Source organism: Aeromonas schubertii, assembly GCF_000820105.1.
Lineage (GTDB): Bacteria > Pseudomonadota > Gammaproteobacteria > Enterobacterales > Aeromonadaceae > Aeromonas > Aeromonas schubertii.
Genome location: NZ_CDDB01000068.1, coordinates 114,372 through 167,753 on the forward strand (window position 1 = coordinate 114,372; position 53,382 = coordinate 167,753).

At 62.5% G+C, this 53,382-nt stretch carries 61 protein-coding genes and 1 tRNA gene (2 of these 62 running past the window's edge); 18 read left to right on the forward strand and 44 right to left on the reverse strand.

The genetic code is table 11. From position 1 onward, the window contains the following. On the forward strand, nt 1-1,233 hold the 3' portion of the coding sequence (locus BN1133_RS13740) for a phosphoethanolamine transferase (RefSeq protein WP_050667079.1). Its footprint begins 384 nt before the window's first position; 1,233 of the gene's 1,617 nt are visible here — the last part of the coding sequence; its start codon lies beyond the left edge, outside the window; it ends in the stop codon at nt 1,231-1,233. Between the two features lie 58 nt (nt 1,234-1,291). Here the strand turns inward: BN1133_RS13740 and eco are convergent, their stop codons facing one another. Together eco and BN1133_RS13750 are read right to left on the reverse strand one after the other, a co-directional pair. Then, complete coding sequence (gene eco / locus BN1133_RS13745; protein WP_050667080.1) at nt 1,292-1,774, reverse strand: serine protease inhibitor ecotin; 483 nt, start codon at nt 1,772-1,774, stop codon at nt 1,292-1,294. Nucleotides 1,775-2,030: 256 nt separating this feature from the next. After that, on the reverse strand, nt 2,031-2,777 hold the full coding sequence (locus tag BN1133_RS13750) for a DsbA family protein (RefSeq protein ID WP_050667081.1): 747 nt from the start codon (nt 2,775-2,777) through the stop codon (nt 2,031-2,033). A 183-nt stretch (nt 2,778-2,960) separates the two neighbouring features. Here BN1133_RS13750 and BN1133_RS13755 point away from each other — a divergent pair. After that, nucleotides 2,961-3,048 (forward strand) — tRNA-Ser (locus tag BN1133_RS13755). A gap of 86 nt (nt 3,049-3,134) precedes the next feature. Here the strand turns inward: BN1133_RS13755 and BN1133_RS13760 are convergent. The 33 genes from BN1133_RS13760 to BN1133_RS13920 form a co-directional block, all read right to left on the reverse strand. After that, nucleotides 3,135-4,163, reverse strand: coding sequence for a TyeA family type III secretion system gatekeeper subunit (locus BN1133_RS13760; protein WP_050667082.1), 1,029 nt, complete (start codon nt 4,161-4,163; stop codon nt 3,135-3,137). Between the two features lie 23 nt (nt 4,164-4,186). Next, nucleotides 4,187-4,849: a protein EsaK gene (locus BN1133_RS13765; RefSeq protein ID WP_050667083.1), complete on the reverse strand. Its 663-nt coding sequence runs from the start codon at nt 4,847-4,849 to the stop codon at nt 4,187-4,189. Then, complete coding sequence (locus BN1133_RS13770) at nt 4,846-5,394, reverse strand: type III secretion system domain-containing protein (protein ID WP_021229302.1); 549 nt, start codon at nt 5,392-5,394, stop codon at nt 4,846-4,848. The genes BN1133_RS13765 and BN1133_RS13770 overlap by 4 nt, the downstream gene beginning before the upstream one ends. Then, nucleotides 5,391-6,116 (reverse strand): type III secretion system inner membrane ring lipoprotein SctJ, encoded by a 726-nt coding sequence (gene sctJ, locus BN1133_RS13775; protein WP_050667084.1) that lies wholly within the window; start codon nt 6,114-6,116, stop codon nt 5,391-5,393. Before sctJ ends, BN1133_RS13770 begins: the two co-directional genes overlap by 4 nt. After that, nucleotides 6,113-6,373, reverse strand: a complete 261-nt coding sequence (gene sctI / locus BN1133_RS13780) for a type III secretion system inner rod subunit SctI (RefSeq protein WP_019840891.1) — start codon at nt 6,371-6,373, stop codon at nt 6,113-6,115. Before sctI ends, sctJ begins: the two co-directional genes overlap by 4 nt. Beyond that, on the reverse strand, nt 6,370-6,633 hold the full coding sequence (locus BN1133_RS13785; protein ID WP_019840890.1) for an EscG/YscG/SsaH family type III secretion system needle protein co-chaperone: 264 nt from the start codon (nt 6,631-6,633) through the stop codon (nt 6,370-6,372). The genes sctI and BN1133_RS13785 overlap by 4 nt, the downstream gene beginning before the upstream one ends. Nucleotides 6,634-6,637: 4 nt before the next feature. After that, nucleotides 6,638-6,859: a type III secretion system needle filament subunit SctF gene (gene sctF, locus BN1133_RS13790; RefSeq protein ID WP_005356746.1), complete on the reverse strand. Its 222-nt coding sequence runs from the start codon at nt 6,857-6,859 to the stop codon at nt 6,638-6,640. 9 nt (nt 6,860-6,868) lie between these two features. Beyond that, complete coding sequence (locus BN1133_RS13795; RefSeq protein WP_050667085.1) at nt 6,869-7,552, reverse strand: helix-turn-helix domain-containing protein; 684 nt, start codon at nt 7,550-7,552, stop codon at nt 6,869-6,871. A 95-nt stretch (nt 7,553-7,647) separates the two neighbouring features. Continuing rightward, a complete protein-coding gene (locus BN1133_RS13800) occupies nt 7,648-7,887 on the reverse strand; it encodes an EscE/YscE/SsaE family type III secretion system needle protein co-chaperone (RefSeq protein WP_021229299.1) in 240 nt (79 codons plus the stop codon). A gap of 9 nt (nt 7,888-7,896) precedes the next feature. Beyond that, entirely contained in the window at nt 7,897-9,072 is a 1,176-nt protein-coding gene (gene sctD / locus BN1133_RS13805; RefSeq protein WP_050667086.1) for a type III secretion system inner membrane ring subunit SctD, read from the reverse strand. A gap of 7 nt (nt 9,073-9,079) precedes the next feature. After that, nucleotides 9,080-10,558 carry an EscC/YscC/HrcC family type III secretion system outer membrane ring protein gene (locus BN1133_RS13810; protein WP_019840887.1) on the reverse strand — a complete coding sequence of 493 codons (1,479 nt, stop codon included), beginning with the start codon at nt 10,556-10,558 and terminating at the stop codon, nt 9,080-9,082. Beyond that, entirely contained in the window at nt 10,555-10,956 is a 402-nt protein-coding gene (locus BN1133_RS13815) for a hypothetical protein (RefSeq protein ID WP_021229297.1), read from the reverse strand. The genes BN1133_RS13810 and BN1133_RS13815 overlap by 4 nt, the downstream gene beginning before the upstream one ends. Nucleotides 10,957-11,048: 92 nt before the next feature. Continuing rightward, complete coding sequence (locus tag BN1133_RS13820; protein ID WP_231686274.1) at nt 11,049-12,092, reverse strand: hypothetical protein; 1,044 nt, start codon at nt 12,090-12,092, stop codon at nt 11,049-11,051. Nucleotides 12,093-12,104: 12 nt separating this feature from the next. Further along, nucleotides 12,105-12,593, reverse strand: a complete 489-nt coding sequence (locus tag BN1133_RS13825) for a SycD/LcrH family type III secretion system chaperone (RefSeq protein ID WP_050667087.1) — start codon at nt 12,591-12,593, stop codon at nt 12,105-12,107. Nucleotides 12,594-12,695: 102 nt separating this feature from the next. Then, nucleotides 12,696-13,409: a hypothetical protein gene (locus BN1133_RS13830; protein ID WP_231686275.1), complete on the reverse strand. Its 714-nt coding sequence runs from the start codon at nt 13,407-13,409 to the stop codon at nt 12,696-12,698. Nucleotides 13,410-13,438: 29 nt separating this feature from the next. Next, a complete protein-coding gene (locus tag BN1133_RS13835; RefSeq protein ID WP_050667088.1) occupies nt 13,439-13,882 on the reverse strand; it encodes a CesT family type III secretion system chaperone in 444 nt (147 codons plus the stop codon). Next, nucleotides 13,866-14,477 (reverse strand): GNAT family N-acetyltransferase, encoded by a 612-nt coding sequence (locus tag BN1133_RS13840; RefSeq protein ID WP_082178013.1) that lies wholly within the window; start codon nt 14,475-14,477, stop codon nt 13,866-13,868. Before BN1133_RS13840 ends, BN1133_RS13835 begins: the two co-directional genes overlap by 17 nt. Further along, nucleotides 14,453-14,836, reverse strand: coding sequence for a type III secretion system effector protein SseE (gene sseE / locus BN1133_RS13845; protein ID WP_019840879.1), 384 nt, complete (start codon nt 14,834-14,836; stop codon nt 14,453-14,455). The genes BN1133_RS13840 and sseE overlap by 25 nt, the downstream gene beginning before the upstream one ends. 13 nt (nt 14,837-14,849) lie before the next feature. Next, nucleotides 14,850-15,440, reverse strand: coding sequence for a type III secretion system translocon protein SseD (gene sseD, locus BN1133_RS13850; protein ID WP_005356779.1), 591 nt, complete (start codon nt 15,438-15,440; stop codon nt 14,850-14,852). A 16-nt stretch (nt 15,441-15,456) separates the two neighbouring features. Next, on the reverse strand, nt 15,457-16,887 hold the full coding sequence (locus tag BN1133_RS13855) for a type III secretion system translocon protein (RefSeq protein ID WP_050667090.1): 1,431 nt from the start codon (nt 16,885-16,887) through the stop codon (nt 15,457-15,459). After that, nucleotides 16,884-17,351, reverse strand: coding sequence for a SycD/LcrH family type III secretion system chaperone (locus BN1133_RS13860; RefSeq protein ID WP_019840876.1), 468 nt, complete (start codon nt 17,349-17,351; stop codon nt 16,884-16,886). Before BN1133_RS13860 ends, BN1133_RS13855 begins: the two co-directional genes overlap by 4 nt. A 10-nt stretch (nt 17,352-17,361) precedes the next feature. After that, on the reverse strand, nt 17,362-18,138 hold the full coding sequence (locus tag BN1133_RS13865; protein WP_050667091.1) for a secretion protein EspA: 777 nt from the start codon (nt 18,136-18,138) through the stop codon (nt 17,362-17,364). A gap of 11 nt (nt 18,139-18,149) precedes the next feature. Further along, entirely contained in the window at nt 18,150-18,746 is a 597-nt protein-coding gene (sseB, locus tag BN1133_RS13870) for a type III secretion system translocon protein SseB (RefSeq protein ID WP_021229289.1), read from the reverse strand. A 21-nt stretch (nt 18,747-18,767) separates the two neighbouring features. Next, nucleotides 18,768-19,112 carry a hypothetical protein gene (locus BN1133_RS13875; protein WP_021229288.1) on the reverse strand — a complete coding sequence of 115 codons (345 nt, stop codon included), beginning with the start codon at nt 19,110-19,112 and terminating at the stop codon, nt 18,768-18,770. Between the two features lie 239 nt (nt 19,113-19,351). Beyond that, nucleotides 19,352-20,233 (reverse strand): hypothetical protein, encoded by an 882-nt coding sequence (locus tag BN1133_RS13880; protein ID WP_050667092.1) that lies wholly within the window; start codon nt 20,231-20,233, stop codon nt 19,352-19,354. Then, the gene (locus tag BN1133_RS13885; protein WP_050667093.1) at nt 20,223-20,654 is read right to left on the reverse strand and encodes a hypothetical protein; all 432 of its coding nucleotides are present in this window, start codon (nt 20,652-20,654) and stop codon (nt 20,223-20,225) included. The genes BN1133_RS13880 and BN1133_RS13885 overlap by 11 nt, the downstream gene beginning before the upstream one ends. After that, a complete protein-coding gene (locus tag BN1133_RS13890; protein ID WP_050667094.1) occupies nt 20,651-21,019 on the reverse strand; it encodes a hypothetical protein in 369 nt (122 codons plus the stop codon). The genes BN1133_RS13885 and BN1133_RS13890 overlap by 4 nt, the downstream gene beginning before the upstream one ends. Then, nucleotides 21,013-22,329 (reverse strand): FliI/YscN family ATPase, encoded by a 1,317-nt coding sequence (locus BN1133_RS13895; protein ID WP_050667095.1) that lies wholly within the window; start codon nt 22,327-22,329, stop codon nt 21,013-21,015. Before BN1133_RS13895 ends, BN1133_RS13890 begins: the two co-directional genes overlap by 7 nt. After that, nucleotides 22,316-24,361 (reverse strand): EscV/YscV/HrcV family type III secretion system export apparatus protein, encoded by a 2,046-nt coding sequence (locus BN1133_RS13900; protein WP_050667096.1) that lies wholly within the window; start codon nt 24,359-24,361, stop codon nt 22,316-22,318. Before BN1133_RS13900 ends, BN1133_RS13895 begins: the two co-directional genes overlap by 14 nt. 135 nt (nt 24,362-24,496) lie before the next feature. Further along, on the reverse strand, nt 24,497-25,579 hold the full coding sequence (locus BN1133_RS13905) for a hypothetical protein (RefSeq protein ID WP_050667097.1): 1,083 nt from the start codon (nt 25,577-25,579) through the stop codon (nt 24,497-24,499). A gap of 13 nt (nt 25,580-25,592) precedes the next feature. Then, nucleotides 25,593-26,024 (reverse strand): type III secretion system chaperone, encoded by a 432-nt coding sequence (locus BN1133_RS13910; RefSeq protein WP_021229281.1) that lies wholly within the window; start codon nt 26,022-26,024, stop codon nt 25,593-25,595. A gap of 151 nt (nt 26,025-26,175) precedes the next feature. Next, entirely contained in the window at nt 26,176-26,556 is a 381-nt protein-coding gene (locus BN1133_RS13915; protein WP_050667098.1) for a hypothetical protein, read from the reverse strand. Continuing rightward, the gene (locus BN1133_RS13920) at nt 26,556-26,768 is read right to left on the reverse strand and encodes a hypothetical protein (protein WP_050667099.1); all 213 of its coding nucleotides are present in this window, start codon (nt 26,766-26,768) and stop codon (nt 26,556-26,558) included. Before BN1133_RS13920 ends, BN1133_RS13915 begins: the two co-directional genes overlap by 1 nt. Before the next feature lie 167 nt (nt 26,769-26,935). Here BN1133_RS13920 and sctR point away from each other — a divergent pair, with 167 nt between their 5' ends. From sctR to BN1133_RS13950, 6 genes are read left to right on the forward strand one after another with little or no spacing between them, the layout of a single operon-like run. Next, the gene (gene sctR, locus BN1133_RS13925; RefSeq protein WP_021229279.1) at nt 26,936-27,583 is read left to right on the forward strand and encodes a type III secretion system export apparatus subunit SctR; all 648 of its coding nucleotides are present in this window, start codon (nt 26,936-26,938) and stop codon (nt 27,581-27,583) included. Nucleotides 27,584-27,593: 10 nt separating this feature from the next. After that, nucleotides 27,594-27,863, forward strand: a complete 270-nt coding sequence (gene sctS / locus BN1133_RS13930) for a type III secretion system export apparatus subunit SctS (protein ID WP_005356828.1) — start codon at nt 27,594-27,596, stop codon at nt 27,861-27,863. Nucleotide 27,864: 1 nt separating this feature from the next. Further along, nucleotides 27,865-28,644: a type III secretion system export apparatus subunit SctT gene (sctT, locus tag BN1133_RS13935; RefSeq protein WP_050667100.1), complete on the forward strand. Its 780-nt coding sequence runs from the start codon at nt 27,865-27,867 to the stop codon at nt 28,642-28,644. After that, nucleotides 28,641-29,696 (forward strand): EscU/YscU/HrcU family type III secretion system export apparatus switch protein, encoded by a 1,056-nt coding sequence (locus tag BN1133_RS13940; protein ID WP_050667101.1) that lies wholly within the window; start codon nt 28,641-28,643, stop codon nt 29,694-29,696. The genes sctT and BN1133_RS13940 overlap by 4 nt, the downstream gene beginning before the upstream one ends. Beyond that, on the forward strand, nt 29,686-30,327 hold the full coding sequence (locus BN1133_RS13945) for a lytic transglycosylase domain-containing protein (RefSeq protein ID WP_031227429.1): 642 nt from the start codon (nt 29,686-29,688) through the stop codon (nt 30,325-30,327). Before BN1133_RS13940 ends, BN1133_RS13945 begins: the two co-directional genes overlap by 11 nt. A gap of 10 nt (nt 30,328-30,337) precedes the next feature. Then, nucleotides 30,338-33,046, forward strand: a complete 2,709-nt coding sequence (locus BN1133_RS13950) for a two component system sensor kinase (RefSeq protein ID WP_050667102.1) — start codon at nt 30,338-30,340, stop codon at nt 33,044-33,046. Here the strand turns inward: BN1133_RS13950 and BN1133_RS13955 are convergent. The 7 genes from BN1133_RS13955 to nagB all read right to left on the reverse strand — a co-directional run bounded on the left by BN1133_RS13955 (nt 33,043) and on the right by nagB (nt 38,779). Beyond that, entirely contained in the window at nt 33,043-33,687 is a 645-nt protein-coding gene (locus tag BN1133_RS13955) for a two component system response regulator (protein ID WP_021229273.1), read from the reverse strand. The genes BN1133_RS13950 and BN1133_RS13955 overlap by 4 nt on opposite strands. Nucleotides 33,688-33,770: 83 nt before the next feature. After that, nucleotides 33,771-34,031, reverse strand: coding sequence for a hypothetical protein (locus BN1133_RS13960; RefSeq protein ID WP_050667103.1), 261 nt, complete (start codon nt 34,029-34,031; stop codon nt 33,771-33,773). Nucleotides 34,032-34,148: 117 nt separating this feature from the next. After that, nucleotides 34,149-35,021 (reverse strand): HTH-type transcriptional regulator HdfR, encoded by an 873-nt coding sequence (gene hdfR, locus BN1133_RS13965; RefSeq protein ID WP_050667104.1) that lies wholly within the window; start codon nt 35,019-35,021, stop codon nt 34,149-34,151. Continuing rightward, nucleotides 35,021-35,383, reverse strand: a complete 363-nt coding sequence (locus BN1133_RS13970; RefSeq protein ID WP_050667105.1) for a MaoP family protein — start codon at nt 35,381-35,383, stop codon at nt 35,021-35,023. Before BN1133_RS13970 ends, hdfR begins: the two co-directional genes overlap by 1 nt. Before the next feature lie 218 nt (nt 35,384-35,601). Further along, nucleotides 35,602-36,816 (reverse strand): DNA-binding transcriptional regulator NagC, encoded by a 1,215-nt coding sequence (nagC, locus tag BN1133_RS13975; protein ID WP_050667106.1) that lies wholly within the window; start codon nt 36,814-36,816, stop codon nt 35,602-35,604. A gap of 10 nt (nt 36,817-36,826) precedes the next feature. Continuing rightward, on the reverse strand, nt 36,827-37,969 hold the full coding sequence (nagA, locus tag BN1133_RS13980; protein ID WP_050667107.1) for an N-acetylglucosamine-6-phosphate deacetylase: 1,143 nt from the start codon (nt 37,967-37,969) through the stop codon (nt 36,827-36,829). 9 nt (nt 37,970-37,978) lie between these two features. Continuing rightward, nucleotides 37,979-38,779 carry a glucosamine-6-phosphate deaminase gene (gene nagB, locus BN1133_RS13985; protein ID WP_050667108.1) on the reverse strand — a complete coding sequence of 267 codons (801 nt, stop codon included), beginning with the start codon at nt 38,777-38,779 and terminating at the stop codon, nt 37,979-37,981. Between the two features lie 259 nt (nt 38,780-39,038). Here nagB and nagE point away from each other — a divergent pair, with 259 nt between their 5' ends. The 3 genes from nagE to glnS all read left to right on the forward strand — a co-directional run bounded on the left by nagE (nt 39,039) and on the right by glnS (nt 45,233). Next, nucleotides 39,039-40,496, forward strand: coding sequence for an N-acetylglucosamine-specific PTS transporter subunit IIBC (gene nagE, locus BN1133_RS13990; protein WP_050667109.1), 1,458 nt, complete (start codon nt 39,039-39,041; stop codon nt 40,494-40,496). A gap of 107 nt (nt 40,497-40,603) precedes the next feature. Then, nucleotides 40,604-43,276, forward strand: coding sequence for a beta-N-acetylhexosaminidase (locus BN1133_RS13995; RefSeq protein WP_050667110.1), 2,673 nt, complete (start codon nt 40,604-40,606; stop codon nt 43,274-43,276). Nucleotides 43,277-43,571: 295 nt separating this feature from the next. Continuing rightward, nucleotides 43,572-45,233: a glutamine--tRNA ligase gene (glnS, locus tag BN1133_RS14000; protein ID WP_050667111.1), complete on the forward strand. Its 1,662-nt coding sequence runs from the start codon at nt 43,572-43,574 to the stop codon at nt 45,231-45,233. A gap of 107 nt (nt 45,234-45,340) precedes the next feature. Here the strand turns inward: glnS and fur are convergent, their stop codons facing one another. Then, a complete protein-coding gene (fur, locus tag BN1133_RS14005; protein ID WP_050667112.1) occupies nt 45,341-45,772 on the reverse strand; it encodes a ferric iron uptake transcriptional regulator in 432 nt (143 codons plus the stop codon). A 231-nt stretch (nt 45,773-46,003) separates the two neighbouring features. Between fur and BN1133_RS14010 the strand changes: the two genes are divergently transcribed. Further along, nucleotides 46,004-46,471, forward strand: coding sequence for a DUF4442 domain-containing protein (locus BN1133_RS14010; RefSeq protein WP_050667113.1), 468 nt, complete (start codon nt 46,004-46,006; stop codon nt 46,469-46,471). 48 nt (nt 46,472-46,519) lie between these two features. On the opposite strand, the gene rimO is transcribed toward BN1133_RS14010, so the two are convergent. Beyond that, a complete protein-coding gene (rimO, locus tag BN1133_RS14015; protein WP_050667114.1) occupies nt 46,520-47,833 on the reverse strand; it encodes a 30S ribosomal protein S12 methylthiotransferase RimO in 1,314 nt (437 codons plus the stop codon). 218 nt (nt 47,834-48,051) lie between these two features. On the opposite strand from rimO, the gene fliE reads away from it, so the two are divergent. The 6 genes in view from fliE to fliJ are tightly spaced (at most 11 nt apart) and all read left to right on the forward strand, a layout consistent with a single transcriptional unit that may run on beyond the window. Continuing rightward, nucleotides 48,052-48,369 (forward strand): flagellar hook-basal body complex protein FliE, encoded by a 318-nt coding sequence (fliE, locus tag BN1133_RS14020; protein WP_050667115.1) that lies wholly within the window; start codon nt 48,052-48,054, stop codon nt 48,367-48,369. A gap of 11 nt (nt 48,370-48,380) precedes the next feature. Continuing rightward, nucleotides 48,381-50,084: a flagellar basal-body MS-ring/collar protein FliF gene (gene fliF, locus BN1133_RS14025; RefSeq protein WP_050667116.1), complete on the forward strand. Its 1,704-nt coding sequence runs from the start codon at nt 48,381-48,383 to the stop codon at nt 50,082-50,084. Further along, nucleotides 50,077-51,135 (forward strand): flagellar motor switch protein FliG, encoded by a 1,059-nt coding sequence (gene fliG / locus BN1133_RS14030; protein ID WP_050667117.1) that lies wholly within the window; start codon nt 50,077-50,079, stop codon nt 51,133-51,135. The genes fliF and fliG overlap by 8 nt, the downstream gene beginning before the upstream one ends. Before the next feature lie 3 nt (nt 51,136-51,138). Beyond that, complete coding sequence (gene fliH, locus BN1133_RS14035) at nt 51,139-51,933, forward strand: flagellar assembly protein FliH (RefSeq protein WP_050667118.1); 795 nt, start codon at nt 51,139-51,141, stop codon at nt 51,931-51,933. Nucleotides 51,934-51,936: 3 nt separating this feature from the next. After that, the gene (fliI, locus tag BN1133_RS14040; protein WP_050667119.1) at nt 51,937-53,268 is read left to right on the forward strand and encodes a flagellar protein export ATPase FliI; all 1,332 of its coding nucleotides are present in this window, start codon (nt 51,937-51,939) and stop codon (nt 53,266-53,268) included. Between the two features lie 8 nt (nt 53,269-53,276). Then, on the forward strand, nt 53,277-53,382 hold the start of the coding sequence (fliJ, locus tag BN1133_RS14045) for a flagellar export protein FliJ (RefSeq protein WP_050667120.1). 335 nt of this gene lie beyond the right edge of the window; the window shows 106 of its 441 coding nt (coding positions 1-106); the start codon lies at nt 53,277-53,279; the stop codon falls past the right edge of the window.

Consider the following 53,382-nt stretch of genomic DNA (forward strand, 5'->3'; position numbering starts at 1 on the left):
CCGGCCCTGCTGCTGCTGCTCACCCGGATCGAATATCCGCAGGGCTGGTGGCGCGGTGCGGCCATGCGTTTGGCGGGGGCGGCTCTCTCTGTGGTGGTGGTGGCGGGTATTGCCGCACTCTATTACCAGGACTACGCCTCGGTGGGGCGCAACAACAAGATGCTGACTCACCAGATCGTCCCCTCCAGCTATGTGCATGCCACCTGGAAGATAGTGCGGGATCGCTACCTGACGCCTCCCATGCCCTATCGGGAGATAGGCAGCGACGCCCGCTTGCAGGCCAACGCGGGTGAGAAACCGACCCTGCTGTTCCTGGTGGTGGGTGAGACGGCGCGTGCCCAGAACTATGCCCTCAACGGCTATGGTCGCGATACCAATCCCTATACCCGCAAGGAGGGCGTCATCTCGTTTGCCAAAGTCTCTTCCTGCGGCACCGCCACCGCCGTCTCTGTGCCCTGCATGTTCTCCAACCTGACTCGTGAACACTATGACGATCGGGTTGCCTACAGTCAGGATGGCGTACTTGACGTACTGCAGCGCGCCGGGGTTTCTGTGCTGTGGAAAGAGAACGACGGGGGCTGCAAAGGGGTGTGTGACCGGGTGCCCACCATAGAGCGTGATCCCAAACAGTATCCCGAGTTGTGCCGGGGTGAGGCCTGTCTCGACGCGGTATTGCTCGACGGTCTCGAGGGGCAGATCGACAAGATGAAGGGTAACAGCCTGGTCGCCTTCCATCTGATGGGGAGTCACGGTCCTACCTATTTCCGCCGTTATCCACAAGGGCAGCGTGCCTTTACCCCCGATTGCGCCCGCAGCGACATCGAAAACTGCTCTTCAGAGGCGCTGGTCAATACCTATGACAACACCATCCGCTACACGGACTGGTTTCTGGGGCAGTTGATCGAACGGCTCAAGGGGCTCGAGTCCCGCTATCGGGTCGGTCTCATCTATCTGTCGGATCACGGGGAGTCCCTCGGTGAGAAGGGGCTCTATCTGCACGGCACCCCCTATGCGCTGGCACCGCAAGAGCAGACCCATATTCCTATGCTGATGTGGCTCTCGCCCGAGTTTGCCCAGAGCAAGGGGATCGATCAGGGGTGTTTGACCCGGGAGGCCAGGGAGGGGAGCTTCTCTCAGGACAACCTGTTTGACACCCTGCTCGGTGTCATGGATGTGAGCACCAAGATCTACCGACCCGGGCTCGATCTCTTTCGCAGCTGCCGCGCCTCGTAACCGGCGAGCAGAAACAGTGAGGCCAGGCATTTGCCTGGCCTCACTCATAGCGGGGGGATTACTCGACCAGTGCCGGCTGCGCCGACTTGTCGGCCCGCCACAGGCGATAGCGCACCTCGTACTCTTGGGGAATGTAGATGACGAAGGGGAGCCTGGAGTTGTAGTTCAGGAAGTAGCCCTGGCCGTAGACCTGGACGAACGACTCCTTCTTTTGGGGATCCGGGCAGGCCATCAGGGTCGAGATGGGGTCGGAGACCTGGCCAAGGGAGAGGTAGTTATAGCCCCATCCCTTGACACTGTGCTGCTCCAGGTTGCCCGAGAAGCGGGGCAGGTTGCAATCGACCATCATCATCTTGCCCACCTGGAGCTCGACCATCATGTCGGCCTCGTTCTCCACTTCCGGCAGGCGGATCACCACACGTTCCTGGTTTGGCTCGGCCGCCGGGAACATGCTGATATCAAATTTTTTCGGCTCGTCAGCAAAGGCGTGACCACCCAGCATCAAGGCGCCCAGCAGGCTGAAACGCACTATGGTTTTCATCGGTACCTCACGGGGATTGCATTAACGCCGCTAGACTAACCGTTTGTCCACCCTGATACCAGCGCCGCAACACTGCTGCATCATAGGGTTAGCGACAAATTGAGGCGAGATCGCACAAGGGCTCGCCAGCGGGTACAAAAAAGGCGCAAGGGTGGACCCTGCGCCGTCTCTGTCCGGTGGCCATGGCGTGGCCGTGGGACCGGTTAATCGGTGCCGGTCATCGCACAGTGAGATAACAAGGACCGACCCGCTCTCATCAGGAGGATTTGCCGCTGCGCACATCCTTGATAAAGGCCTTGAGAGAGGCCAGATCGCGCGGGGCGCCGCGCAGCACCTGATCGCCGACGATAAAGGCGGGGGTTCCGCTGATCCCCAAGGCCTCGGCCAGGGTCCGGTTGGTGCCCAGGCTCTTGCTGATGGCGGGATCCTCGAGCTTGGCCTTGGCCTTGCTCCAGTCTACCCCGGCCTCTTTGGCCAGCTTCTCCACCTGAGCTTGATCGCTGAGGTGGCCCTGGAAGGCGACCAGCTTGTCGTGGAACGCCTGATACTTGCCCGGCTGGGTCAGTTGCACCGCCAGGGCGGCGCGAGCGGCATAGAGGGAGGTCTCGCTCAGGATGGGGAACTGCTTGTAGATGTAGCGAATGTCCTTGTCTTCCTTGAGCAGCTCGGTGATCAGCGGATGAGCACGTTTGCAGTAGCCGCAGTTGTAATCGAAGAACTCGACGATAGTCAGGCTCCCCTTGGGGTTACCGATCTCGGGATCCTTGTTGTCGTAGAGCTGCTTGGCGTGGGCCTTGATGAGATCCTTGTCATTGGCGGCCTGCATGCTCTCCTGCTTGGCACGCAGCTCGTTGGACATCTCGACTAGGATCTCCGGGTTCTTCAGCAGGTAGTCACGAACGATCTGCTCCACGTCGGACTTGGTCAGCTCGGCAGCCTGCAGTGGCAGGCCCATCAGGGTGGCGCCAGCCAGGGCACCGATCAGAACGGATTTGATACGCATGATACTCGTCATCGCAGGATTGGGTCGCCCTATAGTGGGAGAGTGGTCAGAGATGTCAAGGGAGGGGAGGGTAAAAGGACCATTTTGCTACCATGTTCGCCACTTTGTCGATTTAATCGGCAAACGAAACCTTGAGGGATTTACAAGGGGAAACGCCACGGTTAGTATTCACGCCACTGCTGCGGAGGGGTGGCAGAGCGGCTTAATGCAACGGTCTTGAAAACCGTCGATGGGCGACCATCCGTGGGTTCAAATCCCACCTCCTCCGCCATCTACATAGCCCAACCGATGTAATCGGTTGGGCTTTTTCGTTTTCGTCTGCCACCTCCCCTCTTGGGATCCTCTGGGCTGCGCTGCTTATTCGGCGTAACGATCGCGCAGGGTCCTGATCGCCTCATCGAGCTGATTGCGCTGCTCTGTGTCTCCGAAGCACTCGTCGGGGAGCAGCTGGATCAGCTTGCCCAGGGCGTGCAACAGCCGATAGTGCTCCAGCGGCGACTGGGGGGGCAGCATCTCCTCGAGGGAATCGGCGTTGACCCAGATCTGTTCGACAAGCTGCACCACCATGGCCATCAGCTCCTCTCCGCTAATGGCGGGCATGCCGAGCGCCGTGGCGGCCTGATCGCAGTAGGCTTCCAGCCCGAGCAGGCGAAGCAGCTGTCTGAGATCGCCGATCACGGCGGCCAGATGGCTGCCGACTATGGGTTGACCGCTGGCCGAGAGCTCATAGGCGATCAGACGCAGCAGGGTGCGGATCTTGCGTTGCCGCTGCCGCCGCTCCCCCAGTTGCCCCAGCCACTGGGAGAGTTTCTGGCGCGGGGCGCTGGCTCTTTGATAGAGGCGCACCAGCTCCTGGCGCAGACCGGGCGTCACGACCCCGAACTCGAGGGCACCAAACAGCGAGAGAGTCGTCTCCTCCTCTCCCATCAGGGAGGTCAGCGCCTGCTCCATGCGAGTGCGCAGTCGTCCGTCGGGCTTGCCGTGGGCGAGCCAGAGTGCCAGTTGCAGCGCCGCCGCACCGGGCTCGGGATGTTCGGCCTGAAGGGCCGCGAGGAGCTGGGGTGACTGCTGCCAGGCGCCGTCATCGAGCAAATCTTCCAGCTCGCTTGGCTCGACCAGGGCCACCTCGGCGACCAGCTTGTGCATCAGCACGCGGCTGCGCCCGCTCACCTCTTCCTCCTTGCTGCGGCGCATATCCTTGAGGCGTCCCCCCAGGGCAAAGCCGAGATCTTCCTGGGTCTCCTCCAGGGCGTCGCTTTGAAATTCCGAGAGCTCGGCCTGGGCCAGGGCGAGTACCGAGGGGGCATTGCTCTCATGGGGTGTCAGGGGCTGGGCCTGACTCTGGCTCTCGGTGGGGACCCGACCAATCAGATTGATGTTGAGCATATGGGCTCCTTGCGATGGGGCCGTCAGGCCTGTTGTCGGGTGGCGGGGGCGTCGATGAAGCGCGCGAGCACGCTCGCCTGTTGCACCGGATTGTCCAGATGGATGCGAACCAGTCCGTTATCCAGGATGGCTTGTCCCTCGCTTAAGTCGGGATCGGCCTGGAGCGTGACCTCGTTAACCTCGCCCCAGCTCGCGCTGGCGGCCCCCATGGCGGCAGGGGGGAGCAGCAGGGTGACTCTGCCACCGGGTAGCAGCTCGGTGACACGGCGCTCGATGCGGCGCAGCAGCAGCGCATTCTGATCCTGCTGCCCGAGCAACTCCTCCAGGGCTTGGGCGGTGAGGTGTCGCCACCGTTGGCTCACTTCACGGGCGATGAGCTGCTCCATCTCCTGCTCACCACAGAGCCACTGCACCGCCTCCTCGGCGGCACTGGCCCGGGCCGCCAGGGCCAACGCTTTGGCTTCACTCCTGGCGGCGTCGAGCAGGCGAGCCGCCTCTTCCCTGGCTTGGCCCAGGCAGACTTCCCCCTCGGCGCGCAGGGCCGCCGCCGCCTCATGGCCCTGAGCCAGGATCTCGTCCAGACGCTGGCGGGTCTGTTCCCGCTCGGCCAGCAGATCCTGCGTCAGTCGCTCCCGTGGGCAGGGCCCTGGCAGGGTTCCGATGACGAGATTCAGCGGATTGTTCATAGCCACCTCACGAGTTTTTGCAGCACAGGGATCGGGCACTCCCCGGGGGGCGGTTGCCCGCCGGGGGCAAGGAGCAACCGGCAGGCACGCAGGGCCGGATCCTGAGTGTGGGCGAGCCAGGCTGCCCCCAGGCCCATGGCCGTCTCTGGCAGCGCCTCGGGGTCGAGCTCGGGCAGGGGGCCACTGGGGAGCAGTGCCTGCAACTGACCCAGACTCAGGCCGTCGAGGCGCTTGGCCAGGCTCTCCCGATAGGGGCGCAGCAAGAGCAGGGCCCCTCCCTGCATGGCCCAGAGACCGAGGGCCAGCAACAGGGTCTCACGGCGCCCTTCCTGCAGCAGTTCGTCGGCGAGGGGGGTCAGCACAGGGGGCTTGCCCTCCAGCGCCAGCTGCTGGCGCAGCAGGCGGTCGAGATCCGGTCGGGTCAAGGGATAGCGCTCATAGGTGAAGCGCCACCTGTCGAGCCCTGTATGGGCCCACCAGGCGGGATCCATCACCTGACCCGGGCAGTGCCACAGGCGGTAGAAGGCTTGCAGGGAGGGGCTCATGCCGCCCTCCCGGTCCGGCGACGCCACCAGATGGCCAGGGTCGCCATCATCCCCAGCAGGGCGGTGGCTGCGGCGGCCCCCAGGGCCTGCCAGGGGAGCGTCTGCCCATAGAGGGTGAGGCCATGGGACGCCTGCTCGGGGGCGGCCGGGGGCTGATAGCGATATTCGGCCCGCTGCAGGGTGAGGCTGATGCGATCCGGGGTGAGGCCGGGTATGCCATTGCGGATCAGGGCACGGATCTCGGCCTCCCGCGCCGGCAGGTTGACCTCGGGGCTGTATTTGATGAAGACGGCGGCCGAGGAGGGGGCGGGGGGCTCACCCTCCTGGGATCTGGGCTCGGCCACCGACACCTCGGCGGTGATGACCCCGTCCATGCTCCCCAGCATCTTCTCGAGTTGCTGACTCTTGAGGTAGTTGAGCTTGGCCTCCTCCTGCTCGGGAGAGGAGACCAGCTGGCCGCTTGGGAAGAGATCCTGCATGGTCACGGTACGTCGGCGCGGCAGGCCGTTTTGCCGAAGCACCTCGACGGCATCCACGAAGCGATCCTGATCCACCCTCAGGGTAACCCCCTCCTTCTCGACACTCTTGTCGGCCGGGATCCGGTTGTAGATGAGCAGGGCCAGCATCTGGTTGGCCTCGGCCTCATCGAGTCGGGTATAGAGCTCGCTCTTGCAGCCTCCCAGCAGCGGCAGCACGCAGAGCATCAGCAGCACGGCTCTCATGACAGGTTCACCAGTTTGTTGATGGTCTGGCCGAGGGAGCCGGCTACCTTGGCGGTGAGGTCGACGCCGACGGCCAATTCGGTGAGGGCACTCTGGGCCCCCATCAGCCCGTTCGGCGAGTCGCTGGTCTGGGGGCTGTTGAGCAGGGCGGCGAAGCGCTGTTGGGTAGGCAAGTCGACCTCGGCAGGGTTGGGCTGGGCGAGCGGGGTGACCGGCGCCAGGGCCTGGGCGATGGCGTGAATGGCATCGATGGTCATGATCTTTTCTCCTCAGACGGGGGGGTGAGCAGGGCTCGCAGGGGCAGGCACTCCTCGGCCGGCAGGCAGGCGAGACGAGCGCTGGCGGCCCGGCGACGGCCCAAACCAAAGAGCAGGATGGCCTCGCATTGGGCCAGTTGAGCGGGGTCATCCAGCCAGTCGGGCAGGGCGGCCAGGATGTCGTGCAACTCGGCGCGCAGGCCGTGGTTGACGGCGGCAAAGCCGGCTTCGACGATGAGACGGGGAAGGGGATAGTTCATAGGGTCACCCTATTTTGCTGATGATGCCCATCATCATGTCTTTGACGGCCTTCATGACCGAGCTCTCGTAGCCGATCATGACCGAGTACTGCTGCATGGCGTACTGGGACCGCAACATGGCCTGGGGATCGTTGTTGATGTCGCTGGACGCCATGGCGGTCTGGGCATCGTTGGCGGTGCGCGAAACCTGGCTGCCCAGTTGGGCGACGATGGCATCGATGTTCATGGGCTCTCCTTAGGATTGTCTGGCCAGCGACTCGCTGGCATCACCGCGCCGTACTTCGCTCGGGGTCTGGCTGAAGTGGCGCCGAAAGCTGTCTGAGAAGTGGGCGGCATTACAAAAGCCCGACTCCAGCGCCACATCGATCACCTTCTTGGGGGTGGTTTCGAGCAGCGCCCTTGCGTGCTCCAGTCGCTGCTGTTGCAACCACTGTTTGGCGGACATGCCGAACTTCTCCCGAAACAGCTGGTTGAATTTGCGCTGGGAGAGGCCGAAGAGATCCGCATAGCGGGCCACCGGCCAGGGCTCCAGGCGATAGCGGTGCAGCATCTCGAAGAGGTCTGCATCGGCGGCGACCAGAGGACGCAGCAGTGCTGAGCAGCGGCGGCGATCCACCGTCAGGGCATAGGCCAGCACCAGGCGCAGCATCGCCTCGTCATCGGCCTGACCCAGCCGGATCAGGGTCTGCAGCAGGGCGGGCTCCATCGGAACTGGCAGGGCGGGTTGAGTGGAGGGGTGATCGCAACCGCCCTCCATCAGATGCTGCAGCTCCCGGCAGATGGGTTGCAGCCGCTGACCGCGGTAGCTAAAAAGGTGTCCCTCTTCGGGCACGGGGCCCGTGGTCAGCAACACGCCGGGCTCTTTGAGAGCGCTGCGGCTCTGCAAAGAGGGGACGAGCAGTAGGTGCAGAGTTGGCATGGTGTGCTCCTGTCTGGGATCCTGGATTCATCATGGGGCCGTCAGGGCATTCCCCCCATCAGGTCATCACCTGAATTGGCGCGGCTGACCCCATATCATCGACCCCGGGAAGCGCTGTGTTGGGCGCGCAGCCAGAGGGTCTCGATCACGGCGCGAGCCGCCAGGCAAGATTGGCGCTGACGCTCGAGGCGGGCGTACTCTTCCGGGGGCTGGGGTTGGCGCAGGGCCTGGGCCAGCTGGTGAGCTCCGGCCTCAAGCTGGTCGATCAACCGGTGTCTGAGCAGCCCCTGGGGGTCGTGGGCGAGGCGCTCTTCGAGGTGGGTCAGGGTATCCATGGAATCCTCTCAACTGTGCAAGGGAAGAAAAACGAGGCGCTGGCGGCCGGCCAGAGAGACGCCGTCTGGCGCCACGGCGACCACCCGCATCCCCTGCTTGACCGGCGTGCCGGGCAGCAGGCGCATGCCGTTGGTCAACTGCAGATAGGGAGCGCTGGCGTTGCCACCGATCCCCGCCATGGGGGAGGGCAGGTAGTCGAGCTCGGTCACGCTGCCGGCTGCGCCGATAAAGCGCAGAGGGCGTTCGGTTCGGCCCTGGTTGAGCCGCTCGAGCAGAGCCTCGAGCCGAACCTGCTGCTCGGGGTCAAGCTGTCCCGAGAGCAGCCAGGCGTGCTCGGTGCGTCGGGCGCTGAGGCCATCGAGCAGGCTGCCTTGTGACAGGGCCGTGATGAGGCTCTCCAGCTCCTGGGCTCCGTGATCCGATAGCTGCCAGCCGCGCAGCCCGGGTAGTTGATCCAGAGCCCGGGCCAGATCGCTGGTATCCCCCTGAAAGGCCCCGTCGATCTGTGCCTCTCCCTGGGGGTCAAGCGTGACCGTCATATCCGGATAGCCGTAGCTGGCCAGCAGGGCCTTGACCGAGCGCTGCAGATCGTCATCGCAGATGGCCTCCTGTTGCAGGCGAACGCCGGCCGCTTGCAGCCGTGCGGTGAGCGCCATCAGAGGGCGGCTGGCGCGGCAGCGGCCGCTCAATACCAGGGAGCCGTCGCCCTGCCAGTTCCCCTGCAGGCCGGGCTCGGCGGCCAGCGCTGCGGGCAGCCAGTCGCGGGGGGAGGGGGTCGCTATCGGTGGGGCGGGCCACAGCAGGGTAGCGGCCCCGGCCGAGAGCGCCAGGGTGGCCAGCAGAGCCCACAGGGGGAAGGTCTGCTTGCCGCGGCGGCGTGCGATAAGGGGCGCTGGGGGCTCCTCATCGGAGTGGGCCAGCACGAAGTGGACGCCGGCCAGGTCGATCCCCGCGTGGATCGGGAGCACCCCCTCACCCTGGCGGCGACCCGCGACCCAGCAGGGGGTATCGGAGCAGAGGGCGACGCCGCTCGGGGTCACCTCCAGCCTGGCCTGCTCGCCCCGCTCGAGAGGGAGCAGCAGGTCGCTCTCTGCGGCACCCAGGGTAAAGGGGCCGGGGGGAAGGCGGAGCTCCTGGCCCTGCAGGGGGCCGTTGAGCAGCTTGAGTTTGAAGCTGGTTTCCATGGCGACCTCACATCTGACGGGGTTCAGCCTTGATCAGAAAGAGACGGACCACGCTGTGCTCTTTCTGGGTGGTGCTGCGAAACAGAGCGCCGATGAGCGGCAGATCACCGAGCAGGGGGATCTTGCGTACCCCCTGGGTGTGCTCATCCTGTACGAAACCACCCAGCAGCAGGGCCTGACCGAGATTGAGGGTGGCCTGGGTGGCGATCTCCGCATTCTGGATCTGGGGCAGCGACTCGGTGCGGCTGATAGGTTCCCCCTGGCGACCATCTTCGATGTTGAGGGTGAGCAGCACCTTGTTACCGCTCGCCTCGTGAATGAGGCGAGGGGTGACCCGCATCAGGGCGCCGGCGGTGACCGACTCGAGCTTGGGGTTCTTCTCGCTCTCGAGCTTGGTATAGAAGGTGATGCTGCGATCGAGCACCGCCTGCACATTGTCCAGGGTCACCACGGAGGGGCGCGAGACGATGCGCGCCTTGGATTGCTGCTCCAGGGCGGAGAGACGAACCATGAAGTTGCCCGAGTTGGAGATGAGGGAGGAGAAGCTGTCGGAGCTCAGGCCACCGTTGTTGAAGCTGACGCTACCGCCACCTATGCGGGCCGAGGCGGACCAGTCTATCCCCAGCTCGTTGATGTCGCCGGCATCCACATCGATGATGGCCACCGAGATCTCTACCAGGGTCGGGCGCTGGTCAAGCTGGGGGATCAGGCTCTTGTAGAGCCCCATGTTCTGCTGGCGATCCCGCACCAGCACGGCGTTTTGACGCAGGTCGGCCGAGAAGGTGGGCAGGCCGCCGCCATCGGTGGGGACCGGGCTCTTGTTGTCGGGCAGGGGGAGGGAGCGCCCCTGGGCCATCTCCCGCAATACCGACACCACCCCGGGGACCACCACACTCTGATTGCGATAGCTGTAGCTGGTATCGCTGGCACTGGCGTATTTGAGGGGGAAGACGGCCACCGTCTCCTTGTTCTGCTCTTGATTAAGGTCCTGCTCGTCGAGCTGCTTGGCGAGGGTATTGACCTGGTTCAGGCAGGCCGGCACCCCGTTGACCTGCAGACTGTTGGAGCTGCCCACCTGGCGAACCTGGCAGGCGGCCCCGTCGAGCAGGCCACTGTGGCGCAGCAGGCGCGCCATGGCGCCACCGCTCAGGTAGGCCGGCGAGAGCACCGCCTGCTCCATCTCCTGAGCCTTGTAGACGTAGAGGGTGTTGCCATCGTAGTAGGGGAGCAGTTGGTAGAGACGGGCCAGCTCGCTTAATACCCGGCCCCGGGGCTGGTCTTGCAGCTCACCGGCATAGGCCTCGGTGATGCGCGGGCTAACCACCACAGGCAGCCCGGAGTTGGCCCCCAGATCCCGCAGCACAGAGGCGAGCGGGGTATTCTGGCTTGAGACGAAGTAGGGGGCACCCCGCCAGGGGATCGGCTGGGCCAGGGTCTGGGCGCAGAAGAGCCCGGTCCAGAGCAGGTGTAGAGCCTTGTGTTTCATGCAAACCTCCCGATGAAGGGGCGTGGTGGGGGCGAAGTGCGGGCCGCGGGGACCAGCAGTGCCGCCATGGCCAGTTGTTGCTTCAAAAGCAGCGCCAGCTCCACCTCGGTCAAGATCGCCGGATAGCGCCGTAGCAGCCATAGCACCCCCTCCTCCATATAAAGGGCGTCGTCACACGCCTCTGGCGTCGCCGCCAGCAGCAGGCAGGCCTGACGGGCTTGCTCGGGTGGCCAGGTCAGCGTCATGGCGATGCAGGGGCCGGTGGCAAAGTCGCGCCCCTTGAGGCGCCGTCCTTGCAGGGTGCCGGTGAGAGTCCGGTTACCCTGACTCCAGACGGGATTCGCTATCATCCTGGCCAGCCGCTGCAGGGCTTGTGGGGGAGTGAGGTCTCTGTTCATGGGATCATGATGGGAGGCAGGGGCCCCTTTTCGTATCGGGTGCACACCTGAATTGAGGCGAGAAAAAGGCCGCGCATGGCGCGGCCTCGGGATCAGGCAAAGCTAAAGCTGTGTCGCCGCTCCAGCGGGGCCTGCTGATTGGGCAGGCCGTTTCTCAGTGCCTGCTCCAACAGCCCCTTCAGCCTGGTGACCTCCTGGGCAAACTGGGCCGCCTCCTGGGTTTTCACTGCCAGGTTATCGCTGACCTGGTGGAGTTGTTGCCGAGTCTCTGCAAGCGCCTTGTCTTGCTGTTTGATGGTTTTTTGGGTCTGGTCGAGCTGATCCTGCAGGCCGAATTTTTGCCGCAGCTCTTCACCCCGCTGGGCGCGTGCCTGATCCAGCTTGGGCTGCAGTTGATCGACGGCTTTTTTCTGTCCCTCAAGCTCACGCCCCGTGAGGGCCTGGGCATGCTGCTGGGCTCCCTTTCGGGCTGCGTCGGCACTGACCAGACCCGCAACCGTCTCGACGCCCACCTTGCCTACTGTGATGGCTGGCATGGCATGGGCGAGGGCGGCCGGGGCGGCAACAGGCAGGAAACCACCGATGGCGACCGTGCCGACGGCCAGGGCTCCGCGGGTCAGCAAAGAGGTCACATTGGCAATCTGCTTGGCTTTTTCGTCCGAGGCGCCACAGCGTTTGCCCAGCCAGTGGATGGCATTGCCCAGGACATCTCCCCCCATGGCGAGTCCTTCTCCCCCCTGCTTCTTGCTCTGCCAATCCTTGTAGGCACAGGCCACATCGCCCACCGCCATGGCAAAACCGACGCCGGCCAGTGCCAGCAGTGGGATGCCGGCGCCGCCGGTGAGACCGGTCACCAGGGCGGCGGCTACCAATACGGCGCTGGCGGCGACCAGGGTCAACACCTTGGCGACAAAGCTGCGCTTGGCCATATCGACCCCGCACTGCTTGGCTGCGCTATCGGCAACCTTGGCTTTTTCTTCCAGGGTCGATGCCTTGAGTTCGTCACCCGACGGACCGGTATGGCTGAGGGTGATACCCATATCGTCAGCCGACAGGCGGCGATTGGCCGGCTCATGGGGGAGACGGTCGCTATGATCGACATGGGAGAGGGATAGGGAACGGCTAATGTGTTCCATCGTTGGCTCCTGTTAGTGATTAAGGCTGGCCAGCTGGATTTCTGCCCGCTGGCGCAGCGCGTCGTAGCGCGGGTCCTGCTCTGCCTGCCCGAAGCAGAGGGCGATGACCGCATCGAGGGCATCGCGGGCCGCATCAGTTTCACCGAGTGCCTGCAGGCACTCGGCAATATGGAAAGGGGCGAAGGGATCATTGGCCTGCATCGCCAGGGTCTGGGAGAAGAGCGTCAGGGCATGGCGATACTCTCCCTGCTCCTTGAGGGCGCAGGCGAAGGCAAAGGGAAAGCGGCGATCCAGAGGTTGTTGCAGGGCGAGAAAGGCGAAGAGCTCGGTCGCCTCATCACACTCGCCCCGATTCCAGGCGTGATAGGCGCGCTCAAAGAGGCGCTCAAGCTCATCAGGAGTCGTCTGGTTGAGGGTCGCCAGGGTGGTGTTACCCTCCAGCAGTGCGAGGCAGTGCCGGAGTATGGTGTCGGTCTGTTCCTGCCGATCTGACGGGTTCATGGTAAGCGTCTCCTCAGGATGGTGGTGCCCATCCTAATCACTTTGGCCGGGCACCCTTTTGGCAAAATGGCGTTTTCTTTCTGGTTTACGCCTTTGGCCGCGTTATTTCAGGAGCGTCTGATAGACGCTGTTAATGGAGTCATAACCGGCACTGTGGTAGGCCGCGTGTACACCAAACACGGCGTCTTGCAGAGCGTGGTTGCTGATGTCGTATCCCTGTCGGGAGAGGTTGTCCAAGAGGATGCCCAGTTGTTTGATCCCCTCCCTGTGGTAATCACTCTTGACGAAGCCTGATGTGAGACGGTTGACGGCATCGGCGATGGCCTTGTTGTCAGGGTTGGCGGTTGGGGGGCCCGGTTGTATCGCCACAAAGGCAGCCTGATGTTTGTCTCTTTGGTAGCGGGCATCTCTCAGGGCGCGCTCCTCATCGTCACTACGGGGTGGCAGAGGGGGAAAGATCTGGTCAAAGGTCTGTTGCCGCTGCGTCTGCGGGTTGGGTTGGAGGGGCTGAACCTGCTGCAGGGCGGGCGGCGACAGGGGTTGTTGGCGCTGTGGTTGGGGCAACTGGCTTTGGATGTAGGTGGCCAGCGCCCGGGAGGTCTTGCCGTCACTAGAGCCTTTACCGAACAGATAGTTGCGGCTGACGTCTGCGTGATACTGCGCATCCGCACCCTGACTGATGGTGACGTTATAGGTGTGTGAAAAACCGTTGTTACCCTTGGCGCCAAGGGTAAAGGTGGCGGGCATCTGCTGGTGTTGCAGTGTTGCGAGCTGTTGGCTCAGTTGGGCACGTGCTGATTGGGAAAGAGACTCCATGATGCACCTCTCGGTTGTCAGTAAAAGGGTTAAGCCATCAGGCCATGAATAAAGGGGCTTTGGTTGGGCGCGAGAGGGATGCTTGTCGCCTCGAGCAACCGCGAGTCCCACTGCTCGGCGAGATCAAGCATGGAGGCCATCTCGTCGGCTAACAGGATGGGCGTGCGAAGATCTCGCGTCCGGTAGAGGGTCAGGCGATCGCTGTCGGGATAGATGCCGATGCCATCACCGCCACGCATCGGCTCGAGGGCCTGATGAGCCAGATGCACAAAGAGGGGGCGAGTCAGCACATCGGGCAGCGGCTGACTACAGCGCACCGTCAGGTGAAGCCTCATCCCGTCGGGATCCCTCAGCACGGTGACGAGATAGGTGGTGCCATCGTCCCGTTCCAGGGTCAGGGTTTCGACGCCACTGTGTTCGAAGCGGGTGTGGATCCCCATGTTTGCGAGCTGCTGATCAATATCGGTATTCATCGATGGCTCCTTGGGTCAGTAACCAGTGTTCGCCTGGCACTCTCTGAGTCGGGTCATCGCACAAGAGGCCATAGGCACAGATGTCATGGTGACCTTGCTCATTACGAAACAGCCCGCGCAAGGTCCCCTCATGGCGAAAACCGAGCCGCTCGAGCAGGCGCCGAGAGCGGTGGTTGTCGGCCTGAACCCAGCTTTGGACCCGGTGCAGGGGATGGCCCAGGGCACCGGCAAACAGGGATGGCAGCAGGCCTGAGAGGCAGTTTTGCATCAGCCCCTCTCCCCACAGGCGTGGGGAGAGGGCATAGCCCAGGGTGATGATGCCAGCCCCTTGCTCCCAGTCGGTCAGACGCACGACACCGCACAGGGCGCTCTCCCCCTCCTGGCGCAGGGCACTGATCCGGCCCTGCCCGGCGGGAAGGGCCAAGGCGTTGTCGAACCAGCGCCGGGCTGCGCTCTCCTCCATCCGGGCGGGGAGCCCGGTGAGCAGGGCAACCCTGGGGTCGGCGTAGAGCGCCCGATAGGCCGGGTAGTCCGCTTCCACCAGGGTGTCCGGGTAGAGGGGGCGGCGGCTCAATGACAGCGGTAGCGCAGCCATAGCTCGTCGTCCAGTCGCACCGGTTGCGCCCCCTCGGCCAGCATCAGTTCACTCAGGCGTCGCCGGGCCAGATCGAGTTGCCGATCGTGGGAGGCCGGCAGGATCATGGCGTCGATATAGCGCAGGAGTGGCACCGAACGAGTCAGGCGGCGCAGCAGGGTCATCAGGGCCAGCACGGCCTGGCCGTCGCTCTCGCGGGCGGCAAAGTCGCACAGGATGAGACGCTCACCTTCCTGGCGGTAGACCAGCTGGAAGCGGGGCGTCTCGATCCGTTGCCCGGCCAGAAAGTCGCTGCCGAGGAAGTGCTCCGGGGCCGGGTGCAGCCCCTGGGTCTGCATAAAGCGGGTGACATCATCCATCTTCTTCTCTCCCTTAGGACATGCGCACGCTGCTGGAGAGGCGCTCATGGGCCTGGGTCAGGGTCGTCAGGATCTCGCGCAGGTCGCTGGAGACCTTAAGCGCCTTGTCCAGTGTCTCGTCGGCGCGCTTGAGTTGCTGCTCGGCCAGACCATGCTGGTAGTCGGCCAGGGCCTGCCCCTCCTGGGCCTCGCGGCTGGCCTGATTACCAAAGCTGACGCCGGCAATCCCCTGGGCGATGCTGTCGATCCCGTGACCGACCCCACCGATGCCACTCAACCCCTCGGACTTGGCACTCAGAGCCCCAAACACCCCCTGGGCAACACCGCCGACAATCTGGGCGATGGCCTGGGATTGCTTGGCATCAAAGTCTTTCTCGATGGCATCGAGTCGGGTATTGAACGAGGTCTTCTGCATCTGGAAGGCGTTGTTTTGTTGGGTCTGCTGGTACTGGCGCAAGACGTCGCGCAGCTTGCCAAAGAGTTGCCCCAGCTGAACCATCAGCTCGTTGAGTTGGCCGATGGCATCCCCCCCCTGATCCCCGGGGGTGGAGGTCAGGGTGCTCAGAGAGCCGACGGCGCTGGTGCTGTTATCGATGGTGTTCATGTTACTCTCCTTTGTCTCAGGCGATATTGGCGGCAATGCTGCTGAGCATGGCGCCGGTCTTGAGCTGGGCATCGGATCCGGCAGAGAGGGCCTTGCCGGCTCCGTCCATCAGGTTGCCGATATCCTCTTTGGCCCGTTTCTTGATTTTTTCGAACTCGTCGAGCATGAACTGCATGAAACTGCTCTCGTTGATCAGCTCCTGCACTATCTTCTGCAGCTCGGCCCGCTCCTTGGCGATCTCGCCCTGGAATACTCCATTGGCACCTTGCACACTGGCGCGGGTGACGGCCTTGGCGATATTGGGGGCACTCTTGAGGCTGGCGGAGACGGCGGCGTGAATCACGGCCCGCTGCACCTCCTTGACCACCTGTTTGGTGAGCTCCTCGGCCGTGGCTTTGGCGCCCGACTCCATCGCCTTCTTGGCGGCGGTCTCGACAGCCTTGGTGACCATCTGTTCGATGGCCTGTTTGCTAAAGGCCTCCAGCAGGTGTCCCTGTCCCAGGAAACGGGTGGTCTGCTCGGCGATGTTCTTGGCCACCTGCTCGGAGACCTGCTCTGCCACCTGCTTGCCCACTTCGGCGGCGGCGGTCTTGACGGCGGCCTCGCTGCCCTGGGCGACGGCCGTGTGGACGGCTTGTCCCGCGGCGCCCCCCATCACCGTCTCCGAGGTCTTGGCTATTGACTTGGCGGCCATGACGCCACGGCCGACGCTCACCAGATCCACCATCATGCCGGCGATCTCGAAGGCGAGTTGAACCTTGCCGGCCACATCGGCGATCGCCTTGTACTTGTCGGCGTTGGCGGTATCGATGAGGGCCAGGGTCTCGCACGCCGCCTTGACCAGACCGGCGCAGCCGGCCGCCAGATCCATGGCTCCCCCGGCGTAGTCGCCGACGACCAGCTTGGCGACACCGCTGATCACCTCGGCGACCGAGACAATCCAGTCGACGATGGCGGAGAAGATGCCGGCCTTGTGCGCCTTCTGTTGATCCTCTATGGCCTTGTCGACCTGCTTGCGCAGGTCCTCGTTTTGGCGCAGGCGCAGGTTCTCGGCCCCCTGGGTGCGGATCTCCAGCGCCAGGGACTTGAGGTTGGCGTTGTCACCGAGGGATTTCACCCCCAGCAGTGCCGCCGCCAGGCTCATCGCCTCCATCGGCGTGCGCTCGATATCGGCCAGGGTGATGGGTTTGCCATCGACCCGGGGACCAAAGGCCTCCAGGATGCGGTTCAGTGCTCCTTCGGCCAGGCGCAGGGTCACCGGCTGGCGGGGAGGCGGTGGCGCATTGAGGGGGTCACCACGGCCATGCTCCCGCTTGGGAAGCGGTGGTGCCAGGGGATCGAGGGCGCCGGCGCCGACCGGCGGCTGGCTGGCTGTCGGTGGCTCCAGCCCCTGCGGGTTGACCCCGAGCGGGGCGTTGCCATAGCGGGTCTCGGTGATGCTGTTCATGGCTGAACCTCCTGTACCAGAGCCGAGAGTTGGCGCTGGATCTCGCCCTTGATAACGAGGTGTTGCGGCTTGTCGGCGCACCACTTGAGCGCCGCCTGGAAGGCCTTGGCCGCCTGCTCCGGTTGGGCACTCTGGCGATAACTGAGGCCGGCCAGGTAAGGGGGCTTGGGATCGTCGAGCCTGAGCAGTCCCGCCTGACCGAAGCAAAAGAGGGCCTGATCGTGCTCCTCGAGGCGCTGACAGCAGAGCCCCAGTGCCAACCAGTAGTCGTATTGCCAGTGGGAGAGGCGCGAGAGCAGCATGTAAAAGCGCTTGGCCCCGGCATAATCCCCCGCCTCAAACAGCTGGCAGGCGTAGGCATAGACATGGTCCAGGTCGACCGGATCCAGATTGATCAAGGCCTGCAGCGTCCCCCCCTGATGGAGAAAGTCGCGCACCGTGGCCAGATCGTCTTGTTCTGTCATCTCATCCTCCTTAGCGGATGTTCTGGGCGATGGACTTGTTCATCTCGGCCAGCAGGGTCTGCATGCTGTTCACCAGGCTGACGCAGACGTTGTAGGACTGCATGGTCTTCTGGATCTGGAGCTGAGCCTGGGTGACAAAGTCGGAGCAGCGGCCGGAGTCGGTTTCGAGCGCCCCCTTGATCATGTCCAGCTGGCCCTTGTCGAGTTTTACCTGGCCCGGATTGGCCATCTCCCGGTCGTAGATGTAACTCAGGGCCTGGCGCCAGACGGTTCCTTGCCACTTGTCGCGAACAAAGGGGAGGTTGCGCAGCTCGTCGGGTGAAGCACGCTCGGCCCAGTCGGGCAGATCAAAGGCATCACTGGCACGGCAACCGGGGATGTAATCATCCGGACGGGTACGCTCAACCTGGGCACGCAGCCAGCCATCGATATCGCTGGTGGAGTTCTTGCCGTCGTTTTGCACCGTGATGGCGATATGGTGGTCGCGCAGGTACTGGACGACGTCGGGCGGCAGTGCGGCCTTGTCGTCGGCCTTGGCCAGTTTGGAGAGGATGGCATCGACCTGGTTGGCGGCCTGCTGGGAGTCCCGTGCGCGGTCGGCCTTGGCACTCATCTGGTCGTAGCGGACCTGGGCGAGATCCGAAAAGAGGGTCATGAACTTGTAGAGGACGCTGATCCCCTCGGACATCAGGTTGTCTCCCTCCCCGGCCTTGCGATCCACGTAGGCGTCGTAGTCGGGGCTGGCGGCAACGGCCGCAGTGCTGGAAAAATGGGTGGCAATGCTCATGATGTGGCCTCTTAACGGATGTTCTGGGCGATGGACTTGTTCATCTCGGCCAGCAGGGTCTGCATGCTGTTGATGAGGCTGACGCAGACGTTGTAGGACTGCATGGTCTTCTGGATCTGGAGCTGGGCCTGGGTGACAAAGTCGGAGCAGCGGCCGGAGTCGGTTTCGAGCGCGCCCTTGATCACGTCCAGCTGACCCTTGTCGAGCCCCTTGCCATCCGGGTGGCCGATGCTCTTGAGATAGCTGTCGATATCGCTGGTGGAGTTTTTGCCATCGTTTTGCACCGTGATGGCGATATGGTGATCGCGCAGGTACTGGATCACCTCGGGGGAAAGGTCTCCCTTGTCATCGGCCTTGGCCAGTCTGGAGATGATGGAGTCGACCTGATTGGCGGCCTGTTGGGAGTCCCGGGCACGGTCGGCCTTGGCGCTCATCTGGTCATATTTACCCTGGGCCAGGTCCGAGAACAGGGTCATGAATTTATAGAGGACGCTGATCCCCTCGGACATCAGGTTGTCACCCTGGCCGGACTTGCGGTCCAGGTAGGCGTCATAGTCGGGAGAGGAAGTAACAGCAGAGGCGGTAGAGAAATTAGTGGCGAAGCTCATGATGATCTCCTCGATCAGGGGTTAGATAAAACGGCGCCCAAGGGAAGGGGCCGCTTTGGCTGTGGTGCCAGCAGGCGATCCACTGCCGGGTTGCTTGAGGGAAGCCTCAAGGGAAGTGAAATGGGTCTGCAGTCGTCCCATGCACTCTCCCAGCTGCTCGCGCAGGGGACGCAGCTCCTGCTGCATGGCACGGGAGAGACGCTCGAGACGCTGCTGTGCCTCGGGGTCATGGGGAGCCTTGGTCTTGAGGTCGGCGATCTCTTGTTGCAGGGCCTGGAAGGCGGCCATCTGCTCACCGAGCTTGTGCTGGCGAAGCTGCAGATCCTGCATCAGGTGTTGCAGGGGATGGGTGGATTGCTGGCTCATGGATATGACTCCTTTTGGTTGCCGATGGAGGGGATGCTAGGCCCCTCCCGGGGGGGCGACTTTCGAGAAACTGCGCCCTCTTTGCTGTTTGGACGCGTGGGTTCCTGGTCTGTCTGATGGCCTCATTCTTGGCGCTTTGCTGTCGGGGCGGCATAGGGTGAAGACCTGAAACGGTCCTCAGGGGAGAGAAACGAGACGAGCCGCCCAGGGGGCGGCTCGTCGGTGAGAGACTGGCAAGGTTATGGCTGAGTGGTCAGACGCACGGCCCAACCGTCGTCCATGCGCAGCAGCTCCCCTTCGGCCCACAGCTCGGCGCCTCGCAACAGACGCAGTGTCGGATAGGCCTGAGGCGTGACGGCGCACTCGAGATCCGGTACCCAGCTCGCCAGGGTGGTGGCATCCAGGCTGATCTTGCCCACCTCGACCATCAGTCGGATTGTGCCGGGCGGCGGGGCACAGAGCGGTTTACCGGGCAGCGCCCGCCCCGACTGCCCGTCGATCAGTTGCAGCCGGGCCCCCCCCAGGGGATGGAGCCAGAAGCGATCCGGCGCCTCATCCATGCCGTGCAGGGGCAGAACGTCCCCCAGGCTCAGGGTGGTGAGCTCCGCCTCGGGCAACTGGCACCAACCCAGTTGCAGGCCAAGCTCGTGGATGCGCTCCGGGCTGGGGGTGAGGGCGCTGAGCCAGCGGTGGAGCAGTGCCGGCGGGACCGATTCCAGGCACAGGGGGAGTTGCCGCCCCTCGCTGTCGAGGGTAAGGCGCCAGCACAGGGCCGGCGCCTCGGCACGGCAGAGAGTGGCCGGAGCCAGGGGCGGCAGTCCCTGGGCCTGCAACCACTGGTCGAGGGGGGCCAGGGTCCAGCTGGCCAGCAGGGGGTAGAGGCTCTCCTCTATCTGCGCCAGTGAGGGGGTGGCCAATCGGGGATCCAGCCAAGCGCACCAGGCGGCCTCGCTGATCCAGAGGTGCAGCTCACTCCCGTCGCTGCAGGTGCTCAGACGCAGGCCCGGGCCGGTGGGGCGTGACAGCTCCGCCTCCAGCTCGAGTTCACCCAGGCGCGAAGTGGCGCCAATCCGGCTGAGACGAAACAGGGGGGCCTCGCTACCCCAGCGGCTAGTTGTCATGATCGACCTCCACGGTGACCGGTATCTCGAGCAGGGACGAGAGCGCCTCTTCCAGCCCCTTGCCTCGCCCGCAGAGGCGCTGCGCCACACTGGCTGACGGTGCCGTCAGGCGAATTACCAGCCGCCCCCCTTGCCAGCCTGCGTTGATCATCAGGCCTGCGAGGGGACCGCTGGCTGCCCTTAATTGCAGTGTCTCGGGCAGGGGGGGGCGCGCACGAGCCGGCTCCTGCTCCCGGGGCGCCGGTGCCGGCATAGCCTTGGCCGCCCTATGGGGGTCATGGGGGGGGGCGGCGCGCAGGGGCGGTAGCGGTATATCCCCGAGCAGGGCCTGAAAGCGCTCGACGCACTCTTCCTGCGGGCGTTGCTCTTCGTCTCTTTGCTGCTGACGACGGGTGGGCAGGCAATGGGTGGGTGTGATCATGGAGCCTCCTCCAGCAGTTGTAATTTTTCCTGTTCGCGCAGGTTTAGCCTGAGTCGGGTCTCCTGCTCTGCGCGCAGTTGGTTCAGTCGTCCCTGCTCGGCGATCAGGGCATCCTGCTCGTGGGCCAGCCGCTCGACCTCGCTCTCCAGAGTACAGAGGGCGGCGCGCAGACGGCCCAGGGTCGCCTGGTTCATACACCCGGCCTGCTGGGTCAGCTGGCGCCACTGCTGACGCAGGTCCGCCTGGCGGCTGGTCAGTTGTTGTTGGCGCAGCCGCAGGCTCTGCAGTTCTTCGCCCAGCCGCGCCAGTGTGGTGCGCAGTCCTCGCTCCCGTCGCCGTTTGATATCGAGTAACTGTCTCAGCATGGGAGCCCCACGGCGTCAGAGAGGGTAACCAGGGTCTGGGGCAGGGCCGTCGGTTCGTCGACCCGCTGACAGAGCAGTGCCGTGATGGCCGGCCGCCGGGCGATGGCATCGTCCGCCTCCTGATCCTGTCCCTCCTTGTACTCTCCCACCCTGACCAACAGCTCCACCTCTTGCCAGGCGGCGAGCAGGTGGCGCAGACGGCCGGCCGCCTCCCGATGGGGACGCGTCGTGACCTGGTTCATCACCCGGCTGATGCTGGCCAGTACGTCGATGGCCGGATAGTGGTTCGCCTCGGCCAGGCGACGGGAGAGCACTATGTGCCCGTCGAGCAGGGAGCGAACCTCTTCGGCCAGGGGATCGCCCTTCTCCTCCATCAGTACGGTATAGAAGGCGGTGATACTGCCGCGCGCAGCCGGACCGGCTCGCTCCAGCAGGCGTGGCAGGCGGGCGTAGAGACTGGGGGGATAGCCCGAGCCCACCATGGGTTCACCGGCGGCCAGTGCAATTTCGCGAATGGCCCGGGCGTAGCGGGTCAGAGAGTCCACCAGCAGCAGCACCCGGCGACCCTGGTCGCGAAAGTACTCGGCGATGGTGGTGGCGGTTGCCGCCGCCTTGAGGCGCTCCAGCGCGGGGCGATCCGAGGTGGCCAGTACCACCACGCTGCGCTCGCGCAGGGCCGGGGTCATCACCTGCTCGAGAAACTCCCGCACCTCGCGTCCCCGCTCGCCGATGAGGGCCAGCACCACCACCTCGGCATCGCTGTTGGCGGCCAGCATGCCAAGCAGGGTGCTCTTGCCGCAGCCGGCCGGGGCGAAGATGCCGAGGCGCTGACCCACCCCGACGGTCAGGGTGGCATCGATGGCGCGCACGCCCATGGGCAGAGGGGTGTCGATAAGGGTGCGGGCCAGCGGCTCGGGGGGCTCGGCCTCGAGAGGTTGCCACCCCTCGATGTCGGGGACGGGGAGCCGATCGGCGGGGCGTCCCAGGGCATCGACGACCCGTCCGAGCAGGGCTGGGCCGACGCCGATCCGGGCTCGCTCTCCGGTGGGGGAGACCAGCATGCCGCAGGCCAGCCCCAGGGGCTCCCGATAGGGGGAGAGCAGGGCCTGCTCCCCCTCCAGGGCCACCACCTCGGCAGGGCTGCCGTCTGGCAGGGTGCAGAGTTCCCCCAGGCCGACGCCGGGCAGATGGGCCCGCAGCAGGGTGGTGCCCACCGTGAGGATGCGCCCCTCCAGGCGCTCCTGGGGCGCAGAGGTGAGGATGGGGTGGGGCAGAGCTCCCAGGATCTGGTGATAATCAGGCAGCCGCATGGGTCTCTCCTATCAGCTCTATGTGTCCCAGTACCTTGAGTTCGGCTTCGTCATCGATCTCCTGAAACGAGAGGACCGGGGTAGTGAAGAGATCCTTTTCGATGAGCTTGCGGATAAAACGGCGCACGTCGATGGCGGTCACCAGGGCGGTGCCAGGACCGCCCGTGCGAGCGAGTGCGGAGCGGATCTCGCCGAGGATGGCCTGATTTTCCTCCGGGCTCAGGGCCGAGTAGGAGCCGGCCGATGTCTGGCGAATCGACTCGCGCATCAGTTGCTCGATATGGCCGCCGACCAGCCAGGCCCGCACCCAGGGCTGGCCCCGGCGCTGGCGACCGACAATATGGCGGCGCAGGGCCAGGCGGGCATATTCCGCCAGCATGACCGGGTCTTTCTCCCGTGGGGCCCACTCCACCAGGGCCTCGAAGATGGCCCGCAGATCGCGCACCGAGACCCCCTCCGCCACCAGGCGTTGCAGCACGTCGGCAACCCGGGCCACCGGCAGCTGGCGCTGCAGCTCCTTGACCAGCTCCCCGTAGCGCTGCTCCATCTGATCCATCAGGTAGCGCGCCTCTTGCACCCCGATAAGCTCGGCCCCGTAGCGGTCGAGGGCGACCGACACCAGGTGGACGATCCGCGCCTGCCCCTGATGGCACTGCAGCCCCATGCCGGAGATGGTGGCGACCTGCTCCGGACTGACCCACTGCAGGGTGAGTCCACCGAAGGGGAGGGGATCGCGCTGGCTCACCTGTTTTATCTCCGGACTGGCGAGATCGAGCAGTGGCAGGGGCGGCAGGGCCAGGGAGAGGATGGGCTCCTGATAGAGCAGCAGCGAGAAGTGACCGGGTGCCAGAGAGGGATCCCCTTGCAGCTGGATATCGGGCAGCGGCAGTCCCAGTTGCTCGAGCTTGTCCAGGCGCAGGGCCGAGAGTGCCTGGCGCAGCTGACCATCGCGCGCCTCATCGGGGGACAGGCGCAGCAGCAAGGGGGTGGCACCTATGGTCAGGGGGGCTCTGTCGGCACTCGCCTCATCCCCGTGCAACTGGGCTGCTGCGGCGCTGTTGCCCCCCTCGCGGCTGAGCCAGTAGGTGATGCCGGCAACCAGGGCGGCCAGGGAGAGAAAGACCAGGGTGGGGAAACCGGGCAGGCAGGCAAAAAGCACCAGCACGGCCGAGACGATCCAGAGTGCCTGGCGCTGGCGCAGGATCTGCTCGGAGAGCTCGCTGGCCAGGTTGCGTCTCTGCTCCCCGGGCACCCGGGTGACGATGATGCCGGCTGCGATGGAGATGAGCAGGGCCGGGATCTGGGCGATCAGCCCATCCCCCACCGAGAGGATGGCATAGGTCGAGGCGGCCTCGCCGGCGCTCATGTCGTGCATGAAGACGCCGACCCCGATCCCGCCGAAGATATTGACCAGGATGACGATGATAGAGGCGATGGCATCCCCCTTGACGAACTTCATCGCCCCGTCCATGGCCCCGTAGAGTTGGCTCTCCTTCTGGACCATGGCCCGCTGACGGCGAGCCTCGTTGGCATCGATGATGCCGGCCCGCATGTCGCCGTCGATACTCATCTGCTTGCCGGGCATGCCATCGAGGGAGAAGCGGGCGCTGACTTCGGCCACCCGCTCTGACCCCTTGGTGATGACGATAAACTGCACGACCGTGATGATGGCAAAGACGATGAGGCCCACCGCCAGGTTTCCCCCCACGGCGAAGTTGCCGAAGGTGTAGACGATCTCCCCGGCATCGTGTTGCAGCAAGATGAGACGACTGGTGCTGATGGTGAGGGCCAGCCGGTAGAGGGTGGTGATGAGTAACACGGCAGGAAAGGCAGAGAACTCCATCGGCTCGCGGATATAGACCGCCATCATCAGCAGGGTGATCGAGAGAGTGAGGTTGATGGCGATCAGCACATCCACCAGCAGGGTGGGCAGGGGCACTATCATCATGAAGATGGCCAGCAGCAGCATGGCGGCCAGGATCACATCCTGCCGTGCGGCGATCCCCTGTAACCAGCGATTGAGCGTTTTCATCGGTGTGCTCCACAACGTGATCTTGTCAGGGGTTATCTTGCGTGCGGAGGTGGGGAGTCGGTATAGGGTCAAGACCTGAATCGGTGAATGCAATAGGGGTGAGGTGGCCTGAGCCACCTCACCATCCTCTCGACATTATTTCGTCACTTTGAAACGGGTGACATCTAATTCAGGATGCCGCTCAACATGTCGCATCTCTGAATAGGTGATTGGCTCATTGTAATCAGGGGCTCTCGTCATGCCTGATTTCCATGGTTTGGTGTGCAGATCCCTGCGCTCCACCTCCCTCCCGTCAAAATCTTGCCAGGCGAATGCCACCTTGGCTCCCGTGGATTGGAAAAACTCCAGCCCGAGCTTACTGGTTTGCCTAAAAAAAGCAGTGTTAAGCATTTTTTCTACAGTATAGGCATCCCCCAGGTTAGCCAGTGCAGCACGCCGATCATCGGGGGACGGCATGGCCGAAATATCCTTGAGTTCCTTGGCAAGGGTAGTGATTTCTTGTGGGCTCATTGGCTCCAATAAATAAGGTGGGACATTTTTAGTGAGAAACGATTTTATCTCATCTTCACTTTTGTTTTTCAGTTTTCCTAATATATCGATTCTGTCGTGATTCTGATGTAAAAAGTCAGCCCATTGAGTCACTCTCTCCCGTTGCCACTCAACCTTTTTATCCTGTGTATGCTGACTCGGGTATCCGCTGGCAAACTCCCCCAGCTCCTTGTGCTTGATGTGATTGGAGAGGAGCCCTTTAGCCGCATTTTCCTGGGTTGAGAAATAGCTGTCTATGGTGAGAGGCCACGCGATGCCCAGTGCGCTGTTGTATTCATCGATGGTCTCAAGTTTTATATCCTTGCTAACACCGAGATGAGAGAGTGCGTCACTCATATCGCCACGAATATTGGTTCCGCCGTACAGAGCACAGCGGATGGGCTCTCCTCCATCTTTATTCGAGAGGGCTATGTCACGCGGTAACATCTGGGTAATTCTGGTGGTGCGATGAGAGAACAGACTCTTATCTTCCCATGCTGTCGTACAAAACTCTTTGATGCGATCGAGATAACCAAGATTGGCGTCACGACGAACAGAGGGTTGCGAGTCGTGATAATCAACCCTGTAGGTTAAACCATTGATGTCCAAACGGCCTATTTTTTCAAAACCGGGAAAACTGGCGGCGTGTCCAACCTCTTGGAGGGAGTTCACTTTGATAGAAAGCTCCATATTCTCTCTCCTATCAGACCAGGTTGCCATGAGGCATGGCTGTAGTAGGGGCATTTTTCGAACTGTTCAGACGTGCTTGCCAGTGCTTCATCAGCTCCAGAAATTGTGAGAAGTGATCACAGAAATCGTGCAGGCTTGTTTGAGTGAGCGCCAGGCTCCAATAAAGAATCAGGCTATTGGTTTTTGGCTCGATACCGAGACCAGGACCATGGCGTAACGGATTGAGCGCTTCAACAAGCAATTCATGCATCAGGCTGCTATCCAGCGCTTCGTCCACCCCCGTGGATATGGTTCCAATCAAGGTGATGACCTCGTCACTGTCATAACGAAGAGCGATCTCTTCCTTTTCATCTATGGTCAATTGGCAGAGGCCAGCTGAATCGAAGCGTGCGTCGGGGATACCTATGTGTTTGGCAAAATGAGCGAGCATATGTTGAGTTTGCATTCTATTTCCTCTCAGATTATGTCCACTGCCGATGATGGACTTCCAGTTGCGATCCCGGCTTTGGTAATTGGTTACTCTCTTTAGAAAAGCACTCTGATGTTGGAGGCATGGGATGTGTGCTTTGGTGTGTCGTTCGGTTTCCGTTGAGTGATTACCGCGTTGTTGTTGGATCTGTGATGGACGCCCGATCGAGCAGCAGACGTTGGCGGCGCACCAGTTCGGCCCACTGCTCGGCGCCGCTGTCGGGGGGGGCCAAGGCCGAGAGCCAGAGGGAGGCGCCGCTAAGCCAGGCCCGCAGCGGGATGCCGGCTCCCGCATCCGGTTGCAGTAAAGAAAGAAGACGCAGCAGGGTCTCTTGCCTATCCTGCCGGGCGAGGGGGCGGCACAGGCTGACTCTGGCCCGGCCCTGGCTCTGCTCCAGATAGAGGGTCTCGCCGGCCCGCGGCAGAGCGAGGCGCAGGGCCGCGGCCTGCCCCTTGGCCCCCATCAGCCTTAGCCAGAGCTCGGTCTGACGTTGCCATTGCAGATCCATCAGGACACCTCCCCCGGTACACACTTTGGAGCGTGTCGACAGCGGGTCACGTCGCTCTCATAGGCTGGGGTCAGGCGGGCTTGCAACTCGCGCAATTGCGCCAGCATCGGCTCTCCCCGGCGTGCCCGTCTGGCCAGTTGCTCGAACTCCTGATGCAGGGTGAGGGGGGAAGAAGGGGGGGGGACTCTGCCCTGGGCATCTTGATGGTTCATAGGGACTCCGCAGATCGGCGATTGAGTCACAGTATGAGGAGGAGTCTGTCTTGCGGGGATAGGGTGAAGACCTGAAGTGAGTGGACGCTTTGGTTCAGGTCTTCACCCTATGGGGGAGAGGGGATGCGGGGATCACAATGGGGTCATACCCTGGCGGAGAACCCATCATGTCCCTGACAGAACAACCTGCCGAGCTGATTGCCCTGCTGGCCACCCTCTCCCTGCTGCCCCTGCTGGTGGTGATGGGAACCTCGTTTCTCAAACTCTCTGTGGTGTTTGCTTTGCTGCGCAATGCCCTCGGGATCCAGCAGATCCCCCCCAATATCGCCCTCTACGGTCTGGCGCTGATCCTGACCCTGTTTATCATGACGCCGGTGGGGACGGCGGTGCAGGAGCGGGTGGCGGCCTCGCCGGCCGAGCCCGGGGCCGGGTTGCTGACGCGCCTCTCCGACAACACCCTGGACCCTTATCGCCACTTTCTGCGCCAGCATACGGCCCCGGCCCAGTTGCGTTTCTTTCGCGATGCGGCTCGCAAGAGCTGGCCTGACAGCATACGGGAGAAGGTCAGTGATGACTCACTGCTGCTTCTGATGCCGGCCTTCGCCGTGAGCCAGCTTATCGAGGCATTCAAGATTGGCTTGCTGCTCTTTCTCCCCTTCATCGCCATCGATCTCATCGTCTCCAACGTGCTGCTCGCCATGGGGATGATGATGGTCTCACCCATGACCATCTCCATGCCCTTCAAGCTGCTGGTGTTCGTGCTGGTGGGAGGGTGGGACCGACTGCTCGGCCAACTGCTGCTCTCATACCACTGAGGAGGTCATCATGGGTGAGGCGCAAATCGTTCAACTGGCCGGCGAGCTGCTCTGGCTGGTGCTGGTGTTGTCACTGCCTGTGGTGCTGGTGGCCTCCCTGGTCGGCATCCTGGTTGGCCTGGTGCAGGCACTGACCCAGATCCAGGATCAGACCGTCGCCTTCGTCATCAAGCTGGTGTGTGCCTGCATCACCCTGGCCCTGACCCATCACTGGATGGGGGAGGCACTGCTTGGGTATGCGGCAAGAACCCTGGATCTGATTGGCCAGATGGGGAGCTAGCATGGAAGAGCTCAATCACTGGTGGCCGCTGCTCGGGGTGGCCATGATGCGCCCGCTCGGGGCCATGCTGATTCTCCCCCTGTTTGGCCCTGCCATGCTGGGGGGAACCTTGATCCGCAACGCCCTGGCCCTGATGGCGACCCTGCCGGTGCTGCCCCTGCTCTCGACCCTGGTGCTGCCCAATCCGCTGCAGGCTCCTGTGCACTATGCCCTGGTGCTGGCGGCAGAGCTCGGCATCGGCGTGATGCTGGGGTTCTCTGCGGCCATCCCGCTCTGGGCACTGGATATGGCCGGTTTTGTCATCGACACCATGCGCGGGGCCTCCATGGCCGGTGTCTTCAACCCTCTGCTGGGGGGTCAGTCCTCCCCCATGGGTTCTCTGTTCTCCCAGTTGGCGGGAGTGCTCTTCATGGTGTTGGGCGGCTTTCATGCCCTGCTCAGCGCCCTGTTTGCGTCTTATACGTGCCTGCAACCGGGTCAGGGATGGCACTGGAGCAGCGGTTTCTTGCCCCTGCTCGAGCAGTTGTGGCACCAGCTCTACACCCTGGCTCTGGGCTTTGCCATGCCGGCCATGGTGATGATGGTGCTCATCGATCTGGCCCTGGGTCTTATCAACCGCTCGGTTCAGCAGCTCAACGTCTTCACCCTCTCCATGCCTATCAAGAGTGCCATGGTATTGCTGATGCTGATCATGGCGCTCCCTTTCGCCCTCTCGGGGGTGCTGGATCACTTCATACAGTTTGACGGTGGCCTGATCTTGCAACTGGGAGCACGGCCATGAGTGAAAAGACCGAACAGCCCACCGCCAAGCGGATCCGCGATGCCCGTGAGGAGGGGCAGGTCGCCAAGAGCCAGGAGATCAACGCCCTGGTCCAGCTCGCGGTCATCCTGCTCTGGATGGTGGCCGAGGGGCCCATGCTCTATCAGGCGTTCGGGGATCTCATCGTCTCGACGGTGGGGGTGGTCAATCTCTCTCTCTCCTCGGCCATGAGCGTGCTGGTGGGCAAGTTGGCCACGCTGGTGGTGCGCTTCGTCTTTGGACTGGCCGACCTGCTGGCGGTGTTGTTGATCCTGACCGGTCTGGTGCAGAGTGGTTTTCTGTTTGCTCCCAAGGCGATTCAGCCCTCCGGGCAGCGCATCAATCCCCTGTCCAATGCCAAGCAGATGGTGTCTGTGGTCAAGCTCTTTGAACTTGGCAAGATGCTGCTCAAGATGGGGATCCTGGCGCTGACCTTCAGCTACCTTATCGAGCGTTACGCCGCCTCCTTTACCCATCTCTCCCAGGCCAGCGTGGTGGCCGGCATCCTGGTCTGCAGCAAGATGGCCCAGTGGATGTGGGCCATCTTGCTGATCCTGACCGCCCTCTTTGCCGTCGCCGATTACGCCATGCAGCATCATCAGTTGCGCAAGCAGCTGATGATGTCGAAAGAGGATATCAAGCAGGAGTTCAAAAATGCCGAGGGGAGCCCAGAGATCAAGCAGCGGCGTCGTGAGCTCCATCGCGAGGTGCAAAGCGGCAGCCTGGCCGAGAAGGTGGCCGATGCCTCAGTGGTGGTGCGCAACCCGACCCATATCGCCGTCTGCCTGCGCTATTGCGAAGGGGAGACACCCCTCCCCAGAGTCCTCGAATATGGTCGTGACGAGCGTGCCCTGCACATAGTGGCGCTGGCCGAGGCGCGTGGCATTCCCGTGGTGGAAAACATTCCGCTCGCCAGGGCGCTGGTGGCCGCCACCCAACCGGGCGACTTCATTCCCGAGGAGCTCTTTGTGGCGGTGGCCCAGGTGCTGCGGCTGTTGCGGGAAGAGAGTGAGGAGGAAGGCGATGAGGAGTAGGGTGTGCTGGTTGCTGCTCTGCCTGCTGGCGGGCTCTCTTTGCGCCGAGCCCCTGCGCTGGGTCCGGGTTCCTGCCGATGGTCGCATCCCCGAGGTCACGAAGGCGACGCCCGGGGCCTCGGTGCCGGCCGGGGATCCGGCCCGGTACAAGGCGCTGATCGCCGAAGTGGCCGGCCAGCACCGGCTCGATCCCCTGCTGGTGCAGGCGGTGGTCGCCGTGGAGTCGGCCTACCGCCACGATGCGGTGTCGGAGAAGGGGGCCATCGGACTGATGCAACTGATGCCGGCCACGGCCGCTCGTTATGGCAAGCATGCCCTGACGGTGCCAAGAGAGAATCTGGAGGCCGGTGTCACCTATCTGGGGGAGCTGCTGCAGCGATTCGGTCGACTCGATCTTGCCCTGGCCGGTTACAATGCCGGTGAAGGGGCCGTCGATCGTTACGGGGGGCGCATTCCTCCCTATCCGGAGACCCAACGTTATGTTCAGAAGGTGCTCGATAACTACCGGAGCCTGAAACAGGGCTCTTCCGACGAGATACCGTCTGCCTCGACCCCTGCCCCTGGTCTCGGCGATATGGGACAATTATGGCGCCTCCTGACCGGAGGCTCGTCGAATGCAGCCAACCGATGAAGGAGCTACCATGATCCGCCTGCCCTGGCGCACGTCACTCTCACTGCGCCTCGCCCTGACTCTCAGCGGTGTCATCGCCCTGTTTTGGCTACTCAGTACCAGCGTCGCCCTGTTGCTGGACTTCGAGCAGACCAAGGGAGCCTTGCAGCGGCAGCTCATCTCCCGGGTCGAGGAGAGTGTCTATGAGCTGAGCGTGGAGCTGCTGGATGTGGAGCGTGATGTGGCGACTCTGCTGCGAAGTTGGCAGGGATTGGGCGACCAGGGACCCAGGCCCGAGCACTATCTGGCTGCGCATTATATTGCCGATGGGGAGGGGGTGGTCGATGAGCGGGACCGAGTCCAGCGAGCCCTGGCCTTCGTCGAGGCTTATGGCAGCGGGGGGCTGGGGGATTTTGTCGATACGTTCGTGCTGCTCGACGGCGGTGTGGTGCTCTCCAGTGCCAGCGGCCGGCCAACCGATACTCCTCGCCATCTGGCCCAGTTGAGGGCGCTGCGTCAACAGGCTCACAAGGGCACCATCTGGAGTGCCCCCTATCACAGCCGGGATGGGGATTGGCATGTGATTGCCGCCCGGCGTGATCCGGCGAGCGGAGCCCTGATCGGGGTCACCGTTCATCTTCCCCCCTCCTTTGGCACCGAGGAGCGGCGCTCGGATGAGGAGATCGTCTGGCTGGGGAGCGACGGCGCGGCTATCACCGCCTATACCACCCACAATCTGGTGTCGCCTCAGGGGTGCCTCGGCCAGGATGGGGTCGACAGGGATGGCCGCTTCGCCATCTGTCGCGAGGTGATACCTGTGGGTTGGCAGATGCAGCTCTTTACCCCCAGCAGTCAGATCAGGGAGGCGGCCTTTGCCGCCCTGCATCGCCATCTGCCGGTCGCCCTGCTGCTGTTGGTTACCCTGGTGGGGCTGCTCTATCTGGTGCTGCAGCGAACCCTGGGACGCAGTCTGGATGGCGTGATGCGAAAGCTCAACCCCCATGTCCCTGTCTCCCTGCTCCCCCCCCTGGAGGTCGAGGGAGAAGATGAGTTGGGGCGCATCGCCCAGACCTACAACCGCTTGCTGGAGGCGGTCAAGGCACAGTATGCGGTGCTCGAGGCCAGGGTGGCGGAGCGCACGGCCGAACTGGAGTTGGCACGGCGTCAGGCCGAGCAGGCCAGTGCCAACAAGAGTGAGCATCTCAACAGCATCAGCCACGAGATCCGAACGCCCCTCAACGGCATCATCGGTGCTCTGACCCTGCTCAGCCAGGGTGAGACCAGCGGCGAGCAGCGGGATCTGCTCGATACCGGTCTCAAGTGCTCCAGGCACTTGCTGGAGATCATCAATAACCTGCTCGACTTCTCGCGCATCGAATCCGGCCAGATGGTGGTGATGGCCGAGCCGCTCGATCCGTTGCCGCTTATCGATCAAGCCATGTTGACGGTCCAGCTGCCGGCCATGGAGAAGGGGCTGAGTCTGCACTGTCTGCTGGAGGCGAGTTTCCCCCGCCGGCTCAATACGGATGGGCTGCGCCTGCGCCAGATCCTGATTAACCTGTTGGGCAACGGGGTCAAGTTCACCAGCGGGGGAGAGGTGCGCCTGCGCGGCTGGAGCGAGGGGGGCAAGGTCTGTTTTCGTGTCACCGACAGTGGCCCCGGGATCCCGACGGCACGCAGTGATGATGTCTTTACCCCCTTCCACCAGGTCGATAGCCACAAGGCGGGGAGTGGGCTGGGACTGCCCATCGCCCGCAGTCTGGCTCGTCTGCTCGGCGGGGATCTCTTTCTCGAGCCGGTACCCCGTGGAGCCAGTTTCCGCCTCGAGTTACCCTTGGGGGAGGGGGCGCTGGCCGAGCGGGAAACCCGGGGCCCCATCATAGCCCCGGCCATCCTGCATGCTCAGCTGCTCGCCTGGGGCTATGAGCCCGAGACGGGAGAGAATCCCGAGCTGGAGGGGAGGGAGCTGTGCTACCTGCCGGAGCGGTTGCACCACTGTCTGGAGGGGCGACCCCTCGACAATCTGCTCGAAGAGCAGATGCCCACCTCCCCCTGGTCACTGCAGATCCTGCTGGTCGACGACGTGGAAACCAACCGGGACATAGTGGGGCGCATGCTGCGTCAACAAGGTCACCAGGTCTATCTGGCAGCCAGCGGTGCCGATGCCCTGCTGCTGGGGCGTGAACATGTATTCGATCTGGTGCTGATGGATATGCGTATGCCAGGCCTTTCCGGTGAGGAGACATTGCACCTGTGGCGGGATGAGGGGAGCGGCATGCTGGATCCCGATTGTCCCGTCATGGCCCTGACGGCCAATGCCCAGCCGGGGGAGCGTCAGCGACTTCAGCAGGTGGGCTTTAACGAATATCTGACCAAACCCGTTACCCCCCTGATGCTGTCACAGGCGTTGGAGTTTGCCGCCGATCTGCAGTTGGAGCGAGGGGTCGAGCTCGCCTTTAACCAGGGGGGGGCGGTACTGGGCGAGGATCCGCAGCTGCGCGAGCGTCTGGCGGCGGATCTCGAGACTCACTTAGTCTCGCTGGAGGAGGCCCTGGCGAGGGGAGAGGAGCAGACGGTACGCCATCTGCTTCATACCCTCAAGGGATTGGCCGGACAGGGGGGGCTGAGCCTGGTGCACGAGGCGTGCCGCCACTGGGAGGAGTGCCTCGAGGAGGGGAGTGAGGTTCCCCCCCTTGCCTTGAACGATCTGCGCCGTCTGGTGCGGGGGGAGCTGGGTTAGAACTCCAGCAACCCCAGCCGCCGGGCCCAGTTACTCAGCTCGGCGGCGTTGTGGGCATCGAGCTTGCGCATCAGATTGAGGCGGTGGGTCTCTACGGTTTTGAGGCTGATGGAGAGCAGCTCGGCAATGTCGCGGTTGCGCTTTCCTTCTGCCACCAGCTTGAGGATCTGCCGTTCACGCAGGGTGAGAGGCGTCTCGGCGCCACCGCTCTGGGCGCTCTCCAGCGTCTCCAGCTTGAGGGCCGGATCGACGAAGCGCTTGCCGATGGCGGCGTGCTGCAGGGCGGCGAGCAGGGTCTGTTGCGGGCTCTGTTTCAACACATAGGCAAGCGCCCCTGCGGCGAGCGCCTCCCGTCCCCGACGCTCTTCGCTGGAGGCGGTGACCACCACGATCCGCAGCGATTCCCAGCGACGTCTGAGCTGGTGGATCACATCGATCCCGTCCATGCCGGGCAGGCCAAGATCCAGCAGAACCATGTCCGGTGTCAGCCTTTGGCAGGCCTCGTAGACGGCCAGCCCGTCGCTGACGGCGCCCACCACGTCGTAACGGGGCTGATTGGCCAACAGGTTGCGAATGCCATCGATTAACAGAGCATGGTCTTCGACGATCAGGACTCTCAGGGGAGAGGTGGAAAGGCTCATGCTGACTCCCAATAATTCAACGGCTTCTAATTATATTCATCCGGCCACTACGAGGCTATGCGCTCCCCCTCATATGGACTCTCTCACCGGGCGGCGCAGTGTGCCACTTGGCCATCACCCAGATTGATGTGGAGTTCATCACCCCCGGCGAGGGCCAAACGGTAACCGATCACGGCGGTGTGGCTCATGCCGTTGCAGTCGAACTCCTGGGTGATCCGGGTGAAGGTGAGCACCCGGCTCTGCTGAGTGCCGCTGTCGAAGTTGAGGGGCGCATCCAGCAGGGCAGGGCGCTGATCCAGAAGTTGGGCCAGCAGTGCGGCCGAGCCAGTGGTAAAGGTGATCATCACGCTCTCCTTGGGGCGGGGAGAGGCTCCCCGTAAAAAAGGGGCGTAGCATACGGGCTTGCGGTGGGAGGGGCTGTCGTGAAACGGCGCAAAATTTTCAATTCTGGCCGTTTTCAATCAGGTCGGATGAGGGAGCAACGCATCTTCTTCCCAGCCCAGAGGCAGGGCGAGCAGGGCGTCGATGAGCTCGCGTCGTTCCGATTTTTCCAGATAGGCGAGATAGAGGGGACGGCTCAGGGGTTGACCATCCCTGACCGGGTGCAGTTGGCCACGGCCGATGTAGCCGCTCACCATGCGTCTTGGCAGGTAGGCCGCGCCCCCGTTGGCGAGGAGAAAATGGAGCGCCATGCTCGCCGAGCTGGAGTGGAGCACCGGGGTCTTCTGCAATCCCTGCAGCCGGGTGGGCTGCGGCTCGAAGCTGCTGCCCCAGTCGAGGTGAATGTGGGGCATCTGGGCCAGCCGGTCGTCACCCACGTCGGGGTCCCGACTCACCAGCTCGAACACCAGCTCACCGATGGGATGCAGGGCGATCTCGTCGATCTTGGTGGGCTCGGAGAGCAGGGCGATATCGAGGGAGCGTTCGAGCAGCTGGCGACAGAGGTGCTCGCGTGAGGCGGTCTCGATTCGCACGGCCAGACCGGGTGCCATGCCATAGATATGGTGTAACCAGTCGTTGAAATCGAGCTCCCAGAAGACAGGCGGAGCACCGATAGCCAACTGCTGGCTAAAGCCCGGGGAGAGAGCAACATCCTGCTTGGCGCGTCCGAGCGTATGCAAGATGGCGTCGGCATAGGGGAGCAGGCGTTCGCCCGAGGCGGTGAGACGGATGTTGTTACGATGGCGGGCAAACAGGCTGACGCCCAGTTGCTGCTCCAGTTGGCGGATGCGAAAGCTGACCGCCGACTGGGTGAGATAGAGATTCTCGGCAGCCCGGCCGAAATGCCGGGTCTTGCTCACCTCGATAAAGGTCCGAAGCAGTTCGGTGTCCATTAATCGAGGGACTCGTCGCCGCCGCCACCGCCGCCGCCGCCACTGCTCTCGAAGCTACTGCTCTCCTCGCTGCCACCGGCCACGGTGCAGAGGCGATGAACACGCTTGGGACCGATGACCTTCAGGTACTTGAACCAGACCTTGGCATGGGGGTTACCGCCGGCTTCTCCGCTCTTGACCTGGTTGATGAAGGCCGCTTCGACCTCATCGCGGGGCTCGTGAGTGCCCTGGTAGAGGGCCAGCATGGCGGTGCCATACTTCTCCAGCGCATCGGCCTCGGCGACGGTGAACTCACCGCTGCGGCGCAGGCCACGGGGAAAATGTTTGAAGTCGTTGAAACGCTTATCAGATTCGAAGCTCATAAGTGATCTATTTCTGGTTATGGTTACCTTCGCGGGCAAGTATCATCAGGCTTGGAGAGAGTGCAAAATCAATTTACTCGCCATCTTAATGAAAAATTTTTATCAAAGCGAACCCGGCAGGCCCGCGCCGAAAGAATCGACAAAAAAAGGGCCATAAATGGCCCTTATTGCTGATTTTTCACGTCTTTTTAGCGGGTCTCCCCTCGACTGCCCGGCGCCTATTTCTGCTCCATGATCACCTGTAGCAGATCCCCTTCCAGCAGGGCCCGCTTGACCAGCGCCACGCCCCCCATGGTCGGCTGGTTCTGAAAACGGGCCTTTACGATGGGCAGACCGCGGTGGAAGCTCGGCAGGGACTGATGTTCCACACAGCGGCGGATGGCCGGCATCAGTACCTCTTCGGCGGCGGTGATCTCACCGGCCAGCAGCACCTTCTGAGGGTTGAAGAGGTTGACCGTGATGGCGATGGCACGCCCCAGATGCTCGCCCACGTGCTCCAGCACGCTGCGCGCCAGCTCGTCGCCAGCCAGGGCCGCCTTGCACACCTCCTCGATGGTGATGTGCTTCTCCTGCAATCGGCTGTGGTGGCCGCGGCTGATGAGCTCCTTGACCCGTTCGATGATCGCCTCGTTGGAGGCGATGGTCTCGAGGCAGCCGAAGTTGCCACAGTGACAGCGCTTGCCCAGCGGTTCGACCTGGATGTGGCCTATCTCGCCCACGTTGCGGTTTTGACCGAGGAACACCTGACCCTTGGTGATGATCCCCGAGCCGGTCCCCTGATGCACGCTCACCAGGATCGAGTCCATGCAGTCCCGGGACTCACCGAAGAAGTGTTCGGCCAGTGCCAGGGAGCGGGTATCGTTGCCTACATAGCTCGGCAGGTTGAAGTGGTTCTCCAGCAGCTTGGCCAGTGGCAGGTTGCGGATCTGGTATTTGGGGGTGTAGATGACCATGCCGGTTTCGGGGTTGACCAGGCCGGGCATGGTCAGGGCGATGGCGATCAGCTGGCGATAACGCTCGCGGTTCTGATCGATAAAGGCCCCGATTTCCCGCAGCAGCATCTCGACTACGGGCTGCTGATCGATCTCGTTGACCTCGGTGATGTGGTGATCCAGGGTCTTGCCATCGAGATCGTAGAGGGAGAGGTGCAGATAGCCCCGTCCCAACTTGGCCGAGACGAAGTGGAAGCGGTTCTTGATGGTGGTCAGGGAGATGGCGCGACGCCCCCCGGTCGAGGCCTGGGGGGCACTCTCCTTGATCAACCCGTGCTCGATGAGCTGACGGGTGATCTTGGTGACACTGGCGGGTGCCAACTGGCTCAGTTCGGCAATCTTGACCCGGGAGATGGGCCCCTGCTGATCGATCAGCCGATATACGGCCGCACTGTTGACCTGTTTAATGAGGTCTACGTTCGCAATTTGTCCACCAGTCATTGTGTCGTGCTTATTGGTTGTAGTGTCCGTTAACCACCGTCCCGAGGACCTTGAAGTCATCGTTGAAGACGGTGAGGTTGGCTATCTTTCCGACCTGGATACTACCGAGACGTGAGTCCCATCCAATGGCGCGGGCAGGATAGAGAGCGGCCATGCGCAGGGCCTCATCCAGGGGCAATCCTACCTGCTTGACCAGATTTTCCACGCCCTCAATCATGGTGAGCGCAGAGCCGCCGAGTGTACCATTCTCGTCGATGCATTGACCATCGCGGTAATAGACGGTCGCGCCACAAAAATCGAACTGCTCAAAGCCTTGCGGCGCACCGGCCGGCGCGGTGGCATCGGTGACCAGCACCAGACGCTCACCCAGTATCTTGTGAGCCAGGCGTACATTGGCGTAATGGACGTGATGGCCGTCGACGATGACGCCGGCATAGACATCGTCTCTGTCGTAGATGGCCCCCACTACGCCGGGCTCGCGGCCGTTGATGGTCGGGGTCATCGCATTGTAGAGGTGGGTGGCGAAGCGGATCCCGGCATCGAATCCGGCCATCGCCTGCTCATAGCCAGCGGCGGTGTGGCCGGCCGAGACCAGGATGCCGGCCTCCACCAGGCGACGGATGTGGGCCGGGTCGTTGCGCTCCGGTGCCAGCGTGATCTTGCCAATCACGTCGTGGTTGGCGCAGAAGAAGTCGATCATCGCCTCGGCGGGTTGACGGATCTGGTCAGCGGGATGGATCCCCTTGCGCTTGACGTTGGTATAGGGCCCCTCCAGATGAACGCCGAGCACCTCGTTGGGGCGTGCCGCCATGTAGTCGCGGGTGACGGCCACCGCCTGCTTCATGTCCTCGTCGGGGCTGGTGATGAGGGTGGGCAAAAAGCTGGTCGTACCGGACTTGAGGTTGGCCGCCTGCATGATGGTCAGGGTCTCGACCGTGATGGCGTCGTTGAACATGACGCCGCCACAGCCGTTGAGCTGCAGATCGATAAAGCCGGCCGTCAGGTTGGCTCCCTGCAGATCGTGGCGTGCCATCCCGGTCGGGATCTCCCGCTCATCCACGATGGCGGCAATGGTGTCTCCATCGATGAGCAGTGCACGCCCGGTGAGGATGGCCTCACCGGTATAGAGAGTGCAGTTGTGCAGTGCGTACATAGGCTCTCCTTAGAGGCGGGTGATATTGGCCGCTTCCAGCTCCTGGAAGTAACGCACCGTCTTGACCTTGAGCTCCATGGTGGAGGGTTCGTCGCACACGACGATACCCTTGGGATGGAGCTGCAGGGTGGAGATGGTCCACATGTGGTTGACACTGCCCTCGACGGCGGCCTGCAGGGCCAGTGCCTTACCGTGACCGGTCACCAGGATCATGATCTCTTCCGCATCCATCAGGGTACCCACACCCACGGTCAGGGCCAGCTTGGGCACCTGGTTGATGTCGCCGCCGAAGAAGCGGGAGTTGGCGATGCGGGTATCTTCGGTCAGGGTCTTGACCCGGGTGCGGGAGGAGAGGGAAGAGGCGGGCTCGTTGAAGGCGATATGGCCGTCGTTACCGACCCCGCCCATGAAGAGGTGGATCTTGCCGTAGGACTTGATCTTCGCCTCATAACGTTGGCACTCGGCCACCGGATCTGCGGCGTTGCCGTTGAGGATGTTGATGTTCTCAGGGCGAATGTCGATGTGGTTGAAGAAGTTGTTGTACATGAAGCTGTGATAACTCTCCGGATGATCCTCCGGCAGCCCTACGTACTCGTCCATGTTGAAGGTGACCACGTGCTCGAAGCTCACCTCGCCCGCCTTGTGCAGCTCGATCAGGCGCTTGTAGGTGGAGAGCGGGGTGCCGCCGGTGGGCAGGCCCAGTACGAAGGGGCGATCGCTGGTCGGTTTGAACGCATTGATGCGATCCACGATGTAGCGGGCGGACCAGAGGCCGACTTGACTGGCGGACTTCAGCGGAATCAGGCGCATGACTTACCTCTATATTGATGCTCTCTACCGGAGTAGCAGGGTGTTTCTTGAAGTTGTTTTATAGCGTAAATAAAGATTCCGATCCGTGCCACACAATTCGCAGGGCCACATCTCATTTGGGTGATTTGGATCACGATTGTTGGTTTATTAATTTGCAGGGCGAAATAAAAGCCATAGACTGCAAATCAAGCCATACAGGCTTATGCCAAGACGCATTAAGCACTTAATTTGAACCTGAAATCACTAAGGAGAGGGAACCGTGAACATTCTCGGTTATATGCAAAAGATCGGCCGTGCGCTGATGGTACCGGTAGCGGTACTGCCTGCCGCCGCGATCCTCATGGGTGTAGGATACTGGATCGATCCGAATGGCTGGGGCGGTGGTAGCCCGCTGGCCGCCTTCCTGATCAAGGCTGGCGCCGCCATCATCGACAGCATGCCTATCCTGTTTGCCGTCGGCGTTGCCTACGGTATGTCCAAAGACAAGGACGGCTCTGCCGCCCTGGCAGGCCTGGTCGGTTTCCTGGTGGTTACCACCCTGCTGAGCCCGGGGGCGGTTGCCCAGATTAAAGGCATCGCCGCGGACCAGGTTCCGGCTGCCTTTAACAAGATCAGCAACCAGTTCATTGGCATCCTGTGCGGTGTCATCGCGGCCGAGCTCTACAACCGCTTCAGTAGTGTCGAGCTGCACAAGGCGCTGGCCTTCTTCTCGGGGCGTCGCTTGGTGCCAATCGTAACCTCTGTGGTGATGATCGTCGTCTCCTTCATCCTGATGGCTGTCTGGCCGGTGATCTACGGTGGCCTGGTCTCCTTCGGTGAGTCCATCGTCAGCCTGGGTTCCACCGGTGCCGGTATCTACGCCTTCTTCAACCGTCTGCTGATCCCGGTGGGTCTGCACCACGCCCTGAACTCCGTGTTCTGGTTTGACGTGGCCGGTATCAACGACATCCCGAACTTCCTGGGTGGTCAATCCTCCCTGGATGCCGGCAAGGCCGTGCTGGGCGTGACCGGTATGTACCAGGCTGGCTTCTTCCCCATCATGATGTTCGGTCTGCCGGGCGCCGCGCTGGCCATCTACCATGCCGCCAAGCCGGAGAACAAGGAGAAGGTTGCCTCCATCATGATCGCCGCTGCGTTCGCCTCCTTCTTCACTGGCGTCACCGAGCCGCTCGAGTTCTCCTTCATGTTCGTGGCCCCGGTACTCTACGTACTGCACGCCCTGATGACCGGTATCTCCGTGTTCATCGCCGCCTCCATGCACTGGATTGCCGGCTTCGGTTTCAGCGCAGGTCTGGTGGACATGGTGCTCTCCAGCCGTAACCCGCTGGCGACCAACTGGTACATGCTGATCGCCCAGGGTCTGGTCTTCTTCGGCCTCTACTATGTGGTGTTCCGCGCCGTGATCGCCAAGCTCAACCTCAAGACCCCGGGTCGTGAGGATGACGAAGCCGTCCCGGTTGCCACCACCAAGGCCACCGACAAGACCGAGCTGGCCAAGCAGTACCTCGAGGTGCTGGGCGGTCACGACAACCTGGTCACCGTCGATGCCTGCATCACCCGTCTGCGTCTGACCCTGAAGGATCGCAGCATCGTTGACGAGCGCAAGCTCAAGGCCCTCGGCGCCGCCGGTGTGGTCAAGCTGGGTGAGCAAAATCTGCAGGTGATTCTGGGCCCCCTGGCCGAGATCATCGCGGGCGAGATGAAAGCCCTGCGTTAAGCCTAAGTCCATTGTTGACATCAATAAGTGCCCCGCCTTCGGGCGGGGCCGCACAAAACAAAAATACGCCAAGAACAACCTTTACTTCCAAACCAAGAGCAGCAGCTATGAACCTGAAACTACCCCTCCTGGCAGTGGCTATGTCCGCCGCCCTGGCCGGTTGTGCCGGTCAAAACCAGCCCGCTTCCAACCAGGCTGTGGTCGATGCCCTGGCCGGTAACCTGGTCGTGAAATACGAAGTGGTCACCAACGACGGTCCCGGTGCCGGCGTCGATTGCCAGGCCCTGGGCTCCGAATGGGCGAGCTGTGGCATCGCCAAGCTGCACCTGACCAACCAGGGTGCCGCCGTCGACAGCAAAAACTGGGAACTCTACATCCACTCCATCCGCCGCCTGCAGCGGGTCGACAGCGATCAGTTCAAGCTGACCTTCGTGACCGGAGACCTCTACAAGCTCGAACCGACCGAGAAGTTCCAGGGCTTCCCGCAGGGTGAGACGGTGGAGGTGCCGCTGGTAGCCGAATACTGGATGCTGTTTGAATCTGATGTGATGCCCAACTGGTATGTGGCCGCCGAGGGGGCACAGCCCAAGGTGCTCGCCAGCATGAGCAACATCGACGATGCGAGTACCTATGAGAAGCCGATGCCGGCCGACGGCTGGAAGCGTACCAAGGATGACAAGAACATCCTGATGAACGCCCAGACCCGTTATGAGGCCAACCTCACCAGCACCCTGCTGCCGGCAGCCAAGGTCGACGACCGCATCGTACCGACCCCCCTCAAGCAGGTGGTGAAGGGCGGTCCGCAGGTCGATCTCTCCAGCATCAGGCTCAATGCCCTGGATCTGCCGACCGATCGTGCTGATGCCATCAAGGCCGAATTGACCCGCCTGGGTGTCACCCTCTCCGACTCCGGCTACCCGGTCACCATCAAGGTGGGCGGCAGCAAGGTCAACGAGGCCGAAGGCTACGACATGAATATCGGCAAGCAGGGCGCCGTGATCCACGGGCGTGATGTGAACGGTGCCTTCTGGGGTGCCCAGTCCCTCATCTCCCTGCTCGGGGTGAATGACAAGCTGGTGAGCCCGATGAGCGTCGAGGATGCCCCGCGCTTCGAGTATCGCGGCATGCAGACCGACGTGGCCCGTCACTTCAGAAGTCTCGAGACCATGAAGAAGCTGGTCGATCAGATGTCTGCCATGAAGCTCAACAAGCTGCATCTGGGTCTGACCAACGATGAGGGGTGGCGCATCGAGATCCCCGGCCTGCCCGAGCTGACCGATGTGGGTAGCAAGCGTTGCCACGATCTCTCCGAGACCCAGTGTCTGTTACCGCAGCTCGGCTCCGGCCCGACCAGCGACAACATGGGGTCGGGTTTTTACAGCAAGTCCGACTACATCGACCTGGTGCGCTATGCCAAGGCGCGCGGCGTGACCGTGATCCCCGAGATCAACATGCCGGCTCACGCCCGTGCCGCCGTGGTCTCCATGGAGGCTCGCTACAAGCGTTTGATGGCCGAGGGTAAAGAGGCCGAGGCGAACCAGTTCCGCCTGACCGACCCGCAAGATACTTCCAACGTCACCTCGGTGCAGTTCTACGACAAGATGTCCTTCATCAACCCTTGCCAGCCGGGCGCGGCCACCTTCGTGGCCAAGGTGATGGATGAGGTGGCCAAGATGCACCAGGCCGCCGGTCAGCCCCTGACCGCCTGGCACTATGGTGGTGACGAGGCCAAAAACATCATGCTGGGTGGCGGCTATCAAGACCCGGCCGTCACCAAGCCCGAGGAGCTGGTGGGCTGGCGCGGTAACACCGACTGGAGCAAGCAGGACAAGCCTTTTGGCAAGTCCCCCATGTGCCAGAAGATGATCGACGACGGTCAGATCAAGGAAGTGGGTGAGCTGCCGGTTTACTTCGCCAAGGAAGTGAGCGAGATGGTCAAGGGCCATGGCTTCTCCACCCTGCAGGCGTGGGAAGATGGCCTGAAGTACGCCAAGAACGCCGGTGAGTTTGCCACCGACAAGACGCGCGTCAACTTCTGGGAGACCCTCTACTGGGGTGGCTTCAACGAGGCGATGAGATGGGCTCACAACGGTTACGAAGTGGTGCTCTCCAACCCGGACTACCTCTACTTCGACTTCCCGAACGAGGTGCATCCGGCCGAGCGTGGCTACTACTGGGCGACCCGTTTCAACGATACCCGCAAAGTGTTCGCCTTCGCCCCGGAGAACTTGCCGCAAAACGCCGAGACCTCGGTTGACCGCGACGGCAATGCCTTCGTGGCCAAGGGTGAGCATGACCCGGTCAAGTTCAAGGGGATCTCCGGCCAGCAGTGGAGTGAAACGGTCCGTACCGATGCCCAGTACGAGTACATGGTCTATCCGCGACTCTTCTCCGTGGCCGAGCGCGCCTGGCACAAGGGGGGCTTCGAGCTCGACTATGTGAAGGGCCGCGAGTTCTCCGGTGAGACCCGCTTTGTCAACAAGGCCACCCTGAGCAAGGAGTGGAACCAGTTTGCCAACGTACTGGGTCAGCGAGTGCTGCCCAAGCTGGACCAGGCTGGTGTCGAGTATCGTCTCTCGGTACCGGGGGCCAAGGTGGTCAAGGGTGTATTGGAAGCCAACGTCGACCTGCCGGGTCTGCCCATCGAGTTCAGCACCGATGGCCAGAGCTGGAGCCGCTATGACGCCGGCAACAAGCCGATGGTCTCCGGCACCGTCTACCTGCGCACCGTCAGTTTCGATGGCAAGCGGGTGAGCCGTGTTACCGAGGTGAACGGTTAATCGCGTTCCCGGGAGGGCCTTGGGCCCTCCCTCCTTGACCAAGGATTCACCTGGGTGAGCCCTTGGCAAAGGGGGATAGGGAGTTATCCACCGACCGTGTGTGTTGTGCTTGTCATTTCTCCATTGGGTTGCCCCGCCATGTAGCGGGGCTTTTTTTCGGGTCGACCCGCTCAATCAGATGCCAAATAGCGGTTGAGCGCGAGCCGTGAATGGTGGATCATTATCGGCTTGATGTCGGGTATGCAGCTGGCCGTCGGCCACCATCCCGCGATGTACGACTTTTGAGGTGAGCCCCATGACTTCGGCTAGCAGCCCAACCAACTTTATCCGCCAAATCATCGACGAGGATCTGGCCAGCGGTAAGCACAGCAGCGTGCATACCCGCTTCCCGCCGGAGCCCAACGGTTATCTCCATATCGGTCACGCCAAGTCCATCTGCCTGAACTTCGGCATTGCCCGTGACTATCAGGGCAAGTGCAACCTGCGTTTCGACGACACCAACCCGGTGAAAGAAGATATCGAGTATGTCGAGTCCATCAAGCGCGACGTGCAGTGGCTGGGCTTCGAGTGGGATGGTGAGGTGTGCTACTCCTCTGACTACTTCGATCAGCTGCATGCCTATGCCGTTGAGCTGATCGAGAAGGGGCTGGCCTATGTGGATGAGCTGACCCCCGAGCAGATGCGCGAGTATCGCGGCACCTTGACCGAGGCGGGCAAGAACAGCCCGTTCCGCGAGCGCTCCGTGGAGGAGAACCTGGCCCTGTTCGCCAAGATGAAGGAGGGTGGTTTTGCCGAAGGGGCCGCCTGCCTGCGCGCCAAGATCGACATGGCCTCTCCCTTCATGGTGATGCGCGATCCGGTGATCTATCGCATCAAGTTTGCCCACCACCACCAGACCGGTGACAAGTGGTGCATCTATCCCATGTACGACTTCACCCACTGCATCTCCGACGCCCTGGAGGGGATCACCCACTCCATCTGTACCCTGGAGTTCCAGGACAACCGTCGCCTGTATGACTGGGTGCTGGACAACATCACCATCCCCTGCCACCCGCGTCAGTACGAGTTCTCCCGTCTGAACCTCGAATACACCGTCATGTCCAAGCGCAAGCTGAACCTGCTGGTGACCGAGCAGCACGTGGACGGGTGGGACGATCCGCGCATGCTGACCGTCTCCGGTCTGCGTCGCCGTGGCTATACCCCGGCTTCCATTCGCGAGTTTTGCAAGCGTATCGGCGTGACCAAGCAGGATAACATCGTCGAGATGAGCATGCTGGAAGCCTGCATCCGTGACGATCTCAACGAGAACGCGCCGCGCGCCATGGCCGTGCTCAACCCGGTCAAGGTGGTGATCGAGAATCTGGATCACGATGAGACCCTGACTGCCCCGAGCCACCCGAACAAGCCGGAGATGGGCTCCCGCGAGCTGCACTTTGGCCGCGAGATCTTCATCGATCAGGCCGACTTCCGCGAAGAGGCCAACAAGCAGTTCAAGCGTCTGGTGCTGGGCAAGGAAGTGCGTCTGCGCAACGCCTACGTCATCAAGGCCGAGCGGGTCGAGAAGGATGCCGAGGGGAACGTCACCTGCATCTATTGCACCTATGACGCCGATACCCTGGGCAAGGATCCGGCCGATGGCCGCAAGGTGAAGGGGGTGATCCACTGGGTCAGCGCCACCACCTCCCTGCCGGCGGAGATCCGTCTTTACGATCGTCTGTTCAAGGTGCCGAATCCGGGTGCCGAGGATGACTTCGAGGCGACCCTCAACCCGGACTCACTGATCATCATCAGCGGTGCCCGCGTCGAGGCCTCCCTCAAGGACGCCCAGCCGGAGCAGGCCTTCCAGTTCGAGCGCGAAGGCTACTTCTGTGCCGACAACAAGCTCTCCACTCCGGAGCGTCTGGTGTTTAACCGCACCGTGGCCCTGCGCGACTCCTGGGGCAAGGTCGAAGGTTAAGTCAGCCTGAGCACAAAAAAGGCGGGGTCACCCGCCTTTTTGCGGCCTGTCGTTTGCCCATGAAAAAGCCAGCCCAAGGGCTGGCTTTTTCATGCAAGCGGAGGGGATCACTCGTCGCCGTGACCGCAGGTGCCGTCGGCACAGTGACCGTACAGATAGAGGCTGTGGTTGGTCAGGCGGATGTTGTGCTTCTTGGCGATCTCGGTTTGACGCTGCTCGATGACGTCGTCGGAGAACTCGATGACTTTGCCGCAGTCGAGGCAGACCAGGTGATCGTGGTGCTCCTGGCTGGCCAGCTCGAACACCGACTTGCCCCCCTCGAAGTGGTGGCGGGTGACGATACCGGCATCATCAAACTGGTTGAGAACGCGATACACGGTGGCAAGGCCAATCTCTTCACCCTGATCGATCAGGCGCTTGTAGAGATCTTCGGCACTGGTATGGTGGCACTCCGGCTGTTGCAGGATTTCCAGGATCTTGACGCGGGGCAAGGTGATCTTGAGCCCGGCTTTCTTCAACGCTTGGTTATTGTCAGCCATAGTACTAGTTATTCGCATTCTCTGTGGTGGGGATATTCTGATGGAGTGCCACCGGAATGGCAACCTCGAACTGGCGAGTGAGGTCATTATAGGATCGGGGATTGGGGAAAATAAACCCGATAATTCAATGGTTTTTTCTCAGCATCGAGCGACTCAATAGGGGTGATTGGCCCTTGTGAGGCAAAAAGATGTTGATATGATGTAACATCCAATCTGGTCGGATGAGATCTCATGAAGTGGCTGTTTACCCGGGCCTGGTGCGTGCGTTGGGCCCTTAACCTCTGGCCCCCTTTCCGGGGTGCCGGTATCAAAATTGAGACCCTGAGCGAGGACTATCGCTACTGCCGGGTCCTGCTCAGGTCGCGCTGGTCAACCCTGAACGCCAACCGTACCCAGTTTGGGGGCAGCATGTTTGCGATGACCGATCCCATCTATCCCCTGATGCTGATGGGCCATTTCAGGAACCACTACTTCGTGTGGGACAAGTCCGGGGATATCGATTACATCAAGCCGGGCAAGGGGCCCCTGGTGGCGGAGTTCCACCTGACTGACAGCAAGCTAGGCGAGATAGTCCAGAAAACGGCCGGAGGGGAGAAGTATTTCCCCGAGTTCACCGTCTCTATCCAGGATGGCAAGGGGGAGGTGGTCGCCAGGGTACGGCGCACCCTTTATGTGCGCAAGCGCCCCGAACATCGATAAGCTCCGAATAACGAGAAGCCCCGCGATGCGGGGCTTCTCCTTGGTGGGTCAGACCAGGCTGCCCCACAGGTCATATTCGTCAGCGTGCTCGATCTTGACCCGGACTATGTCCCCGGCCTTGAGCCCGGTCTCACCGTTGAGGTAGACCATGCCATCGATCTCGGGGGCGTCGGCAAAGGAGCGACCGGTGGCGCCCTCCTCGTCCACCTCGTCGATGATGATGCTCATCTCCTGACCGACCTTGCGAGCCAGCTTGCGGATGGAAACCTGCTGCTGCAGCTCCATGAAGCGCTGGAAGCGCTCCTCTTTGACCTCTTCCGGCACGGGGTCGGCCAGCTCGTTGGCCTTGGCCCCTTCCACCGGGCTGTACTTGAAGCAGCCAACCCGATCCAGCTCCGCGGCGGCAATAAAGTCGAGCAGCATCTGGAAATCCTCTTCCGTCTCACCCGGAAATCCGACGATAAAGGTGGAGCGCAGGGTGATCTCGGGGCAGATCTCACGCCACTTCTGGATCCGCTCCAGGGTACGCTCGACGCTCCCCGGACGCTTCATCAGCTTGAGGATACGCGGGCTGGCGTGCTGCAGCGGGATGTCCAGGTAGGGCAGCACCTTGCCATCGCGCATCAGGGGGATGACGTCATCCACGTGCGGGTAGGGGTAGACATAGTGCAGGCGTACCCACATGCCGAGCTTGGCCAGCTCCTCGCACAGGGCAACCATGCTGGTCTTGACCGGCATGCCGTCGTAGAAACCGGTGCGATGTTTGACATCGACCCCGTAGGCGGAGGTGTCCTGGGAGATGACCAGTATCTCCTTGACGCCGGCCTCTTTGAGGCGCTTGGCCTCGGCCAGCACCTCACCGATGGGACGACTCACCAGATCCCCGCGCAGGGAGGGAATGATGCAGAAGGTGCAGCGATGGTTGCAGCCTTCGGAGATCTTCAGATAGGCGTAGTGACGCGGAGTGAGCTTGACCCCGTGTGCCGGCACCAGGCTGGTGAAGGGGTTGTGCTCGGGCTTGGCCACATACTTGTGAACGTGGCCCAGCACCTCTTCATAGGCGTGGGGACCGGTGATCTCCAGCACCTTGGGGTGGATCTCGCGGATCTGGTTCTCTTTGGCGCCCAGGCAACCGGTGACGATCACCTTGCCATTCTCGGAGAGGGCTTCACCGATGGCCTCGAGGGATTCCTGTACGGCGCTGTCGATAAAGCCGCAGGTGTTGACCACCACCAGTTCGGCATCGTCATAGCTGGGGACCACGTCGTACCCTTCGGTACGCAACTGGGTCAGGATACGCTCAGAATCGACCAGGTTCTTCGGGCAGCCGAGGCTGACGAAACCGATCCGCGGGTTGGACATGCTCACTCCAAAACTTGAATATTGTTTGTACAGGTCGCCGGAAAATGGCGCGTAAGTCTATATCAAAAGCGAGACGTGATCGAGCGTCCCATGACCCTGCTCTCGGCAGGGACAATCGGTGGGGAGGGGCGTGCGGGCGTGGTGTTCGAGAGAGAGCAGGACTTGGCACCGTGATTGCATAAACGCATCCAGCGTCAATCATTTGTCTGGGGATCATCATGGATATCAATGCCACCAACCTGCTGCAGGAGATGCAGTCGCTCAGGGTCGAGGCCGGCAACGGTCTGGTGACCCCGCCCAGTCAGAATGTCTCTTCCGATTTTGGTGTCATGCTGCGCCAGGCCCTCAACAACGTCAACGAGCTACAGGGGCAGGCCAACGATCTGCGCACCCGGTTCGACAGCGGTGACCGCTCAATCGACCTCTCGCAGGTGATGATTGCGGCCCAGAAGTCCTCTATCGCCTTCGACGCGACCGTGCAGGTGCGCAACAAGGTGGTGGAGGCTTACAAGACCATCATGAATATGCCGGTGTAAGGATTTAGAACGTGGCTAGCGAACAAAACGGTGATCTGCTGCTGGAAGGGGACGCCGGCACCCTGGACGAGAATGAGCAGAAGAGCTCTCCCATCGGCAGCATCCTCTCCAACAGCGATATCCTGCGTCAGATCACCCTGATCCTGGCGCTGGCCATCTGCCTGGCCATCGCTGTCTTTATCCTGCTGTGGGGCAAGGAGCCCGACATGCGTCCCCTCGGCACCTTCACCACGGAGCAACTGGTCAAGACCCTGGATTATCTGGATCAGCAGAAGATTCCCTATGAGGTGGAGGGCAAGTCTGTCCTGGTCAACGCCGAGAAATACCCGGAAATCCGTCTTCAGCTGACCCGCGCCGGGCTCACTTCACCGGAAGAGCTGGGAGGACGCGGTGAGGATATTCTGCTCAACGACTCCAGTTTCGGGATCAGCCAGCGGATGGAGGGGGAGCGCCTCAAACTCAGCCGCGAGCGTCAGCTGGCCAGTGCCATCGAACAGTTTCAGAGTGTGGCCAAGGCCCAGGTGCTGCTGGCCATTCCCAAGGACAACGTCTTTGCCCGCAATGAGCGCAAACCCAGCGCGACCGTGGTGGTGAACCTCAAGGGCGCCGCCCTCGATCAGGGCACAGTCGATGCCATCGTCGACATGGTGGCCTCCGCGGTGCACGGGCTCGAGCCGACCCGGGTCACAGTGACCGACCAGAACGGTCGTCTGCTCAACTCCGGCTCTCAAGACCCGGTGGCCGCCCAGACCCGGCGCGAGTTTGCCATGCAGCAGAAGCAGGAGCTCGAGTACAAGCAGAAGATCGACGCCATCCTGATCCCCGTGCTTGGCGCCGACAACTACACCGCCGAGGTGGATCTCGCCCTCGACTTCACCCAGCAGGAGCAGACCCGCAAGACCTTCAACCCGGATCTGCCGGCTGTGCGCTCCGAGATGACCATGGAGGAGAGCAGTGCCAACGGTCAGAGCATGGGGGTGCCGGGGGCGCTGACCAATCAGCCTCCCAGCAATGCCACCATTCCCGAGAAGGCGACCGGTGAGGGGGCGAGCAATAGCGCCTCGGGCCGCTCGCGCAAAGAGGCGACCCGCAACTATGAACTCGATACTACGGTGAGCCACACCCGTCGCCAGATGGGAGGGATCCGCCGCATGACCGTCTCGGTGGCGGTGGATTTCAAGACGGCGACAGCTGCCGACGGCAAGGTGACTCGCGAGCCGCGCAACCAGGCCGAGCTCGATACCCTGCGTCGGGTACTCGGGGCGGGCCTCGGTTTTGATGTGACCCGTGGCGATACCCTGGAGGTGGTGACCATCCCCTTCAACCGTCCGGAACTCGAGAGTGTGGCCGAGCCTCCTCTCTACGAGCAGCCCTGGTTCTGGCGCGCGGTGCGCATCGCGGCCTCAGTGCTTATCATCATCGTCCTCATCGTGACCATAGTGAGGCCCATGCTCAAGCGCCTGCTCTACCCGGATGCCAAGCCCGAGCATGAGCTGGACTTCGATAACCATGCGGTACTGGGTGGCGACGACGAGCTGAGCCTGCTTGCCGCCCAGGCCGAGAGCGAGCCGGTGTTTGGCCTGCGCGATGGCCAGCTCAAGCTGCCGGACCTGCATCGTGATGAAGATTTGCTCAAGGCCGTGCGTGCCTTGGTGGCTAACGAACCCGACCTGGCTGCCCAGGTCATCAAGGAGTGGGTAACCAAAGATGCCTGATAGTAATAACCAGGTGACCGGTAACGACATCACCGAGGCCCAGCGTCAGATCCTTGACAGCATGAGTGGCATGGAGATGGCCGCCGTGCTGATGCTGAGCCTCAACGAGGAGGATGCCGCCCAGATCTTCCGTCACCTCGAGCCCAAGCAGGTGCAGCGTCTGGGTATGTCGATGGCCTCCATGTCCGACTTCAGCCACGATCGGGTGGCGGCGGTGCATCGCCAGTTTATCGATGACATTCAGAAGTACACCAACATCGGCATCGGCAGCGAAGACTTCGTGCGCAAGGCCTTGGTGGCGGCCCTGGGCGAGGACAAGGCGAGCAACCTGGTGGACCAGATCATTCTTGGCTCCGGTGCCCGCGGCCTCGACTCGCTCAAGTGGATGGATGCCCGCCAGGTGGCCAGCATCATCCAAAACGAGCACCCGCAGATCCAGACTATCGTGCTCTCCTACCTCGAGCCCGAGCAGTCGGCCGAGATCTTGAGCCAGTTCCCCGAGCAGGTGCGCCTCGATCTGGTGATGCGTATCGCCAACCTCGAGGAGGTACAACCGGCGGCACTGCAAGAGCTTAACGACATCATGGAGAAACAGTTCGCCGGAGCCGCCGGTGCTCAGGCGGCCAAGATGGGCGGCCTGAAGGCGGCGGCCAACATCATGAACTACCTCGACACCAACGTCGAAGGGCAGCTGATGGACTCCATCCGCGAGGCGGACGAGGAGATGAGTCAGCAGATCCAGGATCTGATGTTCGTGTTCGAGAACCTCATCGATGTGGACGATCGCGGCATTCAGACCCTGCTGCGGGAAGTGCCCGGCGATCTGCTGCAGCGCGCCCTCAAGGGGTCCGACGACCAGCTGCGCGACAAGATCTTCAAGAACATGTCCAAACGGGCGGCCGAGATGCTGGCCGATGATCTGGAGGCGATGGGGCCGATCCGCGTCTCCGAAGTCGAGACGGCGCAAAAAGAGATCCTCTCTATCGCCCGTCGTCTGGCCGATGCCGGCGAGCTGATGCTGGGCTCGGGTGGCGGCGACGAGTTCCTCTAATCCATGAGCGATCGCAAATTAAGGGGCTACCTGCGCCCGGAGCAGGATCCCGTCGAGATACAGGATTGGGGATGGCCCGAGATGGAGGTGGAGCACGCCGTCTCGAGCAATGCCCTGGGGTTGCCTCCCGACTGGTACCAGCAAGCGGAGCCGGAGCCTGATGTGGCTCCGGAGCCTGAGCCTGCCCCCACCCTCACCGCCGAGGAGCTCGAGGCGATCCGCCAGGCGGCCTGGGAGGAGGGGATGAGTGAGGGGCGCGAGGCTGGGTTTGCCCAGGGGCTGGAAGAGGGCAAGCTGGAGGGATTGCAAAAGGGACACGAGGCCGGCTTTGCCCAGGGGCGTGAAGAGGGGCTGGCCATGGGACGCGAGGTGATCGAGCAGGCCATTGCCCACTGGCAGCAGCTCGCCACACGCCTGGCCACCCCCCTCGCCGAGATGGACGAGAGGGTCGAAGAGCAGTTGGTGAGCCTGGCCATGCAACTGGCCAGGGCGCTTATCAAGCACGAGGCCGAGACCTCGCCGCGACTGCTGCTGGCCGCCCTCAAGGAGGGATTGGCCCACTTGCCGGCGGCCGAGAGCGGGGTCACCTTGCAGCTGCATCCGGATGACGTGACCCGTGTGCAGGAGGCCTTTGGCGCCGAGGAGTGCGACAAGCGCGGCTGGCGGCTGGAGGCGGATCCCACCCTCTCTCCCGGGGACGTGCAACTGGCGACGACCTTGTCGAGCATCGACATGCAACTTGAGTCCCGTATCGCCCAGCTGCTGCGCAATTTTCTGCGCGACAACCAGGAGTCGTAAACCATGAGCGAGCTCTTGAATCGCCTGCAACGCTACCGGGTCGGTGAGATTGCGCCACGCACACCGGTTGCCGGAAAATTGACGCGGGTGGTGGGGCTCACCCTGGAGGCGGTGGGGTGCCGGGCCGCCATCGGTTCGCTCTGCCGGATAGATACCCTTGAGGGGATGCTCGAGGCCGAGGTGGTCGGCTTCTCGGGCGATCGTCTCTATCTGATGCCCAGTGAACAGCTCAAGGGGGTGATCCCCGGCGCCCGGGTCGTACCGCTTACCGAAGAGCAGGGGATCCCGGTCGGTATGGGCTTGCTCGGAAGGGTTATCGATGGCATTGGCCAGCCCCTGGATGGGCTGGGCCCCATCCTCAGTGCCCAGACGGCCCGTTTTGCCGCACGGGGCATCAACCCACTGGCCCGTCGCCCCATTCATCAGCCGATGGATGTGGGGGTGCGCGCCATCAACGCCATGTTGACGGTGGGACAGGGGCAGCGGATGGGGCTGTTTGCCGGCTCCGGGGTCGGCAAGTCGGTGCTGCTTGGCATGATGACCCGGGGCTCGGTGGCTGATGTGGTGGTCGTCGGGCTCATCGGTGAACGGGGCCGCGAGGTCAAGGAGTTTATCGAGGAGATCCTCGGCGCCGAAGGGCGTGAGCGGGCCGTGGTGGTGGCAGCGCCAGCCGATGCCTCGCCCCTGATGCGTCTCAAGGGGTGCGAGACGGCCATCACCATCGCCGAATATTTCCGGGATCAGGGCATGAATGTGCTGCTGCTGATGGACTCGCTCACCCGTTATGCCCAGGCTCAGCGCGAGATCGCCCTGGCAGTTGGCGAGCCACCGGCGACCAAGGGCTATCCCCCCTCGGTGTTTGCCAAGTTGCCGGCGCTGGTCGAGCGGGCGGGCAACGGGGGGGAGGGGCAGGGCTCCATTACCGCCTTCTTTACTGTGCTGACCGAAGGGGACGATCTGCAGGATCCCATCGCCGATGCGGCGCGGGCGATCCTCGATGGTCACATAGTGCTGTCGCGGGAGCTGGCCGATGCCGGCCACTATCCGGCTATCGACATCGAAAAATCCATCAGCCGGGTCATGCCTCAGGTCACCTCGCTTGAGCACATGCAAATCGCCCGGCTCTTCAAACAGTTTTACTCCCTCTACCAGCAGAATCGGGATCTCATCAGTATCGGCGCCTACAGCCCGGGGGCCGATCCCCGCATCGATCGGGCCATCACCCAGAAACCCTACATGGACCACTTCTTGCAGCAGGGAATGAGAGAGGTGGTGGGGTACGATCAGGGTCTGACGGATCTGAAGATGGTCAGCGGTCCCTTGCAGATGGTCTAGGAGGTTGAATGAGCAAAGGGCTCGAGTTGTTGTCCGAACAGTTGGCTGAGGCGGAGCACCGCTGCGCCATGGCGCTGGCCAAGGCTCGCCAGGATCTCAAGCTCTTTATGGAGC

What these genes read in the sequence shown, in the direction of transcription:
- eco (WP_050667080.1), bottom strand. Translation starts at nt 1,774, where the DNA reads ATGAAAACCATAGTGCGTTTCAGCCTGCTGGGCGCCTTGATGCTGGGT.
- BN1133_RS13750 (WP_050667081.1), bottom strand. Translation starts at nt 2,777, where the DNA reads ATGCGTATCAAATCCGTTCTGATCGGTGCCCTGGCTGGCGCCACCCTG.
- BN1133_RS13760 (WP_050667082.1), bottom strand. Translation starts at nt 4,163, where the DNA reads ATGCTCAACATCAATCTGATTGGTCGGGTCCCCACCGAGAGCCAGAGT.
- BN1133_RS13765 (WP_050667083.1), bottom strand. Translation starts at nt 4,849, where the DNA reads ATGAACAATCCGCTGAATCTCGTCATCGGAACCCTGCCAGGGCCCTGC.
- BN1133_RS13770 (WP_021229302.1), bottom strand. Translation starts at nt 5,394, where the DNA reads ATGAGCCCCTCCCTGCAAGCCTTCTACCGCCTGTGGCACTGCCCGGGT.
- sctJ (WP_050667084.1), bottom strand. Translation starts at nt 6,116, where the DNA reads ATGAGAGCCGTGCTGCTGATGCTCTGCGTGCTGCCGCTGCTGGGAGGC.
- sctI (WP_019840891.1), bottom strand. Translation starts at nt 6,373, where the DNA reads ATGACCATCGATGCCATTCACGCCATCGCCCAGGCCCTGGCGCCGGTC.
- BN1133_RS13785 (WP_019840890.1), bottom strand. Translation starts at nt 6,633, where the DNA reads ATGAACTATCCCCTTCCCCGTCTCATCGTCGAAGCCGGCTTTGCCGCC.
- sctF (WP_005356746.1), bottom strand. Translation starts at nt 6,859, where the DNA reads ATGAACATCGATGCCATCGTCGCCCAACTGGGCAGCCAGGTTTCGCGC.
- BN1133_RS13795 (WP_050667085.1), bottom strand. Translation starts at nt 7,552, where the DNA reads ATGCCAACTCTGCACCTACTGCTCGTCCCCTCTTTGCAGAGCCGCAGC.
- BN1133_RS13800 (WP_021229299.1), bottom strand. Translation starts at nt 7,887, where the DNA reads ATGGATACCCTGACCCACCTCGAAGAGCGCCTCGCCCACGACCCCCAG.
- sctD (WP_050667086.1), bottom strand. Translation starts at nt 9,072, where the DNA reads ATGGAAACCAGCTTCAAACTCAAGCTGCTCAACGGCCCCCTGCAGGGC.
- BN1133_RS13810 (WP_019840887.1), bottom strand. Translation starts at nt 10,558, where the DNA reads ATGAAACACAAGGCTCTACACCTGCTCTGGACCGGGCTCTTCTGCGCC.
- BN1133_RS13815 (WP_021229297.1), bottom strand. Translation starts at nt 10,956, where the DNA reads ATGAACAGAGACCTCACTCCCCCACAAGCCCTGCAGCGGCTGGCCAGG.
- BN1133_RS13820 (WP_231686274.1), bottom strand. Translation starts at nt 12,092, where the DNA reads ATGGAACACATTAGCCGTTCCCTATCCCTCTCCCATGTCGATCATAGC.
- BN1133_RS13825 (WP_050667087.1), bottom strand. Translation starts at nt 12,593, where the DNA reads ATGAACCCGTCAGATCGGCAGGAACAGACCGACACCATACTCCGGCAC.
- BN1133_RS13830 (WP_231686275.1), bottom strand. Translation starts at nt 13,409, where the DNA reads ATGGAGTCTCTTTCCCAATCAGCACGTGCCCAACTGAGCCAACAGCTC.
- BN1133_RS13835 (WP_050667088.1), bottom strand. Translation starts at nt 13,882, where the DNA reads ATGAATACCGATATTGATCAGCAGCTCGCAAACATGGGGATCCACACC.
- BN1133_RS13840 (WP_082178013.1), bottom strand. Translation starts at nt 14,477, where the DNA reads ATGGCTGCGCTACCGCTGTCATTGAGCCGCCGCCCCCTCTACCCGGAC.
- sseE (WP_019840879.1), bottom strand. Translation starts at nt 14,836, where the DNA reads ATGGATGATGTCACCCGCTTTATGCAGACCCAGGGGCTGCACCCGGCC.
- sseD (WP_005356779.1), bottom strand. Translation starts at nt 15,440, where the DNA reads ATGAACACCATCGATAACAGCACCAGCGCCGTCGGCTCTCTGAGCACC.
- BN1133_RS13855 (WP_050667090.1), bottom strand. Translation starts at nt 16,887, where the DNA reads ATGAACAGCATCACCGAGACCCGCTATGGCAACGCCCCGCTCGGGGTC.
- BN1133_RS13860 (WP_019840876.1), bottom strand. Translation starts at nt 17,351, where the DNA reads ATGACAGAACAAGACGATCTGGCCACGGTGCGCGACTTTCTCCATCAG.
- BN1133_RS13865 (WP_050667091.1), bottom strand. Translation starts at nt 18,138, where the DNA reads ATGAGCATTGCCACCCATTTTTCCAGCACTGCGGCCGTTGCCGCCAGC.
- sseB (WP_021229289.1), bottom strand. Translation starts at nt 18,746, where the DNA reads ATGAGCTTCGCCACTAATTTCTCTACCGCCTCTGCTGTTACTTCCTCT.
- BN1133_RS13875 (WP_021229288.1), bottom strand. Translation starts at nt 19,112, where the DNA reads ATGAGCCAGCAATCCACCCATCCCCTGCAACACCTGATGCAGGATCTG.
- BN1133_RS13880 (WP_050667092.1), bottom strand. Translation starts at nt 20,233, where the DNA reads ATGACAACTAGCCGCTGGGGTAGCGAGGCCCCCCTGTTTCGTCTCAGC.
- BN1133_RS13885 (WP_050667093.1), bottom strand. Translation starts at nt 20,654, where the DNA reads ATGATCACACCCACCCATTGCCTGCCCACCCGTCGTCAGCAGCAAAGA.
- BN1133_RS13890 (WP_050667094.1), bottom strand. Translation starts at nt 21,019, where the DNA reads ATGCTGAGACAGTTACTCGATATCAAACGGCGACGGGAGCGAGGACTG.
- BN1133_RS13895 (WP_050667095.1), bottom strand. Translation starts at nt 22,329, where the DNA reads ATGCGGCTGCCTGATTATCACCAGATCCTGGGAGCTCTGCCCCACCCC.
- BN1133_RS13900 (WP_050667096.1), bottom strand. Translation starts at nt 24,361, where the DNA reads ATGAAAACGCTCAATCGCTGGTTACAGGGGATCGCCGCACGGCAGGAT.
- BN1133_RS13905 (WP_050667097.1), bottom strand. Translation starts at nt 25,579, where the DNA reads ATGGAGCTTTCTATCAAAGTGAACTCCCTCCAAGAGGTTGGACACGCC.
- BN1133_RS13910 (WP_021229281.1), bottom strand. Translation starts at nt 26,024, where the DNA reads ATGCAAACTCAACATATGCTCGCTCATTTTGCCAAACACATAGGTATC.
- BN1133_RS13915 (WP_050667098.1), bottom strand. Translation starts at nt 26,556, where the DNA reads ATGGATCTGCAATGGCAACGTCAGACCGAGCTCTGGCTAAGGCTGATG.
- BN1133_RS13920 (WP_050667099.1), bottom strand. Translation starts at nt 26,768, where the DNA reads ATGAACCATCAAGATGCCCAGGGCAGAGTCCCCCCCCCTTCTTCCCCC.
- sctR (WP_021229279.1), top strand. Translation starts at nt 26,936, where the DNA reads ATGTCCCTGACAGAACAACCTGCCGAGCTGATTGCCCTGCTGGCCACC.
- sctS (WP_005356828.1), top strand. Translation starts at nt 27,594, where the DNA reads ATGGGTGAGGCGCAAATCGTTCAACTGGCCGGCGAGCTGCTCTGGCTG.
- sctT (WP_050667100.1), top strand. Translation starts at nt 27,865, where the DNA reads ATGGAAGAGCTCAATCACTGGTGGCCGCTGCTCGGGGTGGCCATGATG.
- BN1133_RS13940 (WP_050667101.1), top strand. Translation starts at nt 28,641, where the DNA reads ATGAGTGAAAAGACCGAACAGCCCACCGCCAAGCGGATCCGCGATGCC.
- BN1133_RS13945 (WP_031227429.1), top strand. Translation starts at nt 29,686, where the DNA reads ATGAGGAGTAGGGTGTGCTGGTTGCTGCTCTGCCTGCTGGCGGGCTCT.
- BN1133_RS13950 (WP_050667102.1), top strand. Translation starts at nt 30,338, where the DNA reads ATGATCCGCCTGCCCTGGCGCACGTCACTCTCACTGCGCCTCGCCCTG.
- BN1133_RS13955 (WP_021229273.1), bottom strand. Translation starts at nt 33,687, where the DNA reads ATGAGCCTTTCCACCTCTCCCCTGAGAGTCCTGATCGTCGAAGACCAT.
- BN1133_RS13960 (WP_050667103.1), bottom strand. Translation starts at nt 34,031, where the DNA reads ATGATCACCTTTACCACTGGCTCGGCCGCACTGCTGGCCCAACTTCTG.
- hdfR (WP_050667104.1), bottom strand. Translation starts at nt 35,021, where the DNA reads ATGGACACCGAACTGCTTCGGACCTTTATCGAGGTGAGCAAGACCCGG.
- BN1133_RS13970 (WP_050667105.1), bottom strand. Translation starts at nt 35,383, where the DNA reads ATGAGCTTCGAATCTGATAAGCGTTTCAACGACTTCAAACATTTTCCC.
- nagC (WP_050667106.1), bottom strand. Translation starts at nt 36,816, where the DNA reads ATGACTGGTGGACAAATTGCGAACGTAGACCTCATTAAACAGGTCAAC.
- nagA (WP_050667107.1), bottom strand. Translation starts at nt 37,969, where the DNA reads ATGTACGCACTGCACAACTGCACTCTCTATACCGGTGAGGCCATCCTC.
- nagB (WP_050667108.1), bottom strand. Translation starts at nt 38,779, where the DNA reads ATGCGCCTGATTCCGCTGAAGTCCGCCAGTCAAGTCGGCCTCTGGTCC.
- BN1133_RS13995 (WP_050667110.1), top strand. Translation starts at nt 40,604, where the DNA reads ATGAACCTGAAACTACCCCTCCTGGCAGTGGCTATGTCCGCCGCCCTG.
- glnS (WP_050667111.1), top strand. Translation starts at nt 43,572, where the DNA reads ATGACTTCGGCTAGCAGCCCAACCAACTTTATCCGCCAAATCATCGAC.
- fur (WP_050667112.1), bottom strand. Translation starts at nt 45,772, where the DNA reads ATGGCTGACAATAACCAAGCGTTGAAGAAAGCCGGGCTCAAGATCACC.
- BN1133_RS14010 (WP_050667113.1), top strand. Translation starts at nt 46,004, where the DNA reads ATGAAGTGGCTGTTTACCCGGGCCTGGTGCGTGCGTTGGGCCCTTAAC.
- rimO (WP_050667114.1), bottom strand. Translation starts at nt 47,833, where the DNA reads ATGTCCAACCCGCGGATCGGTTTCGTCAGCCTCGGCTGCCCGAAGAAC.
- fliE (WP_050667115.1), top strand. Translation starts at nt 48,052, where the DNA reads ATGGATATCAATGCCACCAACCTGCTGCAGGAGATGCAGTCGCTCAGG.
- fliG (WP_050667117.1), top strand. Translation starts at nt 50,077, where the DNA reads ATGCCTGATAGTAATAACCAGGTGACCGGTAACGACATCACCGAGGCC.
- fliH (WP_050667118.1), top strand. Translation starts at nt 51,139, where the DNA reads ATGAGCGATCGCAAATTAAGGGGCTACCTGCGCCCGGAGCAGGATCCC.
- fliI (WP_050667119.1), top strand. Translation starts at nt 51,937, where the DNA reads ATGAGCGAGCTCTTGAATCGCCTGCAACGCTACCGGGTCGGTGAGATT.